At 71.9% G+C, this 56,396-nt stretch carries 52 protein-coding genes and 2 pseudogenes (1 of these 54 running past the window's edge); 22 read left to right on the top strand and 32 right to left on the bottom strand.

The features are described 5' to 3' along the window. Positions 1–402, top strand: partial view of an S-methyl-5'-thioadenosine phosphorylase gene (locus AB0J42_RS30610; protein ID WP_364300509.1) — the 3' portion only. 456 nt of this gene lie to the left of the window's left edge; the window shows 402 of its 858 coding nt (coding positions 457–858); its start codon lies beyond the left edge, outside the window; it ends in the stop codon at positions 400–402. Here the strand turns inward: AB0J42_RS30610 and AB0J42_RS30605 are convergent. Next, positions 354–722 (bottom strand): RidA family protein, encoded by a 369-nt coding sequence (locus tag AB0J42_RS30605; protein WP_364300507.1) that lies wholly within the window; start codon positions 720–722, stop codon positions 354–356. The genes AB0J42_RS30610 and AB0J42_RS30605 overlap by 49 nt on opposite strands. 75 nt (positions 723–797) lie before the next feature. On the opposite strand from AB0J42_RS30605, the gene AB0J42_RS30600 reads away from it, so the two are divergent. Continuing rightward, on the top strand, positions 798–1,094 hold the full coding sequence (locus AB0J42_RS30600; protein ID WP_364300505.1) for a DUF6506 family protein: 297 nt from the start codon (positions 798–800) through the stop codon (positions 1,092–1,094). Here AB0J42_RS30600 and AB0J42_RS30595 read toward each other — a convergent pair. From AB0J42_RS30595 to AB0J42_RS30555, 9 genes are all read right to left on the bottom strand, one after another. Then, on the bottom strand, positions 1,075–2,040 hold the full coding sequence (locus AB0J42_RS30595; protein WP_364300503.1) for a TatD family hydrolase: 966 nt from the start codon (positions 2,038–2,040) through the stop codon (positions 1,075–1,077). The genes AB0J42_RS30600 and AB0J42_RS30595 overlap by 20 nt on opposite strands. Beyond that, the gene (locus AB0J42_RS30590; RefSeq protein WP_364300500.1) at positions 2,010–2,663 is read right to left on the bottom strand and encodes an EboA domain-containing protein; all 654 of its coding nucleotides are present in this window, start codon (positions 2,661–2,663) and stop codon (positions 2,010–2,012) included. Before AB0J42_RS30590 ends, AB0J42_RS30595 begins: the two co-directional genes overlap by 31 nt. A 145-nt stretch (positions 2,664–2,808) precedes the next feature. After that, positions 2,809–3,654, bottom strand: coding sequence for a sugar phosphate isomerase/epimerase family protein (locus AB0J42_RS30585; protein ID WP_364300498.1), 846 nt, complete (start codon positions 3,652–3,654; stop codon positions 2,809–2,811). After that, positions 3,651–3,779, bottom strand: coding sequence for a hypothetical protein (locus tag AB0J42_RS30580; RefSeq protein ID WP_364300496.1), 129 nt, complete (start codon positions 3,777–3,779; stop codon positions 3,651–3,653). Before AB0J42_RS30580 ends, AB0J42_RS30585 begins: the two co-directional genes overlap by 4 nt. Next, a complete protein-coding gene (locus tag AB0J42_RS30575) occupies positions 3,776–4,045 on the bottom strand; it encodes a hypothetical protein (RefSeq protein ID WP_364300494.1) in 270 nt (89 codons plus the stop codon). Before AB0J42_RS30575 ends, AB0J42_RS30580 begins: the two co-directional genes overlap by 4 nt. Then, positions 4,042–5,304, bottom strand: a complete 1,263-nt coding sequence (locus AB0J42_RS30570) for a hypothetical protein (RefSeq protein WP_364300492.1) — start codon at positions 5,302–5,304, stop codon at positions 4,042–4,044. Before AB0J42_RS30570 ends, AB0J42_RS30575 begins: the two co-directional genes overlap by 4 nt. Next, positions 5,304–6,857: a PQQ-binding-like beta-propeller repeat protein gene (locus AB0J42_RS30565; protein WP_364300490.1), complete on the bottom strand. Its 1,554-nt coding sequence runs from the start codon at positions 6,855–6,857 to the stop codon at positions 5,304–5,306. The genes AB0J42_RS30570 and AB0J42_RS30565 overlap by 1 nt, the downstream gene beginning before the upstream one ends. 9 nt (positions 6,858–6,866) lie before the next feature. After that, the gene (locus AB0J42_RS30560) at positions 6,867–7,460 is read right to left on the bottom strand and encodes a DUF2306 domain-containing protein (protein ID WP_364300488.1); all 594 of its coding nucleotides are present in this window, start codon (positions 7,458–7,460) and stop codon (positions 6,867–6,869) included. 144 nt (positions 7,461–7,604) lie between these two features. Beyond that, entirely contained in the window at positions 7,605–8,009 is a 405-nt protein-coding gene (locus AB0J42_RS30555; RefSeq protein WP_364300486.1) for an SgcJ/EcaC family oxidoreductase, read from the bottom strand. A 239-nt stretch (positions 8,010–8,248) separates the two neighbouring features. Between AB0J42_RS30555 and AB0J42_RS30550 the strand changes: the two genes are divergently transcribed. Next, on the top strand, positions 8,249–9,031 hold the full coding sequence (locus tag AB0J42_RS30550; RefSeq protein WP_364300484.1) for an alpha/beta hydrolase: 783 nt from the start codon (positions 8,249–8,251) through the stop codon (positions 9,029–9,031). Between the two features lie 51 nt (positions 9,032–9,082). Here AB0J42_RS30550 and AB0J42_RS30545 read toward each other — a convergent pair whose 3' ends face one another. The 6 genes and pseudogenes from AB0J42_RS30545 to paaA form a co-directional block, all read right to left on the bottom strand. Further along, the gene (locus AB0J42_RS30545; protein ID WP_364300482.1) at positions 9,083–11,215 is read right to left on the bottom strand and encodes a molybdopterin-dependent oxidoreductase; all 2,133 of its coding nucleotides are present in this window, start codon (positions 11,213–11,215) and stop codon (positions 9,083–9,085) included. Between the two features lie 16 nt (positions 11,216–11,231). Beyond that, positions 11,232–12,488, bottom strand: a complete 1,257-nt coding sequence (locus tag AB0J42_RS30540) for a 2Fe-2S iron-sulfur cluster-binding protein (protein WP_364300480.1) — start codon at positions 12,486–12,488, stop codon at positions 11,232–11,234. Continuing rightward, a complete protein-coding gene (gene paaD, locus AB0J42_RS30535) occupies positions 12,488–12,949 on the bottom strand; it encodes a 1,2-phenylacetyl-CoA epoxidase subunit PaaD (RefSeq protein ID WP_364300478.1) in 462 nt (153 codons plus the stop codon). Before paaD ends, AB0J42_RS30540 begins: the two co-directional genes overlap by 1 nt. Continuing rightward, complete coding sequence (gene paaC / locus AB0J42_RS30530; RefSeq protein ID WP_364300476.1) at positions 12,946–13,647, bottom strand: 1,2-phenylacetyl-CoA epoxidase subunit PaaC; 702 nt, start codon at positions 13,645–13,647, stop codon at positions 12,946–12,948. Before paaC ends, paaD begins: the two co-directional genes overlap by 4 nt. Next, entirely contained in the window at positions 13,644–13,910 is a 267-nt protein-coding gene (gene paaB / locus AB0J42_RS30525) for a 1,2-phenylacetyl-CoA epoxidase subunit PaaB (RefSeq protein ID WP_364300529.1), read from the bottom strand. The genes paaC and paaB overlap by 4 nt, the downstream gene beginning before the upstream one ends. Before the next feature lie 258 nt (positions 13,911–14,168). Further along, positions 14,169–15,095: pseudogene (gene paaA / locus AB0J42_RS30520) on the bottom strand (1,2-phenylacetyl-CoA epoxidase subunit PaaA); the annotation flags it as partial. A 155-nt stretch (positions 15,096–15,250) separates the two neighbouring features. On the opposite strand from paaA, the gene AB0J42_RS30515 reads away from it, so the two are divergent. Then, positions 15,251–16,771, top strand: coding sequence for a benzoate-CoA ligase family protein (locus AB0J42_RS30515; protein WP_364300474.1), 1,521 nt, complete (start codon positions 15,251–15,253; stop codon positions 16,769–16,771). Here AB0J42_RS30515 and AB0J42_RS30510 read toward each other — a convergent pair. Continuing rightward, a complete protein-coding gene (locus AB0J42_RS30510) occupies positions 16,743–17,555 on the bottom strand; it encodes an arylamine N-acetyltransferase (RefSeq protein ID WP_364300472.1) in 813 nt (270 codons plus the stop codon). The two genes, AB0J42_RS30515 and AB0J42_RS30510, sit on opposite strands and share 29 nt — an antisense overlap. Positions 17,556–17,798: 243 nt before the next feature. Here AB0J42_RS30510 and AB0J42_RS30505 point away from each other — a divergent pair, with 243 nt between their 5' ends. From AB0J42_RS30505 to AB0J42_RS30490, 4 genes are all read left to right on the top strand, one after another. Further along, positions 17,799–19,019, top strand: a complete 1,221-nt coding sequence (locus AB0J42_RS30505) for a GNAT family N-acetyltransferase (RefSeq protein WP_364300470.1) — start codon at positions 17,799–17,801, stop codon at positions 19,017–19,019. 389 nt (positions 19,020–19,408) lie between these two features. Beyond that, positions 19,409–20,938, top strand: a complete 1,530-nt coding sequence (locus AB0J42_RS30500; protein WP_364300468.1) for an FAD-binding protein — start codon at positions 19,409–19,411, stop codon at positions 20,936–20,938. A 79-nt stretch (positions 20,939–21,017) separates the two neighbouring features. After that, on the top strand, positions 21,018–22,283 hold the full coding sequence (locus AB0J42_RS30495) for an acyltransferase (protein ID WP_364300466.1): 1,266 nt from the start codon (positions 21,018–21,020) through the stop codon (positions 22,281–22,283). An 18-nt stretch (positions 22,284–22,301) separates the two neighbouring features. Next, entirely contained in the window at positions 22,302–23,165 is an 864-nt protein-coding gene (locus AB0J42_RS30490; RefSeq protein WP_364300464.1) for an LLM class F420-dependent oxidoreductase, read from the top strand. A gap of 189 nt (positions 23,166–23,354) precedes the next feature. On the opposite strand, the gene AB0J42_RS30485 is transcribed toward AB0J42_RS30490, so the two are convergent. Then, complete coding sequence (locus AB0J42_RS30485) at positions 23,355–24,596, bottom strand: cytochrome P450 (RefSeq protein ID WP_364300462.1); 1,242 nt, start codon at positions 24,594–24,596, stop codon at positions 23,355–23,357. Positions 24,597–24,844: 248 nt separating this feature from the next. Between AB0J42_RS30485 and AB0J42_RS30480 the strand changes: the two genes are divergently transcribed. The 4 genes from AB0J42_RS30480 to AB0J42_RS30465 are packed head-to-tail and all read left to right on the top strand — an operon-like array spanning position 24,845 to position 31,999. Further along, complete coding sequence (locus AB0J42_RS30480) at positions 24,845–28,072, top strand: AMP-binding protein (protein WP_364300460.1); 3,228 nt, start codon at positions 24,845–24,847, stop codon at positions 28,070–28,072. A 3-nt stretch (positions 28,073–28,075) separates the two neighbouring features. Next, positions 28,076–29,737, top strand: coding sequence for a tyrosine 2,3-aminomutase (cmdF, locus tag AB0J42_RS30475; protein WP_364300458.1), 1,662 nt, complete (start codon positions 28,076–28,078; stop codon positions 29,735–29,737). A gap of 13 nt (positions 29,738–29,750) precedes the next feature. Continuing rightward, complete coding sequence (locus tag AB0J42_RS30470) at positions 29,751–31,112, top strand: condensation domain-containing protein (RefSeq protein WP_364300456.1); 1,362 nt, start codon at positions 29,751–29,753, stop codon at positions 31,110–31,112. After that, positions 31,112–31,999, top strand: a complete 888-nt coding sequence (locus AB0J42_RS30465) for a phytanoyl-CoA dioxygenase family protein (protein WP_364300454.1) — start codon at positions 31,112–31,114, stop codon at positions 31,997–31,999. Before AB0J42_RS30470 ends, AB0J42_RS30465 begins: the two co-directional genes overlap by 1 nt. 44 nt (positions 32,000–32,043) lie before the next feature. On the opposite strand, the gene AB0J42_RS30460 is transcribed toward AB0J42_RS30465, so the two are convergent. Both AB0J42_RS30460 and AB0J42_RS30455 read right to left on the bottom strand, forming a co-directional pair. Next, positions 32,044–33,591 carry a 4-hydroxyphenylacetate 3-hydroxylase N-terminal domain-containing protein gene (locus AB0J42_RS30460; RefSeq protein WP_364300452.1) on the bottom strand — a complete coding sequence of 516 codons (1,548 nt, stop codon included), beginning with the start codon at positions 33,589–33,591 and terminating at the stop codon, positions 32,044–32,046. Between the two features lie 26 nt (positions 33,592–33,617). Further along, complete coding sequence (locus AB0J42_RS30455; protein WP_364300450.1) at positions 33,618–34,865, bottom strand: acyl-CoA dehydrogenase family protein; 1,248 nt, start codon at positions 34,863–34,865, stop codon at positions 33,618–33,620. 124 nt (positions 34,866–34,989) lie between these two features. Between AB0J42_RS30455 and AB0J42_RS30450 the strand changes: the two genes are divergently transcribed. Beyond that, the gene (locus AB0J42_RS30450; protein WP_364300448.1) at positions 34,990–36,306 is read left to right on the top strand and encodes an extracellular solute-binding protein; all 1,317 of its coding nucleotides are present in this window, start codon (positions 34,990–34,992) and stop codon (positions 36,304–36,306) included. An 85-nt stretch (positions 36,307–36,391) separates the two neighbouring features. Here AB0J42_RS30450 and AB0J42_RS30445 read toward each other — a convergent pair whose 3' ends face one another. The 3 genes from AB0J42_RS30445 to AB0J42_RS30435 all read right to left on the bottom strand — a co-directional run bounded on the left by AB0J42_RS30445 (position 36,392) and on the right by AB0J42_RS30435 (position 39,686). Then, complete coding sequence (locus tag AB0J42_RS30445; RefSeq protein ID WP_364300527.1) at positions 36,392–37,456, bottom strand: DUF2855 family protein; 1,065 nt, start codon at positions 37,454–37,456, stop codon at positions 36,392–36,394. A 72-nt stretch (positions 37,457–37,528) separates the two neighbouring features. Further along, the gene (locus AB0J42_RS30440) at positions 37,529–38,917 is read right to left on the bottom strand and encodes an FAD-dependent monooxygenase (RefSeq protein WP_364300446.1); all 1,389 of its coding nucleotides are present in this window, start codon (positions 38,915–38,917) and stop codon (positions 37,529–37,531) included. A 13-nt stretch (positions 38,918–38,930) separates the two neighbouring features. Then, entirely contained in the window at positions 38,931–39,686 is a 756-nt protein-coding gene (locus AB0J42_RS30435) for an SDR family oxidoreductase (RefSeq protein ID WP_364300444.1), read from the bottom strand. A gap of 144 nt (positions 39,687–39,830) precedes the next feature. Between AB0J42_RS30435 and AB0J42_RS30430 the strand changes: the two genes are divergently transcribed. Next, positions 39,831–41,372, top strand: coding sequence for a class I SAM-dependent methyltransferase (locus AB0J42_RS30430; protein WP_364300442.1), 1,542 nt, complete (start codon positions 39,831–39,833; stop codon positions 41,370–41,372). A 48-nt stretch (positions 41,373–41,420) separates the two neighbouring features. On the opposite strand, the gene AB0J42_RS30425 is transcribed toward AB0J42_RS30430, so the two are convergent. Next, positions 41,421–42,977: an MFS transporter gene (locus AB0J42_RS30425; protein WP_364300440.1), complete on the bottom strand. Its 1,557-nt coding sequence runs from the start codon at positions 42,975–42,977 to the stop codon at positions 41,421–41,423. 186 nt (positions 42,978–43,163) lie between these two features. Here AB0J42_RS30425 and AB0J42_RS30420 point away from each other — a divergent pair, with 186 nt between their 5' ends. The 3 genes from AB0J42_RS30420 to AB0J42_RS30410 all read left to right on the top strand — a co-directional run bounded on the left by AB0J42_RS30420 (position 43,164) and on the right by AB0J42_RS30410 (position 46,632). Then, positions 43,164–43,505: a zinc ribbon domain-containing protein gene (locus AB0J42_RS30420; protein ID WP_364300438.1), complete on the top strand. Its 342-nt coding sequence runs from the start codon at positions 43,164–43,166 to the stop codon at positions 43,503–43,505. Positions 43,506–43,956: 451 nt separating this feature from the next. Then, complete coding sequence (locus tag AB0J42_RS30415) at positions 43,957–45,333, top strand: FAD-binding oxidoreductase (RefSeq protein WP_364300525.1); 1,377 nt, start codon at positions 43,957–43,959, stop codon at positions 45,331–45,333. A gap of 117 nt (positions 45,334–45,450) precedes the next feature. Then, complete coding sequence (locus tag AB0J42_RS30410; RefSeq protein WP_364300436.1) at positions 45,451–46,632, top strand: acyl-CoA dehydrogenase family protein; 1,182 nt, start codon at positions 45,451–45,453, stop codon at positions 46,630–46,632. Positions 46,633–46,820: 188 nt separating this feature from the next. On the opposite strand, the gene AB0J42_RS30405 is transcribed toward AB0J42_RS30410, so the two are convergent. Together AB0J42_RS30405 and AB0J42_RS30400 are read right to left on the bottom strand one after the other, a co-directional pair. Beyond that, positions 46,821–47,084: an acyl carrier protein gene (locus AB0J42_RS30405; RefSeq protein WP_364300434.1), complete on the bottom strand. Its 264-nt coding sequence runs from the start codon at positions 47,082–47,084 to the stop codon at positions 46,821–46,823. 84 nt (positions 47,085–47,168) lie between these two features. Further along, positions 47,169–48,032, bottom strand: a complete 864-nt coding sequence (locus tag AB0J42_RS30400; RefSeq protein ID WP_364300432.1) for a prephenate dehydrogenase — start codon at positions 48,030–48,032, stop codon at positions 47,169–47,171. Between the two features lie 155 nt (positions 48,033–48,187). Here AB0J42_RS30400 and AB0J42_RS30395 point away from each other — a divergent pair, with 155 nt between their 5' ends. Continuing rightward, positions 48,188–48,991 carry an alpha/beta hydrolase gene (locus AB0J42_RS30395; RefSeq protein WP_364300430.1) on the top strand — a complete coding sequence of 268 codons (804 nt, stop codon included), beginning with the start codon at positions 48,188–48,190 and terminating at the stop codon, positions 48,989–48,991. 183 nt (positions 48,992–49,174) lie between these two features. On the opposite strand, the gene AB0J42_RS30390 is transcribed toward AB0J42_RS30395, so the two are convergent. After that, complete coding sequence (locus AB0J42_RS30390) at positions 49,175–49,882, bottom strand: alpha/beta hydrolase (RefSeq protein ID WP_364300428.1); 708 nt, start codon at positions 49,880–49,882, stop codon at positions 49,175–49,177. 101 nt (positions 49,883–49,983) lie between these two features. Here AB0J42_RS30390 and AB0J42_RS30385 point away from each other — a divergent pair. Continuing rightward, positions 49,984–50,544, top strand: a pseudogene (locus AB0J42_RS30385) (WYL domain-containing protein); the annotation flags it as partial. A gap of 52 nt (positions 50,545–50,596) precedes the next feature. Continuing rightward, complete coding sequence (locus tag AB0J42_RS30380) at positions 50,597–50,746, top strand: hypothetical protein (RefSeq protein ID WP_364300426.1); 150 nt, start codon at positions 50,597–50,599, stop codon at positions 50,744–50,746. Here AB0J42_RS30380 and AB0J42_RS30375 read toward each other — a convergent pair. Genes AB0J42_RS30375 through AB0J42_RS30360 form a run of 4 tightly spaced genes read right to left on the bottom strand, consistent with a single transcriptional unit; the run spans position 50,716 to position 53,817 of the window. Further along, entirely contained in the window at positions 50,716–51,417 is a 702-nt protein-coding gene (locus tag AB0J42_RS30375) for a M15 family metallopeptidase (RefSeq protein ID WP_364300424.1), read from the bottom strand. The two genes, AB0J42_RS30380 and AB0J42_RS30375, sit on opposite strands and share 31 nt — an antisense overlap. Positions 51,418–51,446: 29 nt before the next feature. Beyond that, on the bottom strand, positions 51,447–51,683 hold the full coding sequence (locus AB0J42_RS30370) for a hypothetical protein (protein WP_364300422.1): 237 nt from the start codon (positions 51,681–51,683) through the stop codon (positions 51,447–51,449). After that, on the bottom strand, positions 51,680–52,069 hold the full coding sequence (locus tag AB0J42_RS30365) for a hypothetical protein (protein WP_364300420.1): 390 nt from the start codon (positions 52,067–52,069) through the stop codon (positions 51,680–51,682). The genes AB0J42_RS30370 and AB0J42_RS30365 overlap by 4 nt, the downstream gene beginning before the upstream one ends. Continuing rightward, positions 52,066–53,817, bottom strand: coding sequence for an MDR family MFS transporter (locus AB0J42_RS30360; protein WP_364300418.1), 1,752 nt, complete (start codon positions 53,815–53,817; stop codon positions 52,066–52,068). The genes AB0J42_RS30365 and AB0J42_RS30360 overlap by 4 nt, the downstream gene beginning before the upstream one ends. 78 nt (positions 53,818–53,895) lie before the next feature. Here AB0J42_RS30360 and AB0J42_RS30355 point away from each other — a divergent pair, with 78 nt between their 5' ends. Together AB0J42_RS30355 and AB0J42_RS30350 are read left to right on the top strand one after the other, a co-directional pair. Then, a complete protein-coding gene (locus AB0J42_RS30355; RefSeq protein ID WP_364300416.1) occupies positions 53,896–54,450 on the top strand; it encodes a TetR family transcriptional regulator in 555 nt (184 codons plus the stop codon). A 104-nt stretch (positions 54,451–54,554) separates the two neighbouring features. Next, positions 54,555–55,676, top strand: coding sequence for a S1 family peptidase (locus tag AB0J42_RS30350; RefSeq protein ID WP_364300414.1), 1,122 nt, complete (start codon positions 54,555–54,557; stop codon positions 55,674–55,676). A 52-nt stretch (positions 55,677–55,728) separates the two neighbouring features. Here the strand turns inward: AB0J42_RS30350 and AB0J42_RS30345 are convergent, their stop codons facing one another. Continuing rightward, positions 55,729–56,247, bottom strand: coding sequence for a DUF6292 family protein (locus AB0J42_RS30345; RefSeq protein WP_364300412.1), 519 nt, complete (start codon positions 56,245–56,247; stop codon positions 55,729–55,731). Positions 56,248–56,396: the final 149 nt, after the last annotated feature.

Genomic DNA, 56,396 nt, shown 5'->3' with positions numbered 1-56,396 from the left:
GGCGGCACGATGGTGGTGATCGAGGGGCCGCGCTTCTCCAGCCGGGCCGAGTCGCAGTGGTACGCGGCGCAGGGCTGGTCGCTGGTCAACATGACCGGGCACCCGGAGGCGGTGCTGGCCCGCGAGCTGGCCATGTGCTACGTCCCCGTCGCGCTGGTGACCGACCTGGACGCGGGGCTCGGGGTGGGCTCGGGGGTGCGGCAGGACGAGGTCTTCCAGATCTTCCACCGGAACCTCGCCCGCCTGCGGGCCCTGGTGCTCGCGACCGTCGGGCGCCTGCCCCGGCACCGCGACTGCCTGTGCACCCGGGCCCTCGACGGCATCGACCTGCCGCTGGACGTGCCGGGGCTCGATCAGGCGGCGGCGATGCCGTCGATCGCCACCAGCCATTCCTCGTCGTAGATTCCGGTGACGATGATGGTCTGCGCGGGAGCGTGGTCGCCGAGCATTTCATGGCGAATGCGCGCGTTGGTCTCGCGGTCATTTCTGTCGGCCAGGAAAATGTTTATCTTGACCAGGTTTCCGACCGTCATTCCGGCCGATTCGAGAACGGCTTCGAGATTGCGCCAGGCGAGCCTGCACTGGCTCTCGAAACCCTCCGGGACCTGCTCTTTCTCGTCCAGTGGCACCTGCGCGTTGATGAACAGGAGCCGGGACGCTCCGGTGGCCGATACGGCCATGCTGTAACTGCGGGGCTGCGTGTCTAACATGGTCAGCTGCATAAGCCCCATAATACGCGCAAAACAGCCTCCGGCCAGATATATGAATTTCTCCGATAAAAGGAAACGAGGTGGCTCGTGGCACTCACGCACTGGGCATTCATCTACACCGCCCCCGCAGGCCCCGGGGAGCGCACGCACGTGGTGGACACCGGCACCCGCCGGACCTCCCTGGTGGCCGTCGAAAAACCCGAAGAGGCCGTCGAAGTGGCGCGGCGGCTGGTCGAGGACGGCGTCCAGCTCATCGAGCTGTGCGGCGCCTTCGGCCCTGTCTGGGCCGCCAAGGTCATCGAGGCGACAGGGGGCACCGTGCCGGTGGGCGCGGTCGCCTACGGCGCCGAGTCGATCGACCCGCTCACCGCGCTGTTCGCGTAACCGGCGCCCGGCGGCCCGCCGCGGGCCGCCGGGCAGGTCTGCACGAGGTGGACGAGCGAGCCGTCCCGGTGCCGGAACCGCGTCGGCTCACCCCCCGGGGGCCGCGCAGCACCGAGTCGCCGGCGAAGGTCGCGTCCGGGGCCGCCGGGACCTCCTCCAGTTCCAGGCGCCCGCTCTGGCCGTAGCAGGCCACCGGGTTACGCCACAGCACCTGGTCGACGTCGTCGGCCGAGAACCCGGCGGCGAGCATCGCCTCACCGGTCCGGCGGGTCTTCAGCGGGTCGCTGTCCCCCCAGTCGGCGGCCGAGTTCACCAGCACGCGGACCAGACCGTACTCCTGAAGGATCCGCACCATGCGCGTCTCGTCCATCTTCGTGTCGGGATAGATGGAGAAACCCGCCCAGCAGCCCGCCTCCAGCACCATGCGCACGGTCAGCTCGTTCAGATGGTCCACGATCACCCGCTCCGGCGCGATGCCCGACTCGCGCACCACGTGCAGGCTCCGCCGGGTGCCCGCCGCCTTGTCCCGGTGCGGCGTGTGCACCAGCACCGGCAGGTCGAACTCGATGGCCAGCTCCAGCTGCCGGGCGAACGCGTCGTCCTCCTCCTTGGTCATGAAGTCGTAGCCGACCTCGCCCACCGCCACCACCGTGTCCTTGGCCAGATAGCGCGGCAGCAGATCGACCACCCCGGCGCAGCGCGGATCGTTGGCCTCCTTGGGGTTGAGCGCCACCGCGCAGTGGTGCCGCACCCCGAACCGCGCCGCCCGGAACGGCTCCCAGCCGACCAGCGAGTCGAAGTAGTCCACGAACGACCCGAGACCGCTGCGCGGCTGGCCGAGCCAGAACGCCGGCTCCACCACCGCCCGCACCCCGGCCTCGTACATCTCCTGGTAGTCGCGCGTGGTGCGCGAGCTCATGTGGATATGCGGGTCGAAGATGCGCATCGCGTCTCCTGGTCGAGCCGGTCGAGGACGAGCCGTACATCCGCCGGTACGGAACGCCCGGCGGCGCGGCGTTCGGCGGCGAAGTCGGCGAGCATCCGGCCCAGCCGATCGTCCGCCTTGGCGTGCAGGTCGGCCACGTTCGCGAGCGGCACCCCGCAGTAGACGCACTTCAGCACCCCCCGCCGCCAGGACTCCAGGTCGAGCCGGTCGGCCGCGTAGGGCCCCATCGCGGCGGCCACCAGCCGGGTGTCGTTGCTGCGCAGCGCGTCGAGCACCAGCGGCACCCCGTGCTCGCCGACGTCGAGCACCGGCAGCGCCCGCAGCACCGCCCGCTTCTCCGCCGGGTCGCCCCCGTAGTACATCCGGGTCGTCTCCCCGACGACGTCCAGCCAGGTGAGCGCGAGCAGCAGCATCGTGCGGGCGGCGTCGTCGACGGTCCAGCCCGCCAGCTCGGGGCCGGCCGCGTCGAGCGGACCGCGCCCGCACCGCCGCCCCGCCGCGGGAAAGGCCGCCGCCAGCACCGCCGGCTCGTCTGCGACCTCGCGGCACGTCTCGTCCAGCCAGTGCGCCCCCTCGGCGCTGAGCCGCCCGGCCAGCGCCCCGCGAATGGTGTCGGCGTCCATGTTCAGCTCCGCTCGTGGTCTCGTACGGTGCGGTCTTCGTCAGGTGGGGCACTCACGCGACCAGCTCCGCTCGTGGTCTCGTACGGTGCGGTCTTCGTCAGGTGAGCTGCTCACGCGACCAGCTCCGCCCGTGATGTCGTTTGGTTCACGCGAACAGCTCCTCCCGGGCGGGCGCCGCGGCGCGTAAGAAATCCAGGGAGCGCCGCGCCAGTTCGGGGGCGGCGTGACTGTGCCGGGGCAGCTCCACGGAGACCAGGCCGCCGTAGCCGACCTCCGCCAGCGCGGCCAGCACCGGCGGGAAGTCGATCTCCCCGTCGCCGAGCGGGAGATGTTCGTGCACGCCGCGCCGCATGTCGTCGATCTGCACGTGCACCAGCCACGGGGCGGCCCGACGCACGCAGTCGGGCACCGGCTCCGGCTCCACGCAGCGGCAGTGCCCGAGGTCGAGCGTCAGCCCGAACCCGGCGGGCCCGCCGAGCCGCGCCCGCAGCCGCTCGTACCCGCCGAGGGTGTCCACCAGCATCCCGGGCTCAGGCTCGAACCCCAGCGGCACCCCGCGCCGCGCGGCGTACTCGGTCACCTCCGCACAGCCCGCCACCAGCCGATCCCATGCCACAGCCTCCGGCAGCCCGGCCGGCACCGTCCCGCTCCAGAACGACACCGCCTCCGCCCCCAGATCGGCGGCCACATCCACGGCGGTGCGCAGGAACGAGACCCGCAGATCCCGGCGTTCGGTCAGCAGAGTCGGCTCATGCTTGCGGAACGGATCCAGCAGATACCGGGCGCCGGTCTCCACCACCACCGCCAGCCCCAAGCTGCCCAGCCGATCTGCGAGACGCGCGGTACGGCGGGCCAGCCCGGGCGCGAACGGATCGAGATGCGCGTGATCGAGCGTCAACGCCAGCCCGTCGTACCCCAGCCCCGCCAGGACGGTGACCGCGTCCTCCAGCCGGTGCCCGTCGAACCCGTTCGTCCCGTACCCGAACCTCACGTCGCCCCCACCTTCCTCGACAGCCACCTGACCACCGGCAACGCGGCACACCCCACCGCCGCCGATCGCCGCGGCTTGGAGAGGGGCGCGGTGGAGACCAGGGTGGGCAGCTCCGGCGAGGTCATGTGCCCCACCGGGTAGCCCAGGTGCGCAGCAGGTCGTACTGGGCGGCCAGGCGGTGCTCGTCGGTGCCCACCGGGTCCTTGAAGTAGAACCCGAGCGCCCCCAGCGCCCCGAGCTCACCGGCCTCGTGCGCCCGCGTGGCGAACCGGGCCAGGTCGAGGACGAGGGGCGCGGCCAGCCCGCCGCGCACGGCCGCCGCCCCCAGCGTCGCGGTGGTGGCGACGGAGCCGCGCCCGCCCACCAGCCACACGCCCGTCTTGCCGGTCATCGCCCGTTCCCTCCGAACCGCCAGAGGCGTCCGGTGCCCGCGGTGGCCTGGACGCCCTCGTCGGACATCTCGAAGTGCCCGAAGTCGAGCACGTACAGGTCGCCGTCCACGAAGGCGACGTCGATCGGCCGGTGCAGCGGCACGCCCAGGTCGAGGCGGCGCGCGGTCCAGTCGTACGGGTCGACTTCCAGCAGGTGACGGCCGACCGGCGGCCCGCCGGCGGGCAGGCACATGGGCGCCTCGTCGCCGAACAGCGCGACCACGAGCGTCCCGGACGGGGCGACGGCGAACTTGGTGGCCGCCACGTGCGGCTCGAAGGCGAGCAGGGGACGCTCGGGAGGCGGCAGTTCGTCGTGGCGGGCCAGCACGAATGTCGGCTGCGGCCCGCGCTCCGGCCGGAACCGCGGCGAGGTCACCGGCTCGCCGCCCACGAAGTCCGGCCATCCGTACCAGCGGCCCGGTCGTACCTCGAACAGCAGGTCGGGCGCGTTGCCGATGGGCCTGCTGCCCCGGTCGTCGGCGCCCTGGTCCAGCGCCAGCAGCCGGCCGTCGGGCAGGAAGCCCAGGCCGAAGGCGTTGCGCAGCCCCCAGGCGACGACTTCCAGGCCGCCGCCGTCGAGGTCGCACCGCATCACCGCGGCGGTGCAGGGCACGGCGGCGGAGATTCTCTGCCCCGCCTCGGTGGGCGTGCCGAAGGGCACGAACGCGCCGGTCCGCGCCCGCGCGCCGGGCACGTCGGACAGCGGGTCGGGGGTGACGGCGTCGGCGCCGGCGAGGACGATGTCCAGGCCGGGCACGTCGTGGGCGTGCGGCAGCCGGCGCAGCCAGCCCAGCTCGTAGGCGTCCAGCCCGATCACGCCGAGGTTCGACATGGCGCCCTGGCCGAAGTACAGCTTGCGGTCGGGGCCGACGACCGGGGTGTTGGTGTGGTAGTTGCCGGGGCCGGGGAGCCCGTCGACGAGGGTGGTGCGGGTGCCGTCCGGTTCGATGGCGAGGATCCGCCCGCGGCCTCCCTCGGAGACGTACAGCCGCCCGTCGTGCCAGCTCAGGCCGGTGACGGGGGCGGCCAGGTCCGCGGCGAGCAGGGTGCGCGTGCCGCCGTCGAGCCGCCAGACGCGCCCGCCGGGCGGCGACCCGGCGAAGGGCAGGCCCGACTCGGCCACGTACAGCCGCCCCGCGTCGTCGGCGGCGACGCCGGTCGGGAAGCGCAGCCCGTCGCAGAGCAGGGCGGGGGCGGGCAGTTCGGTCGTGGCGGTCATCACGGCCTCCCGAGGCGGTAGGCCACGATCTCCGCCCGCTGCCCGGGCGCCTGCGGCCAGGAGCCGACCGCGATCAGGTACTGCCCGTGGACGGCGATCGGCGAGTTGGTGGGGGAGGGAAGCTGAGCCTGCCAGACGAGCCGGCCGGTGCGGGTGTTCACCGCGTGCACGGTCCCGTCGAAGGTCGTGGTGAACACCAGGTCGTTGACCACGGTCGCGCCGCCGTACGGCGACTGGTCGAGCGGGTGCGTCCAGGCGACCTCTCCGGTGACCAGGTCGATGGCGGTCAGCTCGCCGCCCGCCTCGTCGGGCGAGACGACGGGCGGCGGCTCCTGCGTCTGCCAGGTCGCCCCGACGTTGTTGGCGGCCGCGTACGCCTGGGTGGCGTCGGCCGCGATCGGCGAGATCACGCCGCCGAGCACGCCCGGATAGGTGGTGTACGGGAACGCGGGCAGCTTGTCGTACTCCCCGCGCAGCGCGAGCAGGTTGTCGTCGTCGTGGCCGTTGTGTTTGCCGACCGGCCGCTTCCACAGCAGCCTGCCGGTGGCCCGGTCGAACTGGTAGACGATGCCCATCTTGCCGGAGCCGAGCACGACCTCGCGGTGCCCGGCGCGGGTCAGGACAGGAGAGTTCTGGAAGTCCCAGTCGTAGATGTCGTGCGGCAGCACCTGGTTGTGCCAGATGACCCGGCCGGTGCGGCGGTCGAGCTTGACCAGCGAGTTCGAGTAGAGGTTCGCGCCCGGGCGGCTCGACCCCCAGGGGAACTCGGTGGTGCCGATGAAGGGGCCGGGGTTGGCCACCGAGACGTAGAGGTCGCCTCGGCGGTCGAAGCTGGGCGGGTACCACAGGCCGCCGCCGGCGTTGAGGTCCGGCCTGCCCCACAGGTCCTTAGGTACGGTGTCGAAGGTCCATTTGGCCTCGCCGGTGCGCGCGTCGAGCGCCCACAGCACGCCCTGGCCCTCGCCGGCGAGGAAGTGGCCGGCGTTGCCCGGCACGGTCGAGACGTAGACGGTGCCGCGGTCCACGCCGGGCGCCATGTCGATGCCTTCGAAGTCGTTCTGGACGAGTTTCTTGCGCCACAGCTCGCGGCCGGTCGCGGCGTCCAGCGCGAAGGCGTGCGAGCCGGTCGCGCCGAACACCTTGCCGTAGGCGACGGCGACGCCGTTCGGGCCGACGCTGCGGTGGTCGTAGGTCTTGGTCCAGCGGACGGCGCCGGTGCGCAGGTCGATCGCGTACACGTTGGAGTCGAGGTCCTGGGTGTAGACGACGCCTCCGGACACCACGGGGGTGGCGGCGTGGCCGCCGGGCCACAGGTCGGTGCGTGCCTTGATGGGGACCCGCCAGGCGACGCCGAGGCGGGAGACGGTGCGGGAGTTGATCGGGCCGTTCACCCAGCGGGTGGCGGCCTTGTCGCCGTTCGGCTCGCTCCAGCCGGGCGCGGCGGACGGCGCGGGGCCGGGGGTGACCGCCGGGGCGGCGGCGGGCCGGCCGGAGAGCAGGACGAGGAACGCGGCGGCCGCGGCGAGCGCGGGCCGGTGGTACGGGCGTCGCATCGGGACCCCTCAGCGCCTGGCGCGGGAGGGCAGGTGGAGCCGGCGGCCGGAGGTGTGGTAGAGCCACCACTGCACCAGCATCAGGTTGCCGACCCAGCCGAGCCAGCGGGCCGCCTCGATCAGGTAGAGGATGTCGACCTGGTTGATCAGGCCGACGTTGACGATGATGACGCCCCACACGTTGTTCATGACGAGCGCGAAGCTGTAGAGCATGAACCGCCGGTGCAGGGCGTAGCGCCCGCGCCGCACCAGCACGTACCCGGCGGCCGTGGTGGCGATCCAGAGCACCGTGGCCGAGACCACGCCGATCTGGCCGACGGGCGGCGCGAACCGCACGAGGACGAGCCCGATCACGCCGCTCACCAGCGCCGACACCACGTAGATCCGGCCGCTCCACCGGTGCACGGCGGGGCGGCGGATCCGCATGGCGGGCCAGACCTGCAGGACCACGGTCACCATCGCGGCGGTCCCGAAGATCATGTGCGCCCAGAGCAGGGGGTAGTACATCGGGAAGCCGTCGTGCGGCGGGATCGGGGCCAGCGACTCGTCGAGCCCGGCACGGGCGAAGGGCGTGAGCTGGAAGACGAGGAACCCGGCGACCACGAGGGCCAGGGGGATGATCCAGGGCCGGCGCCACCAGCTCGGCCCCTGCCGAGTCTCAATACGCGCGGCTACGGGCGCTTTGGTAGGGATTTCGGTTTGAGACATGGTCGGTCCTTCGCGGTGCCGAGTCGATCGGGGAGCCCGTCAGCCGCCGAGCGGCGAGTTCTGGTAGGCGGTCAGGAGCCAGGTGCCGTCCTGCTTGACGGCCACCCAGGTGGCGCGGACGGCCCGCTCCGGTGCGGGCTCGGTCTCGCCGGGCGCCAGCACGCCGCCCTGGGTGACCAGGATGGCGACGTCCGGGGTGACGAACCGGGCGGAGACGGGCTCGCCGGTGACGCGGGTCCCCTGGTAGGGACCGGAGTAGGCGGCGGTCATGAAAGCGCGGATCTGCTCGCGGCCGCTCACGAACACGCCGGGCAGCACCATGGTGCCGTCCTCGGCGAAGACTTCCGCGAAGGCGTCGGCGTCGTTGCCCGCCCAGGCGGCGACGATGCGCTGGGGCACCTCGCGGACGGCGGCGACGTCGTCGACAGTGGAGACAGGGGACATGAGCTCGTACCTCACTTACCGGGGACAGGGGGTCGGCCAGGGCTCGAGCGCCATCGCACCCCACACTGATCCGCGCCGCCGCGCCGCGCATCTCGCGGAATGCTCTCTGCGAACCCGGAAGAAAAGCATTCTGGGAGTAGGCAGAGACGGGCTGTGGGGGAAGACTCTTTTCACAAACTGCGCCGTCAGGTCGCTTGGGCGGCCAGAACCGTCACCAGCCCACACAGAGAGACATTCAGATGAACACGACGTCGTCGGACGGCACCACCATCGCCTTCGATCGGTTGGGCAGCGGACCCGCGGTCGTTCTCGTCCAGGGCGCTTTCACGGATCGCACCCATCCCACCTGGGCGGGCCTGGCCGAGATCCTGAAGTCGAAGTACACGGTGTACAACTACGACCGGCGCGGCCGCGGCGAGAGCGGCGACACCCCGCCGTACTCGGTGGACCGCGAGGTCGAGGACCTCGAGGCGATCATCAAGGAGGCCGGCGGCTCGGCCGCCGTGGTCGGCGGCTCCTCGGGCGCCGGCCTGGCCCTGCGGGCGGCGGCCCGCGGCCTGTCCATCACGAAGCTGGTCCTGTGGGAGCCGCCCTACCACGTGGGCGACGCCCGCCCCCCGCTCCCCGACGACTTCGAGCAGCAGCTCTCCGGCCTGGTGGCCGAGGACCGCAGGGGTGACGCGGCCGTGCTGTTCATGACGGCCGCCGCCGACATCCCCGACGAGATGGCCGCCGAGATGCGCGGCGCGCCGTACTGGCCCGAGGTGGAGCGCGTGGCCCACACGCTCTCGTACGAGATCGCGGTCATGGGGCCGGGCAACAAGATGCCCGCGGAGCTGAAGGACATCACGGTGCCCACGCTCGTGCTGACCGGGGGCGACAGCGCGCCGTGGATGGGCGTGGCCGCCAAGGCCGTCAGCGAGACCGTGCCCGGCGGGAAGCTGGGCGTGCTGGCGGGCCAGACCCACGAGGTGGACCACGCGGTGCTCGCGCCGGCGGTGGACGAGTTCCTCGCCTCCTGAGCGACCCGCACGTAACAGGCCCCGGGCGATCAGCCCGGGGCCTGTTACGTGTCAGGGGGCGCTCAGCTCGACCGGGACGCCGTTGAACACGGCGTTGCCGGACAGCTCGTCCACCACCGCGTCGTCGGTCAGCGTGTTGGCGTTGACGCCGGGATGACGGGCGGCGACCCGCTGCGGGGTGCCCGCGTGGCCCCAGCCGTGCGGCAGGCTGACGACGCCCGGCATGATGGCGTCGGTCCGCTCCAGCGGCACGACCAGCTCGCCCGCGGCCGACCGGACGATCGCCTCGTCGCCGAGCCCGAGCCGGGCCGCGTCGTCGGGGTGGATGTGCAGCGTGCAGCGGTTGCTCCCGCCGGCCAGCGCCGGCACGTTGTGCAGCCAGCTGTTGTTGGAGCGCAGCTGCCGCCGCCCGATCAGCGTCAGCTTCCCGTCCGGCGCCGCCTGCCGGGCGCGCAGCCGGGCCAGGTCGGCGAGGATCGCGGGCGGCGCCAGCTCCACCCGCCCGGAGGGCGTGCGGATCAGCTCCTTCAGCCGCGGGCGCAGCGGGCCCAGGTCGAGCCCGTGCGGGTGGGCACGCAGCTTCTCCAGCGACAACTCGTACGGGCCGAGCTTGAGCAGGGCGTCGAGCATCAGCTCCGGCCCGCTGTCGCCGGTCAGCCCGGGCCGCAGCTCGGCCGCCCGGTCACCGAGGACCTGCCCGAGGATCGCCTCGTCGAGCGCCGCCGGATCGGCGTCCGGCCCCTGCCCGGCGGCGATCAGCGTGAGCCTGGCCAGGATCTCCGCCTCCGAGAGCTGCCCCGGATCCAGCGGGTGCACGGCCGGGGAGAACCGGGTGTAGTCGCGCACCGCCACGGTCAGCAGCAGGAAGTCGTAGTGCGGGCTCTGCAGGATGCGGGGAGGCGGCAGGATGACGTCCGCGTGCCGCGTGGTCTCGTTCAAGTACGGGTCGATACTGACCATGAAGTCCAGGCCGGGCAGCGCCCGCTCCAGGCGGGGCCCGTTCGGCGCGGACAGCGCGAGGTTGCCCGCCACCGTCACCAGCGCCCTGACCTGGCCCTCGCCCGGCGTCTCGATCTCGTCGGCGAGGATGCTGACCGGCAGCTCGCCCAGCACCTCCGGCAGCCCGCGGACCCGGCTGCGCCACTGCCCGGAGACGAACGGCTGCCCGCTGCGGAAGATCTCCAGGATCGCCGGGGTGGGGATCATGACGCCGCCGGGCCGGTCGTAGTTCCCGGTCAGGACGTTGACCACGTCGACCAGCCAGTTCGCCAGTGTGCCGAACTCGGCCGTACAGGTGCCGACCCGTGAGTAGACGGCGGCGGCGGGCGCGGCGGCCAGCTCGCGGGCCAGCCGGGCGATGTCGCCCGCCGGCACCCCGCAGGCGGGTGAGACGGTCTGCGGGGAGAACCCGGCCACGTGCTCGCGCAGCTCGTCCAGCCCGGCGACCTCCAGGCCGTCAGCGGTCAGCTCCTCGGCGAGCAGCGTGTGCACGATGCCGAGCAGCAGCAGCGCGTCGGTGCCCGGCCTGATGAACAGGTGCTCGTCGGCGACGGCGGCGGTCCGGGTCCTGCGGGGGTCCACGACGACGAGCTTGCCGCCGCGCTCGCGCAGCGCCCGGAGCCGGCCGGGGAAGTCGGGGGCGGCGCAGAGCGAGCCGTGCGACTCGACCGGGTTCGCGCCCAGGACCAGCAGGTAGGAGGTGCGGTCCAGGTCGGGCACGGCGATGGCGAAGGGGTCGCCGAACAGGTGGCCGCAGGCGACGTGCTTGGGCATCTGGTCGATGGTGCTGGCGGAGTAGACGTTGCGGGTGCCGAGGGACTGGGTGAGCGGCATCCGGTACATGAATCCGGCCATCGTGTGAAATGTCGGGTTGCCGAAGTACACGGCCACCGCGTCCCTGCCGTGCCGCTCGATCACCCCCTTGAGACCGCGGTCGACCGCCTCGAACGCCTCCTCCCACGTGGCGCTCAGCCACGAGCCGTCCTTACGGATCATCGGCGTCCGCAGCCGGTCCGGGTCCGCGTCGAGCTGCCCCAGACTGGCCCCCTTCGGGCAGACATAACCGCGCGAGAACGGGTCGTCGGGGTCGCCCCGCACCGACGAGACGCGCCGATCGCCGTCCAGCTCCAGGCGGAGCCCGCAGACGGCGTCACAGATGGGACAGGTCCGAAGTGCGGTGGGCATGCTCGCTCCCGTTGTTTCAGAGGGCGTCGAAGTCGACGCGCACATGGTCGGTGACGGGGGTGGCGCGACAGGTCAGCACATATCCGGCCGCCCGCTCGTCCTCACTCAGGGCCCAGGCGCCCGTCATCCGCGCCCCGCCGGCGACGAGCAGGGCCCGGCAGGTGCCGCAGACCCCGTTCTCGCACGAGTACGGCAGCTCCGGCCGGACAGGCAGCGCCGCCTGAAGCAACGTCTCCCCATCCCCGACAGCCACGGCGCTGGTCCGCCCGTCCATGACCACCTCCAGCCGCGGCCCTCCTGCGTCCTGGAGGGGCACGTCCCTGGGGTCCGCGATGCGGCCGGATCCAGTACGGGCGTCGCCGCTACGGGGGTCTGCGGTGCGGCCGGACCGGGTGTCCCCGCTACGGAGGTCCGCGGTGCGGCCGGACCGGGCGTCCCCGCTACGGAGGTCCGCGGTGTGGTCGGACTCGGTACGGGCGAGCCCGGTCGGGGTGTCCGCCGTGGGCTCGGGGCGGAAGAGTTCGGTGTGGACGGCGTCGACGCCGCGGGCGGTCAGGGCGGTGCGGGCGGCGGTCACCAGGCCGGGCGGGCCGCAGGCGAACCATTCGGCGCAGGCCGGGAATCCGGCGAGGAGCCGCCCCAGCCGGGCCGCGTCCAACCGCCCGCCTGCCAGCCCCTGGTGCGGCTCCTCGCGGGAGAACACGTGCACCAGCCGGAACCGGTCCAGGTAACGGTTCTTGAGGTCGGCCAGCTCCTCGCCGAACATCATCGAGTCCGCCCCCCGGTTGGCGTACACGACGGTGAAGACGCTGCGCGGCTCGGTAGCCAGCCCCGTACGCAGCAGCGACAGCACCGGCGTGATGCCGGAGCCGCCCGCCACCGCGCCGTAGCTCCGCCCCTGCGCCGGGTCGAAAACGGCGCTGAACGCACCGACCGGCGGCAGCAACTCCAGCCGGTCGCCCGCGCGCAGACCGCCGCAGGCGTGCGTGGAGAACGCGCCCCCCGGCACCCGCCGCACCCCGATCATCAGCGTTCCCTCGTCCGACAGCTCCGCCGGGGTGGAGCAGATCGAGTACGCGCGCCGCACCTCCCGCCCGCCCGCCACGGCCCGCACGGTCACATGCTGACCCGCCCGGAACGCGAACTCCTCCCGCAGCTCTCCTGGCACCTCGAAGGTGACGGCCACCGCACTGCCATCGGCCGCGACAGGCCGCACCCCGGCCACGGTCAGCGGGTGAAAACGCAGCCTGGCCCGGGACGCGGTGACGCTCATCAGTGGTCCTTCATGTGGTCGAACGGTTGGCCGCAACCGGCGCAGCGCCAGAGCGACAGGCACGCCGTGGACCCGGCCCGCGACAGCTCCGACGTGTCCGGAGACCCGCAGCGGGGACACCGCACCGACAGCGCCACCAGGACGGGCCCGCGCCTCGGCGGTGCCGTCCCAGCGGCGGCGAGCTTGGCCCGCGCCGCCTCGCCGAGCCAGTCCGTGGTCCACGGCGGGCTGTGCGAGACGACGACCTCGACCTCGCGCCCGCCCGCGGCCCTGGCGGCGGCCACGATGTCCGCCTTGATCGTCGCCATCGCGGGGCAGCCCAGGTAGGTGGGCGTGACCGTGACGACCACCCGGTCGCCGTCCACCGCCACCTCCCGGAGCACCCCCAGCTCCTCGATGGTCAGCACGGTCAGCTCCGGATCCCGTACCGCGGCGACGGCCGCCCTCACCCGCTCGTTCACCAGCGGGCTCCCGGATGCGCGCGGTGCACGTACTGCATCTCCGCGAGCAGCGGCCCGAACGCCTCGGTGTGCACGCCGCGGCGGCCCCCGGTCGGCGCCCAGCCGTCCTGCGGCCGGGTCAGTGTCGCGTCGGCGAGCACCGGCTCGACCCGGGCCAGCCAGGCGCCGCGCCGGTCGGAGCCCTCGAACAGCTCGTGCGTGTACGGCCAGACGTGCTCGATCGCCTGCTGCATCCTGCGGTGGGACTCGGCGGTGCCGTCGCCGAGCCGCACCGTCCACAGGGTGGCGTGGCTCGCGTGGTAGGCCGTCTCCTTGACCGCCTTGGCGGCGATCGCGGCCAGCGGTCCGTCCCCGCCGGCCAGCTCGGCGTAGAGCACCTGCTGGTGGACCGCGAAGAACAGCAGCTTGGCCATCGTGACGGCGAAGTCCCCGTTGGGCAGCTCCACCAGCTGGACGTTGCGGAACTCGTGCTCGTCCCGCAGGTAGGCCAGCTCGTCCTCGCCCCGGCCCAGCCCCTCCAGCTCGCCCGCGTACGACAGCAGCGCCCTGGCCTGGCCGAGCAGGTCCAGCGCGATGTTGGCCAGCGCCACGTCCTCCTCGATCTCGGGGGCGCGGGCGCACCATTCGGCCATCCGCTGGGCGGCGATGAGCGCGTCGTCGCCGAGTGCCAGCGCCTGTTCGAACCCGGTGGACGTCACAGGTTGCCGACCCCCTCGGGCACCTCGAAGAACGACGGATGCCGGTACGGCTTGTCGTTGCCCGGGTCGAACAGCACGTCCTTCTCATCCGGGCTGGAGGCCGCGACCCCGTCCGACCGCACCACCCACACGGACACGCCCTCACCCCGGCGCGTATACAGGTCACGCGCGTTACGCAATGCCATCTCGGCGTCGGCGGCGTGCAGACTCCCCGCGTGCACGTGGTTGACCCCCCGCCGCGCCCGCACGAACACCTCCCACAACGGCCACCCGCCCGCACCCTCGCCGCCGTTCTCGGAGGTACGTTCGACCGCGGTCTCAGCGGCGTGCCCCTCGGAAGTCACGGTCACGCCCCTGTCGTCCGCCCACTCGCCCGTGGCCGCGCCCCCACCGTCCGTCTGGTCCGCCCGCTTGCCGACGTTCCCGGGTGCGGTATTGGCTGGGTGCCCATCGGAACTCCCGGCGGGGTGCCCGGTGAAAGCACCGTTCGCGCGCGCGTCGGCCTGGGGCGTACGGCGGGCTGCTTGTTTGGCGGCGTGGGCGGCGGCGGCCTCGCGGACCCAGGCGCCTTCCTCGTGGACGCGGCGCCGGTGGGCCAGCCGCTCACGGTTGCACGGCCCGTCCCCGGCCACCACCCGCTTCAGTTCGTCGTAGTCGGGCGGGGTGAAGTCGTGGCAGCCCCGCTCCGGGTTCCAGCGCAGCGCCGGATCGGGCAGGGTGACGCCGAGCGCCTCGGCCTGCGGGACGCACATGTCGACGAACCGCTGCCGCAGCTCGTCGTTCCCGGCCCGCTTGATGCGCCAGGCCAGCGACCGTTCGGAGTGCACCGACAGGTGGTCCGGCGGCCCGAACATGGCCAGCGCCGGGTACCACCACCGGTCCACCGCCGCCTGCAGCATCCGCCGCTGCGCCGGTGTGCCGCGCGACAACGCGTACAGCAGGTCGAACCCCTGGCGGTGGTGGAACGACTCCTCCCGGCAGATCCGTACCAGCGCCCGCGCGTAGGGCGCGTACGAGGTGCGGCAGAGCGAGACCTGGTTCACCACGGCGGCGCCGTCCGTCAGCCAGGCCAGCGCCCCCACGTCCGCCCATGTCAGGACCGGGTAGTTGATGAACGACAGGTACTTCTGCCGCCCGGCGTGCAGCGCGTCCAGGAGGGATTCGCGGCTCACGCCCAGCGTCTCGGCCGTCGCGTACAGGTAGAGCCCGTGCCCGGCCTCGTCCTGCACCTTGGCGATGAGGACGGCTTTGCGCTGGAGACTCGGCGCCCGGGTGATCCAGTGCGCTTCCGGCTGCATGCCCATGATCTCGGAGTGGGCGTGCTGGGCAATCTGCCGGATCAGGTTCCGGCGGTACGGCTCGGGCATCCAGTCTCGTGGCTCGATCTTGGCGTCGGCCGCGATCAGCGCCTCGAACGCGGCCGGCCCGGCCTCGTCCGTGATGGACAGCTCCACGGTGACCTCCTCGCGCCCCAGCCTGCTCGGCGGCCCGCGCCGCCGCATCTCACGAATTGCGGAAAGTCACGCAATATCGGAGATGGCCGGAGTCGCCCGGTGTGACAGCGTCGATTGCTGCGCGCTCCACACTCGAAGGAGACCTGGGCATGCTGCGTTACGCCGACCTGCCGCGGGAGTTCAACATCGCGGCCCACTTCCTGGACCGCAACGACGACGCGCGGACCGCGCTGATCACCGGCTCGGGCCCGGTGACCTACGGGGAGCTGAAGACGCTGGCCAACCGGGCCGGGAACCTGCTGTCCCGGCTGGGCGTGCGGCGCGGCGACCGGGTCCTGCTGGCGCTCGCCGACGGCGTGGAGTCCGTCGCGATCTGGTACGGGGCGCAGAAGATCGGCGCCGTCACCGCCGAGGTCTACACCTACCTGCAGCCCAAGGACTACCGGTACTTCGCCGGCTACGCCGAGCCCGCGATCGTCGTGGCCGACACCCGCACGCTGGGCCCGCTGCGCGCGGCCGGGGTGACCGGTCTGCTGGTCGTCGGCGCCCGCCCCGAGGACCTGCGGGAGGGCGAGCACCACTTCGAGACGCTGATCGCCGAGCAGCCCGGCACGCTGGACCCCGCGCCCACCGGCCCGGACGACGTGGCGATGTGGCGCTTCACCACGGGCAGCACCGGCGCGCCCAAGGCGTGCGTGCTGGCCGCCCGCAGCGCGCCCCTGGCCTTCGACTGGTTCGCCAGGGGCGTGCTGGACCTGCGGCCGGACGACGTGGTGCTGCCCGTGCCCAAGCTGTTCTTCGGCTACGCCAACAACATGACGGCGCTGTTCACGTTCGGGGCGGGCGCGAAGGGGATCGTGTTCGCCGAGCGCAGCACCGCGGACACCATGTTCCGGCTGATCGCCGAGCACCGGCCGACGATCCTGGTCAACGTGCCGACCATGATGAGCGCCATGGTCGCCCACCCGGAGGCCGCCGCGCAGGACCTGAGCTCGATCCGGGTGTGCATCTCCGCGGGCGAGGCGCTGCCGCTGGAGCTGCACCGCAAGTGGCTGGCGACCTTCGGGGTCGAGGTCATCGACGGGATCGGCTCCTCCGAGATGTTCCACGGCTACGTCTGCAACCGGCCCGGCAAGGTCCGGATGGGCAGCCTCGGCCAGGTGGTGCCCGGCTACGACGTGCGGGTGGTCGACGCGCACGGCGAGCCGGTGCCCGACGGCGAGGTGGGCCGGCTGCAGATCACCGGCGAGACGGCCGCGCTCGGCTACTGGCAGGCGCCGGAGAAGTCGGCCGAGGTGTTCGTGGCCGAGCACACCGTCCGCTCGGGGGACCTGTTCACCCGGGACGCCGAGGGTTACTACTACTACAAGGGCCGGGCCGATGACATGCTCAGGGTGGGCGGCCGTTGGGTCGCCCCCGCCGAGGTCGAGAACTGCCTTCGCGCGCATCCGCTCGTGGTGGAGTGCGCTGTGGTCGGCTACGAGGAGCAGGGGCTGACGCTGCCCCGCGCCTTCGTGGTGGCCGGCGGCGAGCTGACGGCGGCGCAGGTCAAGGAGTTCGTCCGGTCCCGGCTCGCGCCGCACAAGTGCCCCAGGGACGTCGTCTTCGTCGAGGAGCTGCCGGAGACCGCGTCCGGCAAGCTCAACCGGCTCGCCCTGCGCCGTCACTGACGGGGGAGCGGGGCAACTCGTCCAGCTCCACCCCGAACCAGGTGCGGTACGCCTCGCGCAGCTCCTCGTCCCCGTCGAACACCACCGTCGTACGGGACCCGTTCTCGCGCAGCGTGAGCGTGTCACCGGACAGCGTCACCCGGCCGCCCGCCGTCGGCAGCGTGCAGTACAGGTTGGCGTTCATCGGCGAGGTGAGGTCGTTGCGGTACCACCACCACACGTGCTCGAAGTCGCCCACGGTGCGCGGCCTTGTCTCCACCCGGTACTGCAGCTTCCCGTCCCGCAGCACGTCCAGGTCGCCGAGCGGGGCGGGCCTCACTTGAAAGACGCCGTGCGGGTCCTGCTGCGGCCCCCGCTCGCCGAACCGCAGCGGCAGGCGCGGCCCCCGGCCGTAACCCACGTCGACCAGCCACCGCTCCGGCGAGTCCGCCGCGACCACCCGCAGCAGCATATGACCCAGCACCGCGCCCCACTCGCCGCCGTCGTTGACCCGCGCCCCGAGCACGTCCACCTCGAAACCCAGGGCGGCCAGCAGCGCGGACAGCGAGCCGTTCAGCTCGTAACAGGTGCCGCCGCGCCGCCTCCCGACGATCTTCTCGATCGCCGGCGCGCCGATCGGCTGCGGCCGTCTCAGGTGGAAGTCGAGGGTCTCGTACGGCACCGTCATGACGTGCCGTTCCTGCAGCTCGAACAGCGCCTCGACGGTCGGCCTGGCCGGCCGTGCCGCGCCGATCCGTTCGAGGTACGCGTCCACGGTCGCGTCAGCCAGCTGAGTCGTCGTCACAGCTCCCCAGGCTCCGCAGCGCCCCGCACCCCGCGCATCCTCCATCGTGCGGTCCCGCGGGAGAAGCGCCCTCCTGCCTCGATGGACGGGCCTCGTACGGTTCCTGCCTCGGCGGTGACTGTGGACGGCCCGTACGAAGATCGTGCGGTTTCTGCCTGCCTGGAGGATCACCGCAAGGCGGGAGAAGCGCTCTCCTGCCCCGGCGGCGACGATGGACGGGCCCGTACGAAGTCGGAGGCCGGTATGAGCGAGATCACCCTGGGAACGGCGACCGCGGACAACTGGGACGAGATCCACGAGATGTTCTCCGCCGCCCTCAATTTCGACGTCGACCCGGCGGGTTCGGCCGCCGACCGGCAGCTGTTCGAGCCGGACCGGACGCTGGTCGCCCGGCGCGACGGCCGGATCGTGGGCACCATCGGCGCCGTCACCCGCCGGCTGGCCATCCCCGGCGGTGTCGTCGCGGCGGCCCACAGCGGCCGGGGCGCGGTGTCGTCCACCGCCCGCCGCCAGGGCGTCCTCACCAGGCTCCTGCACCGTCACATGGCCGACGCCCGCGCGCTGGGCGAGGCCGTCAGCGTCTGCTGGGCCAGCGAGGGACGCATCTACCAGCGGTACGGCTACGCCCTGGCCGTCCGCAGGGTCGGGCTGGCGATCGACACCCGCGAGGTCGTCGTGCCCGTCGCGGGCGGCGACGGCGCGCTGACCGACGGCACCCCGGCGGAGCTGCGGGACGTGCTGGTCAAGACGTACGACGAGGTGTACACCCAGCGCCCCGGCTGGTCGGAGCGGGCCGCCAAGCACTGGGACCGCCTGCTCGCCGACCCGCCGCACATGCGGGGCGGCGCCACGGCCCTGCGCGCGCTCATCCACGAGGGCCCGGACGGCGTCGACGGCTACGCGCTGTGGCGGGCCACCGGCGAGTGGACCGACAGCGGCCCCGCCGGGGAGGTACGAGTCGAGGAACTGGTCGCCACGACCACCGCCGCGTACACCGACCTGTGGCGCTTCCTGACCACCGTCGACCTGACCAGGACCACGCGGATCTGGTCGTGCGCCGTGGACGAGCCGCTGTTCTACTGGGTGGGGGAGCCGCGCAGGATGGCCGCGCGGGTGAGCGACGGGCTCTGGGCCCGCGTCCTCAACGTCCCCAAGGCCCTGGCCGAACGGCGCTACGCCGCCCCCGTCGACCTGGTGATCGAGGTGGCCGACGCGGTGCTGCCCGAGAACACCGGCCGGTGGCGGCTGACCGGCTCGCCCGAGGCCGCCTCCTGCGACTCCACCACGGCGGTGCCCGACCTCGTCTGCGACATCCGCGCGCTCAGTGCCGCCTACCTCGGCGGCGCCTCCATGACCTCCCTGGCCGCCGCCGGCCTCGTTACCGAACGCACCCCGGGTTCCCTCGCCGCGGCGACCACCGCCTTCACCTGGCCCCAGCCCGCCTCCGCCTTCGAAATCTTCTAACCCACCCCTCCAACCACCCCTCCGAACCTCCGCCCCTCCAACCACCCACCCCTCCAACCACCCACCCCTCAGAGCCTCCGCCCGTTGGGTCCCCACCCGGTTCGGGTCCCCACTCGGTTCGGGTCCCTGCCTCTGGGGGTTCCCGCTCCTTCGGATCCCCCCTCCGGGTGGTCCCGCCCTTCCGGGTCCCTGCCCCTGGGGTCCCCGCTTCCCGGGGCCCTCGCCCCTTCGGATCCCCGTCCCTTCGAGCCCCCGCCCTCCTCGGGTCCCTGTCCCGGAGATCGTTGTCCCGTACTCGGCCGGGACTCTTCGGGTGGTCCCCGTCCGTCGTCAGCCTGTCCGGTGCCGAGAATTCCCGGGCGTTTCCCGTCCTCTGCTTTGGAGCGGTCGTGACCGTCGTCGAACCCGTGGCCGAGCCCGCGAACCCCGCCCTGCCCGCGACCGTCGTCCTGCCGGACGACCCACGCTATCCCAGCCTGCTGCGCGGCATGAACCACCGCTTCACCCCCCGCCCCGACTACGTGCAGGTGGTGACCACGAGCGAGCAGGTGGTGGCGGCCGTGACCGAGGCCGTGCGGTCGGGCAGGCGGGTGACGGCACGCAGCGGCGGGCACTGCTTCGAGGACTTCACCGCCTCCAAGGACGTGCAGGTCCTGCTGGATCTGTCCGAGATGAACGCGGTCGCCTTCGACGCGCGCCGCCGGGCGTTCATGATCGAGCCGGGTGCGACGCTGGGCCACGTCTACCGGACCCTGTTCAAGGGGTGGGGCGTCACGGTCCCGGCGGGCGAGTGCACGGAGGTGGGGTTCGGCGGCCACATGGCGGGCGGCGGGTACGGCCCGCTGTCGCGCCGGTACGGCGCCATCGTCGACTACCTGCACGCCGTCGAGGTGGTGGTGGCGGGCGCGGACGGCAAGGTCGAGGCGGTGGTGGCCACGGACGACCCCGCCGACCCGCACCACGACCTGTGGTGGGCGCACACCGGCGGCGGGGGCGGCAACTTCGGCGTGGTGACCCGCTACTGGCTGCGCAGCCCGGGCGTGACCTCGGCCGACCCGGCCGACCTGCTGCCGAGGGCGCCGGGCCGGTGGCGGGCGGGTCACCTGATGTGGTCCTGGGAGTCGATGACGGAGCAGGCGTTCGCCACGATCCTGCGGAACTTCGGCACCTGGTACGAGCGGAACAGCGCGCCTGGCGCACCGGAGACGGGCCTGTTCGGTTTCTTCGAGGGGCTCGGCAAGACCGGGCACGTCATGGTCGGCGGCTCGATCGACGACGACCTGCCCGGTGCGGAGAGCCTGATGACCGCGTACCTGGAGGCGATCACCGACGGCGTCGGGGTCGAGCCCGCGCACGCCGGCCAGCAGACCCAGCCCTGGCTCTACGGCGCCTCGTACCCGGGCCACGGCGACCCCGGCAACGAGTTCACTCGAAGGCTCAAGATCAAGGCCGGTTACCTGCGGAAGGGCTACACCGACGCCCAGATCGCCACCATCTACCGCTACCTGAGCACCCAGGACTACGTGCCCGCGCTGATCGTCGTCGGCTACGGCGGCCAGGTGAACACGGTGGCCCCGGACGCCACCGCCGTCGCCCAGCGGGACAGCGTGCTCAAGGCCGTCTACCTGTCGGTGTGGGGGAGCGAGGCCGAGGACGACGCCCAGATCGGCCGGCTGCGCGACTTCTACCGCGACGTGTACGCCGACACCGGGGGCGTGCCGGTGCCGGGCGAGGTGAGCGACGGGTCGTACATCAACTATCCCGACGCCGACCTGGCCGACCCCGAATGGAACACCTCGGGGGTGCCGTGGCACACGCTCTATTACAAGGACAATTATCCGCGCCTGCGCCGCGTCAAAGGCCGGTACGACCCGCTCGGCATATTCCGGCACGCGCTTTCCGTCGAACCGCCCGCATAGTTCAGCAATGACAGAGATGCGGCCGGGCGGGGCCGAATTTCAAGCTGGTGGGAATCGTTCGGCTCCAAAAGGAGTGGTCATGGCAACAGACATCGTCGGCGGTTCCGGGGCGGGCACCAGAGAACGCGATCCCGGTCCCTCCATCCGCACCAAGCGGGAGTATTTCCCGGAGCTTCAGGGAATTCGCGCGATAGCGGTGCTGGCGGTCATCACCGTCCATTCCGCGTTCACCGCCGGCTGGCTCGGGCACTCCGGCAATCCGGGCAACGGCTTCTACGCCGTGCTGATCGAGCGGTTCACCCGGGAGTCGCTGCCGATCCTGTTCGCGCTCTCGGGGTTCCTGCTCTACCGGCGGTTCGCGCTGGTGACGATCGCCGGGGCGGCCAAGCCGGACCTCAAGGCCTACGCCTGGCGTCGGGTGCTGCGCATCTTTCCGGCCTACTGGCTGCAGGTGGTCGGCGTCCTGGTGCTCCTGTCGAGCGGCCACATCACCGGCTTCTGGCAGGTCTTCCGGGTGATGACGATGCAGCACGTGTACGTGGCGGGCGACATCGTGCCCGGCCTGGAGTCGACCTGGAGCATGGCGACCGAGATCGCCTTCTACGTGACGCTGCCCATCATGGCGTGGATCGGCCACCGGATGGCCGCCCGCACCGCGGACCCGGTGGCCAAGGCGCGCCGGCTCCTCGTCGGCATCTTCGCCATCATCCTGATCGGTTACGCCTACTCCGCCTACAGCCACCTGCCCGAGCTCGGCCCGTACCCCCTCCAGGGCAACTGGGCGCCCGGCTGGTTCGGCTACCTCGCGGTCGGCATGGGCCTGGCCGTGCTGTCGGTCGCGGCGGAGGTCGCGCCGGACCGGCTGATCCGGCCGTACCGGCTGATCGCCAAGTATCCGGGCGCCACCTGGTTCGCCGCGCTCGTCGTGATCCTGCTGTTCTGCTTCTCGCCCGCGGGCGGGCAGGGCACGGTCGACTACCCGCCGACCAGCGTGGTGCTCTTCGACCAGCCCGTCGACCTGACGATCGTGTTCCTGCTGCTCGCGCCGCTCACCGTGCCGGGCGTGCGGTCCAAGGTCATCGCCTCGGTGCTCAACTTCCGGCCGCTGCAGTTCATCGGACGTGTCTCGTACGGCATGTTCCTGTGGCACATCCCGTTCATCTACTTCTGGAACGGCAGCATGTTCGGCGCCGAGAGCTACCTGGAGATCCTGCTGAAGGTGCAGATCAGCAGCTTCCTGATGGCGGTCGTCAGCTACTACCTGGTCGAGAAGCCCGCGCTGACGCTCAGGAACCGCCTCGGCAAGGTGTCCGCCGAGCCGAGCATGCCCGTGCTGGTCCGCTGACCCGAAACGGAGACGACTGTGAAGATCGGTCTGGAGCTCGGCTCCTACACCTGGGACGGCGGGCCGGCCCGCATCGGCGAGACGCTCGCGGACACGGTCCGCACGGCCGACGAGGCGGGGTTCGCGCTGATCGGCGTCGGCGACCACCTCTGGCAGGGGCCGCACGCCGGCGGGCTCGAGGAGCCGATGCTGGAGTGCTTCACCGTGCTGGGCGCGATCGCCGCGCACACCCGGAACTGCCTGCTCGGGCCGGTGGTCGCGGGCGTGCACCTGAGGCATCCGGCGCTGCTCGCCAAGATGGTCACCAGCCTGGACGTGCTGTCCGGCGGGCGGGCCATGCTCGGCCTCGGCGTCGGCTGGTACGAGGAGGAGGCGCGCGGCCTGGGCATCCCGTACCCGTCGCTGGGTGAGCGGTTCGAGCTGCTGGAGGAGACGGCCCGGATCTGCCACCGGCTGTGGGGCGACGGCGACGAGCCGTACGAGGGCACCCACCACCGGCTGGAGCGGCCGATCGGCGTGCCCGCGAACCTCTCCGCCCCGCACCCGCCGATCATGATCGGCGGCGGTGGCGACCGGACGCTGCGGCTGGTCGCCCGGCACGCCGACGCCTGCAACCTCTACCCGGGCCCCGACCTGGCGGAGAAGCTGGCGCTGCTGCGGCGGCACTGCGAGGCGGAGGGCCGCGCCTACGAGACGATCGAGAAGACCTGCATCCTGCCCTTCGACGTCGGCCCGGACGGCGCCGGCTGCGGGGACCTGGCGGACACCCTGCGCGGGCTCGCCGGCCAGGGCATCGATCTGGCGATCGGCATCCTGTCGGGCCCGGACCCGGTCCGCGACGTCGAGCTGCTGGCCGGCAAGGTGCTGCCCGCCCTCGACTGACCCGCGCACACCGAGAGCCGTGACCCGCGCCCGGGGTCACGGCTCCTTCGCATCCGGAGCGCGTTCCGGCACAGGCCCGGAGATAGCGGAGCGTGTTCCGGTACAGACCGGGACATAGCGGTGCGTGTTCCGGCGCAGGCCCGGACATGGCGGAGCGCCCCGCGGACAGGCGGGGCGCTCCGGGTGGGTCTAGGCCGTGGCGGGGACCAGGGCGGGCTGGAGGATGACCGGGAGGCTGCGATGGCCGTTCATGATGAACGTCGGCAGCGGCACCAGCTCCGGCTCGGGCACCGCCAGCTCCATGTCCGGGAAGCGGGCCAGCAGCGTGGACAGGCTGACGGTGGCCATCAGCCGGGCCACCCCGGCGCCGAGGCAGTAGTGCGGCCCGTGGCCGAAGGAGATGTGCTCCTTGTCCTCCCGCAGCACGTCGAACCGGTCGGCGTCGTCGCCGTGCAGGGCCGGGTCGCGGCCCAGCGCCGCGTAGTTGATGATCAGCGGGTCGCCCTTGGGGATGGTGACGCCGCCCACCTCCAGGTCCTCGACCGCGTACCGCATGGGCAGGTGCGCGAGCGGCGAGTGGACCCGCAGCGTCTCCTCGACGACCTGCTCCCAGGTGGCCTCGCCCGAGGTGACCAGGCGGCGCTGCTCGGGGTCGGTGAGCAGGGCGGTCAGGGCGTTGTCGATGAAGTTGATGGTGGTCTCGGAGCCCGCGCCGAGGATGGCGAAGATGGTGTCGGTCAGCTCGGACTCGCTCAGCCGGGACCCGTCCTCGTCGCGGGCGGCGATCAGGTCGCTGGCGATGTCCTCGCCCGGCTCGCGCCGCTTGGCGGCGATGAGGTCCTCCATCGCGCCGCGCCAGCCCGCGAGGATGCTCTGGGCCGTCTCGGGGGTGACGGTGGTGTCCACCATCATGTCGATGACCTTGGCGGTGGCCGCGCGGGCCGCCTCCGGCATGCCGATGAGGTCGGCGACCAGCCGGGCGGGCAGCGGGTTGGCGAACTGCGTCTTCAGGTCGGCGATCTCTCCCGGCGGGGTGGCGGCCAGGTCGTCGATGAGCTCCTCGACGAGCTGGACGACGCGGGGCCGGATCGCCTCGACGCGGCGCGGGGTGAACGCCTTGCCGACCAGTCTGCGCAGCCGCATGTGGTCGCTGCCCGCGGCGGTGGCGATGTTGTCCATGGCCACCCAGCTGATCAGCTCCCAGTCCGGCGGGATCCGGCCGTCGGTGAACGCCGGCCAGTGCTTGCGCGCGCTCTTGGTGACGCGCGGGTCGGTCAGCAGCCGCCTGGCGAGCGCGTAGTCGTTGATCGACCACACGACCACACCACCGGGCAGCTCGACCTGGGTGGGGCCGAGCTGGCGGAGCCGGGCCGCCTCGGCGTGGATGTCTCGGCCGGTGGGGTCGAGGGCGATGGGGCAGCGTTTCTCCATCGTTTTTCTCCCGGGATCGTCGGGGCGGCGAATTCGAGTGTCGAGCAGCCCCGGATTTCCCCGAAGTATAAAGCGACGAGCATTCCAGGCCACTGAATAAAGCGAATGTCAGCATTCTGGAGTAAATTCCGGAATGAGTAGCACTCTAAGAGATGCGACCCGCCCGTCCTCGGCGGCACGATTCTTCATGGAGTGAATCGCGACGTCAAAGAGTCGCCAGCGCGCCGTCCCGAGACAAGGTGGCATGAGTGACTGAGACTTTTGATGCTCGCGGGGTCAGGGAAGTCGTGACCTCGTCGGCTCAGGACGAGCTCTGGTTCCTGCAGAAACTGGTCCCGGAGTCGCCGGTGCACAATGTGTGCCGCGCTTTCCGGGTCACCGGCGCGCTGGACACCGCCGCCCTCCGCGACGCCTGGCGGGCCACCGTACGCCGGCACGAGATCCTCCGCACGACGCTCGTCGAGGCCGACGGGCTCCCGGTGCAGGCCGTCGCGCCCGACTGGGACCCGCACTCCTTCACCGACCTGGGCCCCGTCCGGGACCTTCCCTTCGACCGGCTCGCCGCGACGCCGTTCGACCTGGGCGCGGGCCCACTCGCCCGGCTGTTCACCGCGAACACCGGGCCCGGCGAGCACGCGCTGCTGCTGCTCGCCCACGAGGCCGTGGTCGACGAGCACTCCGTCACCCGGCTCGTCGAGGAGCTGTCGGAGGCGTACGCGGGTGGCGGCTCCACGGTCCCCGTCCGGTACGCCGACTACGTCCAGTGGCAGCGCGACCGGGCCTCCACGCCGGAGTTCCACCGCCTGCTGGAGCACTGGCTCGCGGCCCTGCGGCCGCTCCCGCCGTCGCTGTCGCTCGCCACCGACCGCGCCCGGCCCGTGGGTCCCTCGTTCGAGGGCGGTACGGTCCCGTACGCGTGGGACGACGAGATCGCCTCGGCCCTGACCGAGCTGTCCTGGGCGGAGGGCACCACGCCGTTCACGGTGCTGCTGGCCGCCTTCCAGACCCTGCTGCACCGCCACAGCGGCGAGGAGCGGGTGGCCGTGGGCGTCCCGGTCACCACCCGGCCGAGCGCGCTGTTCACCGACCTGATCGGCCCCTTCCGCAACACGCTGGTGCTCTGCGCCGACTTCACGGGCCGGCCCACGTTCCGGGAGCTGGTCGGCCGGGTGGCGCAGAACGCGCAGGGCGCGTACGAACGCCGCGAGGTGCCGTTCGACCGGCTGGTCCGGGCACTCAAGATCGACCGGGACCCGCGCCGCATGCCGCTCTGCGACGCCCTGTTCGTCTACCGCGACACGTCCCCGGCCGAGCTGCGGCTGACCGGCCTGACCGTCACCCCGATGCCGGTGGGGCACGGCGCGGTCACGGCCGACCTGACGTTCACCGTGGACGCCGTGGCGCCCGCCCTCACCGGGTCGCTCGCCTACCGCCGCAACCTCTTCGACCCCGGCACCGGAGCGCGCATCCTGGACCAGCTGCGCACCCTCCTCACGGCCGCGCTGCGCAGACCTGATCTGCGGGTGGACGCGCTGCCGCTGGAGAGCCTGCCCGGCATCGGCGCCGCGGTGCGCGCGGCCGACCTGACGGCGGACGCGACCGCCACCCGGTCCGCGCCCCGCCTGGTCCACCAGGCCGCCGGACGCGCCCCGGAGTCGGCGGCGCTGACCTGGCAGGGCGAGACGATCACCTACCGGGAGCTGGAACGCCGCGCCGCCGGGGTCACCGCCGCGCTGCGGGCCCGCGGCGAGGTCGCCGGCCGCCCGGTGGCGGTCCGCCTGCCGTCGGGGCCCGGCCTGGTGGCGGCCCTGCTCGGCGTGCTGGACGCGGGCGCGTACGTACTCTGCATGGGCGCGGCCGACACCGGGCAGCGGGCCAGGACCATGCTGGCGGGATTGCGCCCGGTCCGCATGCTGACGGACGCGGACCGTACCGGCGACGAACTGGCGCGATGGTACGCCGAAGAACTGGGCGGCACCGTCCTCGACGCCGCCGCCGGGTACGCCCGAGAGCTCGACGCCGCCGCCGGGACCGCGGACGCGGAGCCCGTCGCGGGAACGGCAGGCGCGGAGCCCGCCGCGCCCGGCCTGGCCGAGCGGGCCTACGTCGCCTACACCTCCGGCACGACCGGGCGGCCGAAAGGCATCGTGCAGACCCACGCCACCCTCGCCCAGTTCGTCACCTGGCTGGCCGCCGAGACCCGGCTGGGGCCCGGCGACCGGCTCGCCCAGTGGGCCGCGCCCGGCTACGACGCCGGCCTGATGGAGATCTTCGCCGCCCTCGTCTGCGGCGCCACGCTCTGCCCGGTCCCCGACCGGATCCGCGCGAACCCCGACAAGCTGGCCGAATGGCTGGCCGACGAGCGGATCACCCACTTCCAGACCGTGCCGAGCTTCGCCCGCAGGCTGCTGGAGGCCGTCGAGAGCCGCGACATGGCCGGGTCGCTGACCGCGCTCACGCACGTGCTGCTCGCCGGAGAAGCGCTGCCGGGCGAGCTCGCCGCCGATCTGCGCGCCGCCCTGCCGGGCGCCCGCCTGATCAACCTGTACGGAGCGACGGAGACGATCCTGGCCACCTGGCACGAGGTGACCGAGCCGGGCGGCGGCGCGGTGCCGATCGGCAGGCCCATCCCCGGACGTCACGTGCTGGTGCTGGACGACCTGGACCGGCCCTGCCCGCCGGGCGTGACCGGCCATCTCGTGGTCCGCAGCCCGTACGTGGCGCTCGGGTACGTCGAGGAGGAGGCCGACGCCGAGCGGGCCTTCCGCCCAGTGCGCGGGCTGGAGCGGTTCGGCGCGGGCGGCGGCAGGTTCCACCACACCGGCGACCTGGGCCGGCTGCGCTGGGACGGGCTGCTGGAGTTCCGCGGCCGGCGCGACACCCAGATCAAGTTCAACGGCAACCGCGTCGACCTCGCCGAGGTCGAGGCGGAGCTGTCGGCCGACGACGCGGTGGCCGAGTGCGCCGTCGTGCCCGCGGCCGGCCCGGACCGGCTGGTGCGGCGGCTGATCGCCTACCTGGTGCCGCACCCGAGGCGGGACATCTCCGCGGACCGGCTCCGTGCCGGGCTGCGCAGGCGCTTCGGCAAGGGCGTGCCGCCGGTCACCATCAGGACCGTGACCGCGCTGCCCCGCAACGGGGGCGGCAAGCTGGACCGGCGCGGCCTTACCGGCGCCGGCGTGACCCCCACCCGGGCGATCAGCACCCGGACCGAGCGGGAGATCGCCGAGCTCTGGCGCGAGCTCCTGGGCGGCGACCCGGCCGGCCCGGACGACACGTTCTTCGCCGCCGGCGGCCACTCCATGCTCGCGGGGCGGCTCCTCGACCGGATCAGCAAGAAGTTCGGCGTCGAGGTGTCGCTCTGGCAGTTTCTCACCAATCCCACGCTGGCCGGCCTCGCAGGCCTCGTCGACGCGCGAGCGGTGTCTTCACAAGCAGTTCCCGAACGGGCCGTAACCCAACGCATGGCGGGGTGAGAGATGACTCTGGTCGAGACCGCGACCGCGGTCGACTTCGATGGGGAGACGCTGGACGTTCCGGCGCTCCGGCAGGTGGCCGAGGACGGCGCCGTCTGCAACGTGGCTCCGGTGGCTCTGGCGAAGGCCGCGGCCACCCGGCAGCTGTTCGAGGAGATCGTCGGGCAGGGCGTGCCGGTCTACGGCGTCACGACCGGCTACGGCGAGATGATCTACATGCTGGTCGACCCGGACAAGGAGGTGGAGCTGCAGACCAACCTGGTCCGCAGCCACTGCGCCGGGGTCGGCCCGACGTTCGCCGAGGACGAGGCCAGGGCGGTGCTGTCGGCCCGGCTGAACTGCCTGGCCAAGGGCTACTCCGCGGTCCGGCCGGAGCTGCTGGAACGGCTGGCCCTCTACCTCAACCTGGGCATCACGCCGGCGATCCCGCAGATCGGCTCGCTCGGCGCGAGCGGCGACCTCGCGCCGCTGGCGCACGTGGCCGCCACCGTCATCGGCGAGGGGTACGTGCTGCGCGACGGCCGCCGCGTCCCCACCGGGCCGGTCCTGCGGGAGCTGGGCATCGAGCCGCTGCGGCTGCGGTTCAAGGAAGGCCTGGCGATGATCAACGGGACGTCGGCGATGACCGGCGTCGGCTGCCTGGTCGCCGGCCGGGCCATGGAGCAGATCCGGCAGGCCGAGATCGTCACCGCCCTGGTCTGCGAGACGCTGCTCGGCTCCACCAGCCCGTTCATGGCCGAGGGCCACGATGTGGCCCGCCCGCACCCGGGCCAGATCGACTGCGCCGCCAACCTGCGGGCGCTGCTGGACGGCAGCGAGCTGATGGTGGAGCACGAGGAGCTGCGCCGGGCGCTCAAGGCCGACCCGCACCGCCTCAAGGTGACCGGCGGAAAGGAGCCGCGCCGGCGGCACCGCGACGACCAGCGGTCCAACGGCGTCCAGCGGACCGAGGTCTACCTGCAGAAGGCGTACACGATCCGGGCCATCCCGCAGGTCGTCGGCGCCGTCCGGCAGGCGGCCTACCACGCCACGGAGACCCTGGAGATCGAGCTCAACTCCAGCAACGACAACCCGCTGGTCTTCGCCGGCAAGGAGGTCTTCCACGGCGCGAACTTCCACGGCCAGCCGATCGCCTTCGTCATGGACTACCTGACGATCGCGCTCACCCAGCTCGGCGTCATGTCGGAGCGCAGGACCAACCGGCTGCTGAACCGGCACCTGAGCAACGGCCTGCCCGAGTTCCTGGTGGCGGGCGACCCCGGGCTCAACAGCGGCTTCGCCGGCGCCCAGTACCCGGCCACCGCGCTGGTCGCCGAGAACCGGACCATCGCCCCGGCCAGCACGCAGAGCGTGCCGTCCAACGGCGACAACCAGGACGTCGTCAGCATGGGCCTGATCGCCACCCGCAACGCGCGCCGGGTGCTGGAGAACAACTGCCGCATCCTCGCCGTCGAGTTCCTGGCCGCGTGCCAGGCCGTGGACCTGTCGAACCGGCGCTCCCGGCTGAGCCGGGCGGGGCGGGAGGCGTACGAGATGCTGCGCTCGCTGGTGCCGATGGTCAGCGGCGACCGGTACATGGCCGACGACATCGAGCTGGTGGCCGCCGCCCTGTCCCGGGGCGAGCTGGCCGCCGCCGTCGAGCGCGCCGGCGTCGCCCTGCGCTGAGGAGCTGGTGACCATGACCGTGCAGACCGGCATCATCCCGCTCTCCTTCAACCAGGACTTCCTGTGCCTGTTCGACAAGGGGGACGAGGAGGGGCCGTTCGGTCCCACGTACAACATCGTGTGCGGGTGGCGGCTCACCGGGGCCGTCGACACCGGGGCGCTGCAGGAGGCGCTGGACGAGCTGGTCGTCCGGCACGAGGCGCTGCGCACCGAAATCGTCCGGGAGGAGGGGAACCGGCACCAGCGGGTCCTCCCCCCGGCCCCGGTCCGGCTGGCCGTCCGCGACCTGCGGGCGGAGCCCGCGGAGCGGCACCGGGCCGCCGAGGAGCTGCTGATCGAGCTCGAAGGCGGCAGGTACGGCAGCGGCGAGCTGCCCCTCATCCGGGCGGTGCTCGGCCGCTTCGACGAGCGGGACTCGGTGCTCGCGCTCATCGCCCACCACTCGGCCGTGGACGAGTGGTCGATGAAGCTGGTGATCCAGGAGCTGGCCGTGCTCTACGCCCGGAAGCGGGGGTTCGACCTGCCCGCCCCGGCCGAGCCGGCGCAGTACCGGGAGTACGCGCTCTGGGACCGCGAGCGCGCCACGCAGCCGAAGGCGGAACGGGCGCGCGCGTACTGGCGCGAGCGGCTCCGCGGCGCCGTGGCCGCCCCCACCCGGACCGACCACCGGCGCTCCGCGAACCTGCCCAAGTCCACGGCCGCGCACCGCTTCCTGATCGACGAAGAGCTGACGGGCGCCGCGCTGTCGCTGGCCACCGCGACCCGCAGCTCGCCGTTCATGGTGATGCTGGCCGCCTACTACGTGTTCCTGAACCGGAGCACGGGCGCGACCGACGTCACCGCCACCACCTTCTCCTCCGGCCGGACGCTGGCCCGCTTCCAGCACACCGTGGGCTCGTTCTTCAACCTGCTGCCGATCCGGACCGACCTGGCCGGCTGCGGCACCTTCCGCGAGCTGATCGGGCGCACCCGGGCGTCCTGCATCCAGGCGTACCGGCACGACATCCCGTTCGGCCAGATCGTGGAGCAGGCCCCGGGCGTCACCGCGTCGTTCGCCGGCGACGACACCTGCGTGGTGTCGTTCCAGGTCTTCCAGTTCCCGTTCACGATGGCCGGCGACCTGATCGGGGACGTCGCGTACCACGACATCCGGCGCCGCCTGCTGTCGCAGCCGGTGACCACCGACATCCCCGACGGGGCGCTGTGGACGCTCGACATCGACCCGGCCGGCGACATGGTGTGCAGCCTGTGGTTCAACACCAACCTGTTCGAGGAGTCCACGATCAGGGACCTGGTGGCCGGCTTCCTCCGGGTGCTGCGCGAGACGCTGCTCAGCCCCGACGCACCGCTGACCGTACAGAAAGGCGATCTGTGATGGCGGGATTGACCAGGGTGACGTCCGCCGCCGCCCTCGACGACGTGGTGGAGATCCTCGAACGCGACGGCGCGGTCATCGTCGAGGACTTCGCGGACCCGGAGGTGCTCGACGCGCTCTGGGCCGACCTCGGCCCCAGCCTCGACACCGACCAGTTCTCCGACAACTGGTACGACGGCCTGCGCACCCGGCGGGTGTCGTCGCTGTTCGCGCGGACCACCCGGCTGACGCCCGTGGTCACGCACCCGGTCTTCCTGGGGGCGGCGCGGGCGCTGATGCAGAAGCCCCGCCCGATGTGGATCGGCCGGTCGCGGCAGGAGATGACGCCGAGCATCCAGATCAGCACCACCCAGCTGATCCAGATCCACGAGGGCCAGGGCAAGATGCCGCTGCACCGCGACGACGCGCTCCACCTGCGCCCGCACCCCGGCCCCACGACCCGGGTGCAGCTGATGGTGGCCATGAGCGAGTTCACCGCCGACAACGGCGGCACGCTGGTCATCCCCGGCAGCCACCACTGGGACGACGAGCGCGCCCCCAGGACGTCCGAGGCCATCCCCACCGAGATGCCGCCCGGCGGCGGGCTCATCTGGGTCGGCGGCGTCTACCACGGCGGCGGCAAGAACGTCACCGCCACGCCGCGCACCGGCCTGACGATCGCGCTCGACCTGGGCAACCTGCGCCAGGAGGAGAACCAGTACCTCGCGGTGCCCCGCGAGATGGTGCTCGCCTACCCGCGGGAGGTACAGGAACTGCTCGGGTACGACCGCTGCCCGCCGGGGCTCGGCTGGGTGGAGATGCACGACCCCGACATCGCCCTCCAGGACGAGGAGACCCGGCGCCAGGCCGGCCTGGTGGTCGGCGGAGCCCTGGCCGACGCCCGCTGAACACACGGAACGGCCGCCACTCGCTGCGAGTGGCGGCCGTTTTTTCAGTCCTCGTTGGCCAGCAGCGTGTCCTTGAGCTGCCGCAGCCCCTCGAAGGAGGACAGGTCCGGCACCCGCCAGCCGTCCAGGTCGTACTCGTCCAGGCACTCGTCCACGAACGCCTTGTAGGCGTCCAGCTTCCCGTCGGCGATCTGCGCCGACAGCAGCTCGACCCGCGTGTTCTCGTGGTTGCCCGCGTAGTTGCGCTCGTACAGCTCGTGCCGGCCGCCGAACTCGGTGCCGACGCTGTCCCACAGCAGCTTCATCACCTTGATCCGCTCCACCGCGTCGACCCCGTTCGAGCCGCGCAGGAACCGGTCCAGATACGGGCGGATCTCCGGGTTCCGGAAGTCGTCGGCGCTGGAGTTGACGTAGATCAGGCCGCTCGCCACGTCCTGCTCGATGATCTCCTTGACCCGCGGATAGCCGATCTGCATGAACCACCGGTACGCCAGCCCGTACTGCGGGTTGGGCAGCACCGCGCCGCCCACCCACGGCACCGGGTTGCGCGCGGCCGCGTCCGACAGCGCCCAGAACAGGTTCCGCCAGGCCAGCACCTCGCCCAGCCGGCTCTGCACGCCGCGGAAGTCCTGCGTGCCGGTGATCTCCAGCGCCTTGGCCAGCAGCCCCGCCAGGAACTCCAGCTTCACCGCCAGCCGCGTGCACCCGTGGAAGGTGAACCGCTCCGGGAACCCGGACCGGCCGGTGAACAGCTGCACCTTGCCCAGATGCCCGTAGATGAAGACGTTCTCCCAGGGGATGAGCACCTTGTCCAGCACGAGGATGGTGTCGTTCTCGTCCAGCCGGGAGGACAGCGGGTAGTCGAACGGGCTGCCCATGACGGACGCGGCGGCCGTGTAGGACGGGCGGCAGATCAGCTTCAGCCCGGCCGCGCCCATCGGCACGGTGGCCACCAGCGCGAACTTCCGGTCCTTGATGGGCAGGCCGTAGTGGGCGATGAAGTTGTAGTGGGTCAGCGCCGAACCGGTGGCGACCACCTTGGCGCCGCTCACGATCAGCCCGGCGTCGGTCTCCCGCTCCACGTGCACGAACACGTCGGCGACTTCGTCCGGCGGCCGGTTGCGGTCGACCGGCGGGTGCACGATCGCGTGGTTCCAGAACAGCACCTTCTCCTGCGACTCCTTGTACCAGCGCCGCGCGTTGTCGGCGAACGGCGCGTAGAAGTCGGCGTTGGCGCCCAGCGTGCCGAGGAAGGCCGCCTTGTAGTCGGGGCTCCGGCCCATCCAGCCGTAGCTCATCCGCGACCAGGCCGCGATCGCCTTCTGGTGCCTGACCAGGTCGTCGGCCGAGCGCGGCGTGGTGAAGAAGGCGTGCGTGTAGCCGTCGCCCCCGGTGTCGGTCGGCGCGACCAGCTCGGGGGAGCGCTCCGGGTCGTGCAGCGCGTCGTACAGCCGGGCCGTCATGCGGACCGGGTTGTGGAACGCGGGATGCGTGGTGACGTCCTTGACGCGTTCGCCGTAGAGATAGATCTCGCGGTCGTCGCGCAGGCTCTCCACGTACTCGGCGCCGTTCATCGGGCGCGTCCGCTCCATGCGGGCTCCTTCCAGGTCGGTGGGACTCACCCGATGCCGAACCGAGCCCGCGCCAGGTCCCGTTTGGCGATGACCGCGAGGAAGGTCGACACTCCGGCATGGGTCTGGAACATCGACATGTCGCGCCACAGGCGCTCGACACGTTCGCCGTGGCGTACGGCGCTGGATCCGGCGGTCGGGTAGAGGCAGTCCTCGACCGCCCGCCAGCAGAGCTTGACCACCTCGCCGCAGATCGCGGCGATCCGCAGCTCGACCTCCCTGGTGATCGCGGCGGGCCCGTCGAGGCAGGCGGCGCGCCACTGGCGCACCGCGTCGGCGGTGGCCGCCTCCGCCGTGGCGATGAGGCCGGCCGCCCTGCCGTACCAGAGCTGGAAGTCCGGGTCCTCGGCCCGCCCCACGATGGGCGGGAAGCTGGTCGTCCTGGTCCGCATCAGGACCTCGTACGCGTCGAGCATGCCCCTGGCGATGCCCACGGCGAGCACGGCGTCCTCCAGCACCATGAAGGAGAGCTGGCCGCCGCCGTACTCGGGGTTGCCGTGCAGGGCCAGGCCGGGGGTGCCGCGGGTGACGTCGACCTGGCTCATGTGCCCGGGAAGCGTGAAATGGTGCGGGATACGGGCCTGGACGAGGCGGATGCTGTGCGAGCCGCTGCCCTTGAGCCCCAGCGCCCCGCCCCAGTCGTCGAGGCGGTGCCACTGGTCGCGGGGGGCGAGGAACATCATCGGCTCGGGCGGGCCGCCGCCGTCGGGGGTGACCAGCGTGTGGCCCAGGAAGTGGGTGGCGTACGGCGAGCCGGAGCAGTAGCCCCAGGTGCCGTCGATCAGCCAGGTGCCGTCGGGCAGCCGCTCGCCGGTGCCGTTGGGCACGACCGTGGCCGGGCAGATGAAGTCGCCGCCTTGGAAGACCTCGTCCTGGGCCCGCTCGCCGAACAGCGAGGCCACGGCCAGCGCGTGCGCCGCGCCCAGGCAGTACATCCAGCCCGTCGAGGGGCAGCCCCTGGTCAGCGCGGCCACGACCTTCATGAACGTCCCGACGCCGAACTCGTAGCCGCCGTACCGGCGCGGCACCAGGATCCGGTAGAACCCGGCCCGGGAGAACCGCTCGTGCGTGTCGGCGGCGTAGTAGGTGCGGCGCTCGGTCTCGGCCTGGCGCTCGACCAGCTCGGGCACGAACGCCTCCGCGCGGGCGACCACCTCCGCCGGGGTCAGGCCGGGCTCCGGCGGGGGACATGCGTGCTCCGGAGCGCTGGCGGCTCCCGCGACCGAGTTCGGCATGAGGCCAGCGTCACATCGGGCCGCCGTCGCGCGCATCTTGTCGAATGCGGCCTTTTCCCGCGCATGGGCGGTGTTTCGCACGTACCGAGAAGAGATAATCCGCCCGGCCGGTCACCATGAATTCATGGTTGTCATCGACGCCTGGTTCTCGCAGTATCCCTTTCCGAGTTTCCTGGAAACCGTGCGGAAACGGGCCGCCGAATTCGAATGCGCCTTTCCCGGTTACCGCGTCGAGGTGCGGGCCGTGTGGTGGCAGCGGCTGCCGCAGGAGGTGAGCCTCGCCGCGTCCCGGGGCCGCCCGCCGGCCCTCGCGTCGTACTACAGCGGCGCCACCCGGCACGCCCTCGACACCCGCGCCCCCGACGGCCGCCCGCTGTTCACCTCCGTGGGGCGGGCGATCGGCGGGCGGACGGAGATCCTCGGCCAGCCGGTCGTGGTGGACGACCTGGTGGACGCCGCCCGCGCCTTCTACACGCTCGGCGGCTCGCTCGCCGCGATGCCGCTGACGCTCTCCACCATGCTCCTGTACGCGAACACCAGCCTGCTGCGGGCGGCCGGAGCCGACGGCGTGCCGCGCACCTGGGCGGACGTGGACGCCGCGAGCGAGGCGGTGGCCCGGCTCGACGGCGGATCGGCCCGCGGCATGGCCTGGGTGATCGACGGCAAGTTCTTCCAGCACGCCCTCGCCCAGCAGGGCGGCGTGTTCGCCGGCAACCGCAACGGCAGGCACGGCCCGGCCACCACCATCGACCTCACCTGCCCCGAGATGATGGCCTACGTGGACTGGTGGCACCGGCTCGCCACCCGGGGCCACTTCCTCTACACCGGCGCCATGCAGGACTGGCAGGGCACCTTCGACGCCTTCACCGGCCGCCGGGTCGCGCTCCGGCTCAGCTCCTCCTTCGACGCCAAGTACATGGCCCAGGGGGCGGCGGAGAACGGCTTCGACCTCGCCGTGCGGCCCGTGCCCGCCAACGGCGCCGTCCCCTACGCCGGCAACTGGATCGGCGGCGACGCGCTCTGGCTGGCCGACGGGCTCGACGAGGCCACCCGGGACGGCGCGCTGGCCTTCACCCAGTTCCTCAACACCCCGGAGAACGCCGCGGACTGGCACCGGGTGTACGGCTCCGCCCCGGTCACCAAGCCGGCGGTGGCGCTGCTGGACGACGAGGGCTGGTTCGCGCGCCACCCGTACTTCCGGGTCGCGACCGAGCAGCTGGAGATGATGTCCGGGGAGCCGACCCAGGCCGTCCTCGGCTCGTACGCGCACATCCAGCGGGCGGCGATGCGGGCCATGCGGGACGTGCTGACGGACGGCGCGGACCCGCTCGCCCGGTTCGGCCAGGCCACCCGCGAGGCGCAGGCGCTGCTGGACGACTACCACGCGAACTGGGCGGGCACCGGCCCGCAGTCCGCCTACCACCTGCACGTGGACAGCTGAAGAGGGGACGCCCCGCCCGGGACGTCCGCACGCGCTCAAAAGAGGGGGTGCCCGCCTGGGGCACCCCCTCTTTCTTGCGCCTCCCTCAGGGGGCGAGCACCACGATCTCGTCCGGCCGCTGCTCGCCGGTCAGCAGGTCGCGGAAGGACGCCACGATCGCGTCCGGCCCCCGCCGGTGTGTGACCGACAGCCACTGCCCGGCCTGCTCCAGGAAGCGCCGCTCCGCCGCGGCGTACCGCGCCCGGTACGCCTCCGGCCCCTCCGCCTCGGCGGCGGCCATCTCGATCGCCGGGGTGAAGAACACCTCCGGCTCGGGGCCCGCCATCCCGGAAGGCGGCAGCACCGACGCCGCCGGATGGGTGAACCCCACCAGCGCAGTGTGGACCAGCCCGTCCGCGAGGTGCGCGGCGGCCCGCGTCCGGATGCCGGGGTCGCCGGTGACGTCGACCAGGACCGAGGGCCCGGTGACCGGAACCGTCTCCAGCTCCTCGTACGACACGACCTGGTCGTACAGCCCCAGGCCGGTCACGAAGGCGACGTTGCGCGCGGACGTGATCCCGACCGTGGCCAGGCCGGGCGCGCGGGCGGCCAGCTCGGCGGCGAGCCCGGTGCTCACCTTGCTGGAGGCGCTGGTGACGACGGCGGTACGGGCGCCCTCGGCGGCCTTCCGCGTCACCAGGTCGGCCAGGTTGAACGAGGCCGGGTAGACGCAGTGCACGGCGGCCCGCCGGTCGTCCAGCTCGTCCGGCTCGCCGGCCCGCTCGAAGGTCAGATACCACGGGTGCAGGAAGGAACGCTCCGGCGCGGAGTCCATGAACCCGCCGGGCACCGGCTGGGCGGCCACGACGTGGTGGCTCGCCATCGGCATGTAGCCGTAGTACCTGGTCCCGACGGCGACGTCCGGATGCGCGGACTCGGTCACCCGGACGAACGCCCAGACCGGCACCCGGCCGAGCCCGTCCGGCCCGGGGAAGGCGTTCCAGAAGGCGATCACGGCGTCGTCGCCGAACCGGGCGTAGGTGGCGTTGTTGGTGGTCATGGCCACCTTCTCCAGCGCGACCCGTACCTCGCCCGGACCGAGCGGGGCCGGCTCGACCGGCCGCACCTCCGCGGTCGCGGGGTCGTCGCGCTTGACGAGGACTTCCCACATGGACACGGTCGTCTCCTCACGGTCGGGCGCCGGCTCCCGGCCGCGCGGGGCGGACGGGAGCGGGCTGTGCGTTCATACGGGCTGGCGTTCGGCCGCGGGGCGGAGCACCGGCCGCCGCGGCTGGATCTTCGGACCCCGCAGGGCCTGGAAGACGATGCGCGCCATCATCGCCGGGCGCTGCAGCGTCTCGGGCCGCTCGACCTGGCCGGCCGCCCGCACGTACGCGGCGGTGACGGCGCCGTCCCTGGTGGCGGCGATCTGGGTGAGCCGGGTCATGGCCAGCGCCATCTTGACCTTCAGCGTCCGCTTGCCCTCGACGCCGGGGAAGCTCATGTCGATGGTGTGCGTCATCTCCCACTGCGGGTCGATGACGGTACGGGCGAGGTCCTGGAAGTACTGGCCCGGGTGCGGCGAGGCCCCGGTGTGCAGGTGGTCGCGGATGACCAGCGCGCTCTTGGCCGCCACCGTCATGCCGCCCGCGTAGACCGGGTTGAAGCAGGTCACCGCGTCACCCGTGACCAGGAGGCCGTCGGGGAGCCGGGGCATGTCCTCGTACCGCCGCCGCAGCGTGGTCGGGAAGCGGAACGCCACCGGCTCGGTGAGGATCTCGGCGTCCTTGAGCGCGTCGGTGTACTCCGGGATGCCGAGCGAGTCGATCCACCGGAACAGGCCCGCCTGGTCGGTGGGCGGGTGGTCGCCGAGGATGCCGTACGTGGTCATCTCGACGCGCCCGCCGTCGGTCCTGGCGAAGATGCAGCCGCGCGGCAGCTTCGGGTGCGCGACCACGTTGATCGACAGGTCGCCCTGGTACGGGTCGCTGTTGAGCCGGTAGTACTGGGTGACGTAGCCGAGGCCGATCTTCTTGCGCTCCTCGGGCACGGGCCCGTAGCCCAGCTCCTCCAGCCAGATCGGCGTCCGCGAGCCGCGCCCGGTGGCGTCCACCACCAGGTCCGCGTGGACGACCTCCTGCTCGGCGGCGCCCTGCCGCTGCACCTTGGCCCCGATCACGCGGCTGCCGTCCGGGGTGGTGTGCAGGCCGAGGATGTCGGTCTTCTCCATGAAGGTCACGTTGGGCAGGGCCTGGGTGCGCTCGCGTACGTGGTACTCCAGCTTGGGCCGGCTGGGGCCGACGCAGAGCATGTCGGCGTGCTGCTGCTGGAGCTGGCGGCCCAGCATGTACCAGCGCACGGTGCCGCCCAGGTCGCCGCTCGGCACCCCGTCGGCCAGCATCTCGGCCGTGATGCCGGGGTACATCGACTCGATGGCCCGCTGCCCGCCGGTCAGCAGCCCGTTGATGTGCCTGCTCTGCGGGCAGCCGCGCCGGGGCACGTCGACCCCGAGGAGTTCGTCCCGGTCCACGATGACCACGTCGTCGTAGGCGTCCGCCAGCACCCGCGCCGCGAACAGCCCGGCCAGGCTCCCGCCCAGCACCACCGCCCGGGTCTTGTTTTCCACGCTCACCGTTCCTCCTGTGTCAGCTGGGGATGGAGTTGACGAGACCGCCGTCGACGATGAACTCCTGGCCGGTGACGTACGACGCCCGCGAGGACAGCAGGAACAGCACGGTCTCCGCGATCTCCCCGGGGTTCCCGATCCGGCCGAGCGCGACCTGGCCGCGGAAGAACTCCCGCACCTCGTCGCTGCCGCCCGTGACCGTGTCGAGCATCGGTGTCCGGACGTGGCCCGGCGTGATGGCGTTGACCCTGATGCCGCGCTCGGCCAGGTCCGGGGCGAGCGTCCGGGCCAGGCTCACGACGGCGGCCTTGGCCGCCGCGTACAGCGAGCCCGGCGCCGCGCCCCGGTGCGCCAGCCACGAGCCGTTCAGCACCACCGAGCCGCCGTCCGCCAGCAGCGGCAGCGCCTTCTGCACGGTGAACAGCGCGCCCTTGAAGTTGGCGCCCACCACCAGCTCGTAGTCGGCCTCGGTGATGTCGCCCAGCCGCGCCGCGAACGGCACCCCGGCGTTGGCGAACACCCCGGTCAGCCCGCCGAAGCGGTCGCCGATCCGGGCCGCCAGCCGGTCCAGGTCGTCCGTACGGGACACGTCCGCGGCCACGGTGAGCACCCGCTCGTCGTCGCCCAGCTCCGCCGCGGCCGTTTTCAGCCGGGCCTCGTCCCGTCCGGCCAGCACGACGCGGCCACCGCCCGCCACCAGCCGCCGGGCGGTGGCCAGCCCTATGCCGCTGCCGCCACCGGTGATCAGCACGGTCATGCCCGCGAATTCGCTCATGCCGAAAGCTTCGCCGGACAGGCCTTTCCCTGCATCTCTTGAAATGCCGTGGCGTTGCGCCGGTCCGCACGGCAGGAGATGAGCGGCGCCATTCCCGGTGTGACGATTGTCAGCGGGTTGCTGCCGCTACGAAAGGACGCGCTGATGAGCACGGTCACCATTCCTTCGACCGTCGACGCCTTTTTCCGGGGCGCCCGCGAAAGCATGGGCAGTAAATTCCGGAAACTCGCCGCGGACCTCTGGAACGGCGGCCGGCCGACCGACGCCGCCGTCCCGGCCGTCCCGGAGCTCGTCGCCCGGCTCGGCTCCGGCGACGTCGACGACGTCACCAAGGGCCACGTGGCCGTCCTGCTCGGCCTGCTCGCCGAGGCGTCCTTCCCGGCCACCGACGGCGACCTGCACGCCGCCGTCCGCCGGGGGCTCCCCGTCTACCTGCGGCTCGCCCGGTTCGCCCGGCCGAACTCGCCGCTGTCGCTGGCCCTGCTCTACCTGCTGTCGCACTTCCCCGCCGACCGGGACGCCATCCTGGACGCCGTCACCGGCCTGGACCTCGACCCCGACGACGCCACCCGGCTGGACCGGGCGCTGCGCCCGCTGGACCCGGCCGACCCCGACCTGGGCCGGGTGTGGCCGTCGCCCGCCGTGTGGGAGCTGGACGACGCCGAGCGCGGCTTCGACCGGCGCTGGATCCAGGAGCTCACCCCCGAGCAGGTCACCGTGAACTGGGACTACGACACCCAGACGGTGCTCGCGTACTCGGGCGCGAAGGCGTACTGGGCCGTGACCAACGACGCGCCGGTGAAGCCCGCCGAGACCGCCGCCATCGACGACACGCTGCGCACGGCGGCCCCGCAGGCCGCGATGGACGGCTTCCGCCGCCACGCCGCCGCGTTCCGCTGCCCCCGCTGCCGCTCCGGGCGGCTGCGGATCGGCGACAGCGGCGCCCGCTGCGACGGCTGCGCCACGAGCTACCCGCTCGCGCACGGCATCCTCGACCTGTCCGCCGGGACGCCCGGCGTCGCCGACGAGGCCACCGCCGACCTGCTGCGCAAGCTCGCCGAGATGCCCAGCATGGGGCTCTACTACGAGTCGGTGCTGCGGCCGGCGTTCCTGCGGATCGCCGGCTCCAACTGGGACGGCGGCGTGCTGCCCGAGGACGAGGACCACTACCTCGCCGGGCACGTGCGCGCGGCCGACGGGCCGGTGCTCGACCTGTGCGCCGGGGCCGGACGGTGGACGAGCGTGGTCGCCTCCGCCGCCGGAACCGACAGGACGATCGCCCTCGACGCCGGCCTGTCGATGCTGAACGTGCTGCGCCGCCGCCTGCCCGGCGTGCCCGCCGTCCTCGGCGACGCCCTCCGCCTGCCCTTCGCCGACGCCTCCCTGGGCGCGGTGACCTGCTGGAACGCCCTCCAGGCGGTCCCCGAGGACGCCCAGAAGCTGATCTCGGAGGTCGGCAGGTGCCTGCGGCCGGGCGGCACGTTCACCCTCATGACGTTCCGGTTCTCGGCCGACCCCGTCTACCGGCACTTCCAGTCCGGCCACCACTTCCCGAGCCGGCCCGAGGGCATGCTGCTCTTCGAGCCGTACGAGGTCCAGAGCTGGCTCGACGAGGCGGGCCTGGCGGTCACCGACTGGTCCTCGCCCGGCACCTTCCTGTTCGCCACCACCGTACGCAGGCCCTGACCCACATGCGACGGCACCGCCGCGGATCGCGGCGGTGCCGTCGCGTTCTCACCCGCGCACGGGCTCCGCGGCCTCGGCCGGCTCCTCCGGTACGGACGAGCCGATGGGCGGCAGTTCCCGGAGCTTCACCGCCACGACGACGGCCACGATCGCCAGGACGACGGCGCTGAGCCCGGCGACGCTGTTGAGCGCCACCGTGAACGCCTCCCGCGCCGCGGCCAGGACGTCCGGCGACGGCAGCTCCGCGGCGACCGCCACGCCCTCGGCGACGTTCTCCCGGGCCCGCGCCGCCGCCTCGGCGGGCACCGCGTCCGGGATCGCCATCTGCAGCCGGTAGACGGCCGTGCCGAGGGTGCCCACGGTCGCGACGCCCAGCCCGTACCCGAACTCGGTGCTCACCTGGGTGAGCGACGACGCCGAGCCCGCCTTCTCCGGCGGCGCCGAGCCGACGATCAGATGCATCCCGAGGGCCAGCAGCGGCGCGCCCCCCAGCGACCAGATCGCGAACCCGAGAACGAGCCCCAGCGGCCCCCACGAGGCCTCCACCTGGGAGAGCAGCGTCATACCCGCCACCACGACCGCCAGCCCTGCCGCGATGAGGAAAGCGGGCCGGAACCGGCGGGCCAGGAGCGGCACGGAGAGCATGCCCACGGTGCCGACCGCCAGTCCCGGAATGAGGCCCAGCGCCGTCTGCAGCGGCGACAGGCCCAGCACCGACTGCAGGTGCTGGGTGACGAAGACCAGCACCGTGCCCGTCAGCATCGTGTAGAGCAGCCCGCCCACCAGCGGCGTGGTGAGCGTGGTGTGCTTGAACAGGCTCAGGTCGAGCAGCGGGTCGGCCAGCCGCCGCTGACGCCGGACGAACACCACGCCCAGCGCGAGCCCGGCGACCAGCGCCGCCAGCGGCAGCGGCTGCCAGCCGTGCCGGGCCAGCTCCTTGATGCCCCAGATGGCGGGCAGCACCGCCGCCAGCGACAGCGCCACGCTGGCCAGGTCGATCCGGCCCGCCCGCTCCGGCCGGTACTCGGGCACCACCAGCGGCACGACGACGAGCAGCAGCACCATCGCCGGCACCCCGAGCAGGAACACCGACCCCCACCAGAAGCGCTCCAGCATCAGGCCGCCCGCGATCGGCCCGATGATCGCGCCGGCGGTGAAGCAGCTGCCCCACACGCCGATCGCCATCGCCCGCTGCTTCTCGTCGCGGAACATGCTGCTGATCAGCGAGAGCGTCGACGGCGCCAGGGTGGCCCCCGCGACGCCGAGCAGCGCCCGAGCCCCGATCAGCAGGCCCGGTGTGGTCGCGTAGGCGGCCGCGAGCGAAGCCACCGCGAACGTGGCGGCGCCGATCAGCAGCAGGTTCCGCCGCCCGATCCGGTCGCCGAGCGAACCCATCGTGATCAGCAGGCCGCCGACCATGAACCCGTAGATGTCCACGATCCACAGCTGCTCGGTACTGCTGGCGCCCAGCTCCGTGCTCAGGTGCGGCAAGGCCAGGAGCAGGACGAAGATGTCGAAGGAGACCGCCAGGGTGGCCAGGGCCAGTGCGGCCAGGCCGATCCACTCGCGTCTTCCCGCTCGTGGCGCCGTGTCGTTCGCCGTCACCGGAGATCTCCAGGCTGGATGCCCCGTCGTTGAGGGCGGGGAGGAAAGCTGAAACGGTCGGACACGTCTGTCTCCTGGTTCTGTCGGTGGCGGTCGGTAGTTTGATCGGCGTGTCCCGTTACCGGCTCCAGCCTTCGCCTGCTCAGGAGCAGGCGAAGGCTGGAGCATTGCGGGCATGCCCGGTTTGTGTGGAATCTCGCGGTTGAGCAGCACGCGCATTGGAAGCCGGGCCGTAGGTCCGCGCCGGGGTTCGCCGAGCAGTGCCGGCAGTTGACCGAGGCGCGGGCGGAGTTCGCGTGGCTGCGGGCGGGGTCGATCATCGTCCAGCAGCAGGCGCTGAAGGATTTCGCGCGTGAGAGCCAAGCGCGTTACCGGTGCCGGTCCTGCGGATACGCCGGCAACGCCGATGTGAACGCGGCCAGGAACATCGAACAGGCGGCAGGGCATGCCGTGTCTGCGCGGGAAGGGCCACGGGTTGCCGGGCCGGTGCACCGCGAACCTCAACGCGACTTCCTCCTTGTGGGGTAGTTGCGGTTGGAATCTCCGCGCTTCAGCGCGGGGAGGATGTCAAGTTCTGATCCCTTCATCGCTCGCGATGGGTACACGCGGTGGGAGGCCCGGAAAGCTGCATCGCAACCCGTTCCGGCTTGCAGGAACCTGTCGCCGCCCGGCACGTTCATGGCGACGTTTCCCCTGTTCGGAGGGGCTTAAGCCGGGCGATGATGAATCACGTGAGACCGAGACCAACCGGAAGGAGTTACGGATGAGGAGACCGACCGGCTCACGGGGCGGCTTCACCTGACGCCGTCCGGCCCACCCGTCACAACAGGAAGGAGAGATTTCCCAAATTCCGCACGCTCGGAGATGACTTCGCCGCAGTAGCGTTCAAGCATCGGAGGTTGATTTCTGCATCCAGACTGGGGGTGCCGCCGATCTGGTCGCGACTCCCACGAGCCCTCGAAGGAGTCCGCCCGTGACGATGTCCACCGATCACACCTCCGCCCTGGTGCACGCCCTGGGCACAGGGTTCAACGGACAGGTCATCACACCAGACGACGACACGTACGACCAGGCGCGCACGGTGTACCCCGGGACGATCGACCGCCGTCCGGCGGTCATCGCCCGGCCGTCCGACGCCACCCAGGTCGCCCGGGTCATCGCCGCCGCGAAGGAGACCGGCATTCCCCTGGCGGTACGCGGCGGCGGGCACAGCAACGCCGGCCACGGCGTCTGCGACGGCGGCCTGGTCCTCGACCTGTCCGCCATGAAGACCATCGACATCGACGTCGAGGGCCGGACCGCGTGGGCCTCGGCGGGCCTGACCGCCGGCGAGTACACCACGGCCGTGGGCGCCCACGGCCTGGTCACCGGGTTCGGCGACGCCGGCTCGGTCGGGCTGGGCGGCATCACGCTCGGCGGCGGCATCGGCTTCCTGGTGCGCAAGCACGGGCTCACGGTCGACGACCTGCTGGCCGCCGAGCTCGTCACCGCCGACGGCGAGATCCTGCACGTCGACGCCGGGCACCACCCCGACCTGTTCTGGGCGATCCGCGGCGGCGGCGGCAACTTCGGGGTCGTCACCCGCCTCAAGTTCCGGCTGCACGAGCTCCCGTCGATCGTCGGCGGCATGATCGTGCTCCCGGCGACGCCGGACACCATCCTCGGGTTCGTGGCCGAGGCCGAGGCCGCCCCGGAGGAACTGTCGACGATCGCGAACATCATGCCCTGCCCGCCGATGCCGTTCGTCGCCGAGGAACACCACGACCAGCTCGTCATCATGGCCATGATGTGCTACGCCGGGCCCACCGAGGACGGCGAGCGGGTGCTGGGCCGCTTCCGCGCCCTGGCGGAGCCCCTCGCCGACCTGCTGCAGGAGATGCCGTACTCCGGCATGTACCCGCCCGAGCCGGAAGGCTTCCACCCCATCGCCGAGTCCACCAACATGTTCATCGACCACGTCGACCGCGACACCGCCACCACGATCATCGACTACCTCACCGCCTCGACCTGCATGGGCGCCGCACAGCTCCGCGTGCTCGGCGGCGCGATGGCGCGGGTGCCGAACGACGCCACGGCCTTCGGCCACCGGCAGAGCAAGATCATGGTCAACCTCGCCGCGATCTACGAGGACCCCGCCGAGTCGCCCGTCCACCAGGCGTGGGTGGCCGAGTTCGCCGCCGCACTCCGGCAGAGCGATCAGGGCGCGTACGTGAACTTCCTCGGCGACGAGAGCCCCGAGCGGGTCCGCGTGGCCTACCCCGGACGCATCTACGACCGCCTGGCCGCGGTGAAAGCCGTCTACGACCCCGGCAACTTCTTCCGGCTCAACCAGAACATCCCGCCGGCCACCTCCTGACCCGGCTGTTCTCGAAGGAGGCCGAGCCAGCAAGCACGGAGGTGCGCGCGGGCCGGCGCCGATGTGATCCTCGTCAGGAAACGCGCGTCCGCGTGCATCGCGACGAGGAGGAAAACGGTGCTGACGACCCAGATCCCCACCCGGGAAGAGCTAGTCCGTCGCGCCTCCGAGCTGGCGCCGGCCATCCGTGACAAGGCCGCCTGGTCGGAGGAGCACAGACGGCTCCACGAGGAGACGATCGAGGCGCTCGCCGACGCCGGAATCTTCAGACTGCGGGTGCCGGCCCGCTACGGCGGCTACGAGGCCGACACCCGCACCCTCGTCGACGTGGCCGCCGAACTGGGCCGCGCCGACGGCTCCACCGCCTGGACGGCGTCCGTCTACTGGATCCCGACCTGGATGGCGTGCCAGTTCCCCGACCACGTCCAGGACGAGGTGTTCTCCACCCCCGACGTGCGGGTGTGCGGCACCCTCAGCCCCACCGCGATGGCCGCCCCCGCGGACGGCGGCGTCGTCGTCAACGGCAAGTGGGGCTTCATCAGCGGCGCCTGGCACAGCCAGTGGCAGGAGATCGTCGCCGTCCAGGTCGGCCCCGACGGCCCGCCCATGCCCATCGTCGCCCTGGTCCCCATGTCGGACCTGCAGATAGTCGACGACTGGCACACCTCCGGCCTGCGCGGCACCGGCAGCGTCAGCACGGTCGCCCAGGACGTCTTCGTCCCCGCCGACCGGGTCCTGCCGCTGGGCGCCGTGATCAACAGCCAGGGCGCCTCCCAGGCCAACGCCGGCAGCCCCGCCTACCGCGTCCCGCTGCTCCCGGTCGCCTCCGCCTCGTCCGTCGGCACCGCCCTCGGCCTGGCCGCCGCCGCCATGGACGCCTTCCGGGCCCGCCTCCCCGAACGCAAGATCACGTACACCGACTACGAGCGCCAGGCCGACGCCCCGCTCACCCACCTCCAGATCGCCGAAGCCGCGATGAAGTCCGACGAGGCCGCATTCCACGCCCACCGGCTGTCCGGCCACGTCGACGCCAAGGCCGCCACCGGCGAGCCGTGGACCGTCGAGGAGCGAGTCAGGGCACGGGCCGAGCTGGGCCGCGTCTGCCGGCTCACCAAGGAGTCGGTGGACATCCTGGCCCAGGCCAGCGGCGGCTCCTCCATCTACACCAGCGCCCCGATCCAGCGCATCGCCCGCGACATCGCCGGCGTCAACCTGCACGCCCTCATGCACCCCAACACCAACGCCGAACTGTACGGCCGAGTGCTGTGCGGCCTGGAGCCCAACACGCTCTACATCTAGCCCCCCAGACGAGAGGGTCCCGCGGCGCGACGAAGCACCACGGGACCCTCTGACCATGCCCGGGACGGATTCTCTGACCACGTCCGAGTCGAATGAAATGTCCAGGTCGGGTATCCACAGCGGGAGAAAAGCAATTCACCCGGACCCCGCCTACCGCGGGTGCCCGGGTGAGTTTCTTGCCTGCCGCGTCAGGCCCCGATCGGAACCTGCGCCTCCAAAGCCACCCGCTCCGCGAGCGCGGCCGCGTTGGGGTCCACCTCGAAGATGTCGCCCACGTCGATGGTGACGCCGAGCTCCTCCTCGATCTTCGACACGAGCCGGACCGCGGAGATCGACTCACCCTCCAGGTCGAAGAAGGTGGCGTCCTCCATTCCCTCCGGCACATCGAGCACGTGGTTCCAGATCTCGCCGACCTTCTCCCGGATCACGGAGAGGCTGAGTTCGCCGGTCATTCGATGTCCTCCCACCGCCATAAGGTCTGCGGTAATTGTCGCAACGCCGCCGGCGGAGCCACATCTTCGAGAGTGCCGCTCGGTTCAAGACGCCTTCCGTGACACGACCCCTCCGAGAGCCCGCACAATATGCCCCCGCCCCACATTCCCGGCAGCAAGCACCCCAGCCACAGACTCACCGTCACCGGCACGCAGAGAATCCGCCACAAGCCGCAACTCGCCGGCCACCACATCCAGCAACTCCGCCACCGCCCCCGCGTTCTGCTCCAAGATGTCCCGCCACAACCCAGCAGGACTCCCAGCGACCCGCGTCACATCTCGCAACCCAGTCCCCGCAAGAGCCAGCGCGTCCGCGTCCGGCACCGCGAACCGCCCAGCCAGCGCCGCCGACACCACAAGCGGCACATGCGAGACCGCCGCCGCCGCCCGATCATGCGCCTCCGCCGGGAGCAACGTCACCTCCGCCCCGCACGCCGCCGCAAGCCCCGCCACCCCCCGCAACGCCCGCTCATCCACCCCAGGATGCGGACACAACACCCAGGCCCGCCCCACGAACAGATCGGCACGCCCCGCCCCCGCCCCGGACAGCTCCCGCCCAGCCATCGGATGCCCTGGTACGAAACTCGCCAGATCACACCCGGCCCGCTCCGCCTCATCCAGAATCCGGCCCTTAGCACTGGCGACATCGGTGTAGACCGCCCCAAGCCCCCGCCGCTGAGCCTCCACCAGAACGGGCACCACAGTGGACGGCGGCGTCGCAATGACCACCACATCCACCGGCCCACCGCCGGGAACGAACCTCACCCCGGCCCCCATCCGCAGCGCCCGCAGCAACGCCCGCGGATCGTGATCGGCCAGCGTCACATGCACCCCCGCCCGCCGCAGCGCAAGCCCCACCGACGTCCCGATCAGCCCACACCCGATCACCAGTACCCGCCGCGTGTCCATGCCCGCTCGCCTTCCTCGACGCAGATGCCTCCCCATGGTGCGCGGCACAACCCCGGGATGACAGAGAAACCAGCGGCTAGTCCCTGCCGCCCCCCGACACCTTCCTGCCACCCCAACCCCAGCCCAGCGCCCTTCGCGGCCCATACGCTCGCGACATGCCCTACTACGAACTGCTCACCAGACCCGTCCCCGACCCCGACCGAACCCTCCGCTACGGCCCCCACCCAGACCAGATCATCGACATCCACGAGGGATCAGGCGGCCCCCTCGTGATCCTCCTCCACGGCGGCTTCTGGCGCGCCCAGCACGACCGCACACACACCCGCCCCATGGCCGCAGCACTGGCCGCCGAGGGATACACCGTCTGCGTCCCCGAATACCGCCGAGCCGGCCACGACGGCGGCGGCTACCCCGGTACCTTCGACGACATAGCCACAGCCATCGACACCCTCATCGCCACCTCAGGCGGAGAAGCACCCGTCCTAGTAGGCCACTCAGCAGGCGGCCACCTGGCCCTGTGGTACGCCTTACGCCACCGCCTGCCCACGACCTCCCCCTGGCACGCCCACCCCGAAATCGGGGGAGTAGTAAGCCTCGCCGGCATCTCAGACGTGACCGGCGCCTACACCACCCACCTAGGCAACAGCGCGGCCCACAACCTGCTCCACAACCGCCCCGACCACCTGAACGAAGTGGACCCCTCACGCCTCCTGCCCTACGGCGACCGCCCCCTGATCCTGGTCCACGGCTCCAAAGACCGAGTCGTACCCGTGGAAATGAGCCGCCGCTTCGCCGCCCTGACCGGCAGGGCCGAGCTGAGGGAACTCCCGGACACCGGCCACTTCAAACTGATCGACCCACTATCCCGCGCCTGGCCAACCGTCCTGGAAGCCGTCGCCTCCGTCAGCAGGAGGCCCCTGCTCAGCATGGAGCCGACGAGCGCATCGCCCCAGAAGTGATGGCAGCAAGGGCCAAGAACGCGTTCAGCCCTGCGCTCCGGGTCGGCTTGCCACTGGATACGCGGGTTGCTGTGACCTCCTCAGCCCCGGTTCGATCTCATAGCAGTCCAGTTCGGCCAATTCACTGTGGATGCTCGTGGCCGCCCTAGAACCTGCCACGGATCAGAAGGTCGGAGGAGGTCGTCAGAGCAACGCGGCGAGGTCAGCCGGTCGCGTGAACATCGGCCAGTGGCCGGTCGGCAGTTCGACAAAGGTCCATTGGGGTGTGCCGAGCTCGGCGAACGCCGGATTCCCCGAGGCGATCAGCTCCCGGATCATCGCCACCGGCATCGTCGAGGCGACCAAGGTCTTCGGCGTCGCCGGGATCCGCCTCGGCCGCTGAACCGACTGGGTGACCGCGCCCCACGGCTCCGCCGTCGCCTTCGCACTGATCTGCGCCCAATCCTCCTGAGTCAGTCCGGCGAACATCCCCTCTCCCTCTTCGAAGGCGGGCACGTCGAGCGCCCAGCCGTCCCCGACCTGAGCGCGCCAGGCCTGCTGCGTGGCCTCGTCATTGAAGTCGATCACCGCCACACCGGACGGCAGCGGCGCGGTGTCGACATAGACCACCCGGCTGAGCCGCTCGGGATGCCGGTCGGCGACCGCGGTCACCGGGACATTCGCCCCGCTGTGCCCGACCAGGACCACTTCCTCCCATCCGTCCATCGCCGCGAGGATGTCCAGGACATGGGTCTCCACGCCGACCTCCGGCGACAGCTCCTCGGCCCGCTCCGCCAACCCCGTCAGGGTGACCGCCCGCACCTGGTGTCCCGCGGCGCGGAGCTCTTGCGCCACCTCGTCCCAGGCCCAGGCACCGAGCCAGAAGCCGGGAACCAGCACGTAGTTCGCCATCTCATCGTCCTTCCAGTGAGCCGACGTCGCTACGCTAAAGCCGAAAGCGGACAGAACCCGCCCGGATTAAGAGGTGACCTGTGTCATATCCGGCGACCCGGATGCTGGCGATGCTCGAACTGCTCCAGGCACACCACGAACTGGGCGGCCGCGACCTGGCGCAGCGCCTCGGTGTGGACGAGCGGACCGTCCGGCGCTACGCCGCCCGGCTCGCCGAACTGGGCATCCCGGTCACCGCCAAGCGCGGCCGCTACGGCGGCTACCACCTGATGCCCGGCTACAAGCTGCCCCCGCTGATGCTCACCGACGACGAGGCCACCGCCGTGGTTCTCGGCCTGCTCGCCGGACGCCGCCTCGGCCTCGCCGCCGAGGCCACCGAGGCCGCCCTGGCCAAGATCCGTCGAGTGCTGCCGATCACGCTACGGGAACAGGTCGGCGCGCTGGAGGAGACCTTGGGCTTCACCCTCGCCGAACGTGCGGCGCCGACACCCGCGAGCCGGGCCGTGCTGACCCTGGCCGCCGCGATCCGCGACCGCCGCCGGGTCACCCTGCGCTACCGCTCCTGGAAGGGCGACCAGACCGAACGCGAACTGGACGGCCACGGCCTGGTCTTCCACGCCGGCCGCTGGTACGTGACCGGTCACGACCACCGGTCCGGCGAGACCCGCACCTTTCGGCTCGACCGGATCTCCGCCGTCGTACCGGGGGCAGCCTATGGCCGCCATGCTCGCCGGGCTCGGCTTCCGGTTCACGATCGTGTCGCCGAGGGAACTGGGGACCGCCGTCCAGCGCCTGGCCGAGCGCCTGCTGACCTTCGGCGCCGACGGCGACCGTCAGCCGCCGCCCTTGGAGAAGTGCTGGTAGTCCTTGATGCCCGACCAGTAGCCGCCCCACTCCCAGCCCACCTGCTCGAACGCCCGCACCACCCGATCCCCAGGGTTGATGACACCCTTCCCCTTCATAGGCCGCTTGGTGAACTTCTTGGCGTTCTCGTGGGCCGTCCCCCCATCCGCCCGCACATACGGGTTCTCCCGCGGGTTGATGTCGATGGCCTTCCCATAGGCATGGTTGGACCAGTTACGCGACCCGGTAGCGCGGCGGCAGTTGAAGGCGGAGGTGTTGTCCGCGTCGATGGAGTCGTAGTCGTCCCCCTTGTAGACGTCGACCAGCTCCATCCGCCTGATCGGCCAGCGCCAGTCGTACAGCTTCCTGAACACCGTGACCACGTCGTCGGCGACGCTCTTGTTGACGACCAGCTCGCCAGTATGGGGCTTGTCGTCGAACCCCCAGTAGCTCATCGTGATCAGCCGCAGGTCGCGGTAGTGGACGGGGCAGCCCTCACGCCAGGAGTGCGGAAGCTGCGCCCGGCTAACCCGGCTCACTTCAGCGGTGAAGTCGGGCGGTCGAGTTTCGGTAGGCGTCGGGCTCGCGGCGGTGGTGTCAGGCGGCGCCGGACGGTTGGACGCGGCCGGGGCCTGCCCGCCGCATCCCACCGACGCCAGCGCCACGAGCGCCAGGGCGGCAGCACGCTTCATCCTGCCACGATACGTCACGTTCCAGCAGGTCAGCCGGTATGCCCCCGCTCTCGGCGGGTCAGCTCCCGCAGCAGATCCGCCGCGTACGAGACGAGCCCGAGAAACGACACCCCGACCAGCACCCCGCCAACCCAGAGATCGTTCACAGTAGCGGCGGTGAACTCAGCACCCCAAGGCTGGTACCCCAGCACAAAGGGCGCGGCCACAAGCCAGACCCCGGCCAGAAGCAGCAGCACGAGCGCGATCACACCCAGCCGAGCACTCACCGCTTGTCCTCCGCACCGATCAGCGAGGCCGACCCGTTCTGCCGCCCAGCCCCGTCCAAGTCCTCCCGCAGCGCCTCCACCAGTGGCGCCAGCAGCGCGGCCAGCTCACCGGACGAGGTAGGCGGGCTGACGACCTCCGGCTTCCGCTCCCGTACAGTCACCAAACCCCGCGTAACCAGCTCGGCCCGGATCGCGGCGGCGAAGGCGGCAACCCCGCCGACCCCGACGGCGGTCACGCCGAGCCCGGTGCAGAACTCGGTCAGGGTGGCGGTGTTCCAGGCCGCCCCCGAGGGCTGCGTGCCCAGCGCGAACGGTGCGATCATCAGCCAGACCCCCGCCAGGGCGGCCAGCGCGGCCACCACGGCGCCGGCGAACTTGCGGATCACTGCGGCTTTCCTCCTGTCACGAGGTCCTTCGCGGGCGGCGGCGCCGCCCGCTCCAAGAGCGCGCGGGAGGTGGGACGGAGCACGTCCCGCGCCACGGCCCTGGCACGTTCCTTCTCGGTACGGTCGTCCGGCGGCGCCATCTTGGCCACTGCGGTGACCAGCGCCGACGGCCGGTCGCCGGCTCGTTCGACGCGCTGGGCGACGAGTTCGAGCAGCAGGCCCGCGAGCATCAGGTCGTCTCTGGAGAGCGGGGGAGTGGTGCCCCCGCGCAGCGGCAGCTCCTTGAGCAGGACCACGGTCAGGAACCCGAGCAGCGCGACCGGGACGCCCACCAGGAAGACGGTCTCCAGGCCGCGGCTGAACCCCTCCAGCACCAGGTGTTTGGCCGGTTCGGGCAGCGCGTGGATGGCCTCGGGGCTGCCGAGCGACGGCCGGGGGCCGGAGGCGGGAAGTGCCGCGTTGAGGCGGTTGGTGAGGATCGCGCCGAACCCGGCCACGCCGACCGCGCCGCCGAGCGAGCGGAAGAACGAGACGCCGGCCGTGGCGGAGGCCATGTCGCGGATCTCGACGCCGTTCTGCGCGGCCAGGATCAGCATCTGCATGGTGAGGCCGAGCCCGGTGCCGAGCACCGCCATGTCGGTGCCGATGACCCACCGGTCGGAGTCCACGTGCAGCCGCGACAGCAGGAACATCCCGGCGGTCACCAGCAGCATCCCGGCGACGGGAAAGACCTTCCACCTGCCGGTCCTCGTGACGATCTTGCCCGAGATGACGCTCGACAGGAACAGCGTGATCACCAGGGGCAGCGTCATCAGGCCCGAGCCGGTGGGGCTCATCCCGTGGACGACCTGGAGGTACTGCGGCAGATAGATCATCGCGCCGAAGATCGCCACGCCGACGAAGAGCGACCCGAGGCTGGCCAGGACGAAGGTGCGGTTGCGGAAGAGCCGCGGCGGCAGGATCGGGTTGCCCGCGGCGCGTTCGGCGAGCACGGCGAGGCCCAGCGAGAGGAGGCCGACGGCGGTGAGCGTGTAGGTCCACGGCGAGTGCCAGGCGAACTCGGTGCCGCCCAGCGTCAGCAGCAGCATCAGCGCGGTCGCGGCGGCGGTGATGGTGGTGGCGCCCCAGATATCGACGCGGGTGTCCCTCTTGACCTGCGGCAGCGTGAGGACCCGCTGGATGACGAGCGCGGCGACCACGGCGAGCGGCACGCCCACGTAGAAGCACCAGCGCCAGCCCAGCCACTCGGCGTCCACCAGGAACCCGCCGAGCAGCGGCCCGGCCACGGTGGAGACGCCGAAGACGGCGCCGATATAGCCGGAGTAGCGGCCGCGCTCGCGCGGGGAGACGATGTCGCCCATGATGACCTGGGCCAGCGCGGACAGCCCGCCGGCGCCGACGCCCTGGAGGGCGCGCCCGGCGATGAGCTGGCCCATGTTCTGCGAGAGCCCGGCGGCGAGCGAGGCGAGGACGAACACCGCCAGCGCGAGCTGGAAGAGCCGTTTGCGGCCGTAGAGGTCGGACAGTTTGCCCCAGAGCGGCGTGGACACCGTCATCGTGAGGATGGTGGCGGAGGCCACCCACGAGTACTGGTCCTGGCCGCCGAGCTCCCCGACGATCGTCGGCAGCGCGGTGCCCACCACCGAGGTCGAGAGCATCGAGGTGAGCAGGGCGAGCATGAGCCCGCTCATGACCTTGAGAATCTCGCGGTGGGTGAACTGCTTCGGGTGAGCCTCCTGAACGGTCAAAGCACCATGTCTCCTCGTATCCGGTAGGAAGTATACGCCTGTTTACTCCGTTTCCGGCAAGGGGCTATATTCCCCACCATGAGAGGTCAGGCTCACCCGAGGGATCGCGAGGCCACCCGCCGGCGCCTGCTGGACGCCGCGCGGGCGCTCTTCGCCGAGCACGGGTACGAGCGTGTGACCGTACGGATGATCGCCGCGGAGGCGGAGGCCAACATCGCGCTCGTCGGGCGTTACTTCGGGTCGAAGGCGGGCCTGTTCGGCGAGGTGCTGCGGGACGAGCCGACGATCCGGGTCATCCTGGAGGGCGACCGGGCCGGGCTGCCGCGCAGGCTGGCGGAGTACGCGGCGCGGCGGATGCACTCGGGGCCCAGTTCGCCCATTCTGCGCGCCCTGTCCCACTCGGCCGACAATCCGGAGGTCAGGGAACTGCTGCGGGAGCGGCTGCGGACGACGGTCATCCTGCCGCTCGCGGAGTACCTGGGCGGCGGCCCGGAGGCGATGGGCCGGGCCCGCGCGGCGGCGGCGCTCATAACCGGGGTCACCAACGTCCGTCGCGCGCTCGGCCCGGAGGCGCCCACTCCGGCGGACGTGGACCGGCTGACCGCCATGTTCACCGTATGCCTCGAAGTCTAGATATTTCCGGTCATGCCCATAAGACCGAAATATGTTCATTTTGGGGTCTATGTCGCCACCAGCGTGCGCCGTTACCTTGACTGCACCCCCATCAAGGAGTGCACATGTTGGGTAAACGCTGTGCGCTGGCAGGAGCCACCATCGTGGCCTGCTTAGCACTCCCCTTCAGCCCCGCCTTGGCCGAACCGGCCGCCGCGGCGGACCCGGCCACCCCGCCGTCCGTCATCGACGCACTCGAACGCGACCTGGGCCTCACCGAGCAGCAGGTCAAGACCCGGCTGGCGAACGAGCAGCGCGCCGCCGCCGCCGAAGCCGCCCTCACCACCTCGTTAGGCGACTCCTACGCCGGCGCCTGGCTCAACGCCGACGCCTCCAAGCTCATGGTCGCCACCACCGACGCCGCCGAAGCCCGGATCATCGAGCTCAAGGGCGCCCAGCCGGTCTTCGTCTCCCGCACCCTGGCCCAGCTGACCTCCGTCAAGGACCAGCTCGACGCCGCCGCCGAGAAGGGCCAGACCGACGCCTCGCTCTGGTACGTCGACGTGACCAGCAACAGCGTCGTCATCCAGGCCGCCACCCAGGAAGCCGGCGAGGCGCTGGCCGCCGCGGCCGGGGTCGACAAGGACACGGTCAAGGTCGCCGTCTCGTCCGAGAGCCCGCAGCCGTTCATGGACATCATCGGCGGCTCCGCGTACTACATCGGCACCAGCCGGTGCAGCGTCGGCTTCGCCGTCACCCGCGGCAGCACCCCCGGCTTCGTCACCGCCGGCCACTGCGGCCGCCGCGGCGCGGGCACCTCGAACCCGAGCGGCACCTTCCAGGACTCGTCCTTCCCGGGCAACGACTACGCCTGGGTGGCCACCCCCGGCCACAACCCCACCCCGTACGTACGCGGCTCCGGCGGCTCCCTGGTGACCGTCCGCGGCTCCGCGCAGGCGTCGGTCGGCTCGTCCATCTGCCGCTCCGGCTCCACCACCGGCTGGCGCTGCGGCACCATCCAGCAGCACAACGCCACCGTCCGCTACGCGCAGGGCACCGTCAGCGGCCTGACCCGCACCAGCGCCTGCGCCGAGCCGGGCGACTCGGGCGGCTCGTTCATCTCCGGCAGCCAGGCCCAGGGCGTGACCTCCGGCGGCTCCGGCAACTGCTGGTTCGGCGGCACCACGTACCACCAGCCCGTCAACGAGATCCTCTCCGCATACGGCCTCACCCTGAGAACCGGCTGACCCCGCCCCGACGTGCCCGGCCCCCAGCGGCCGGGCACGCCGCGTTTCACGTCTACGCGTGGTGTGTCTCCGCCCGGAGTGTCGGGTCGTCCGGCGGCAGGTGCCCGCGGAGCCGGTCGTCGAAGCCGTCGTCCACGTCCCGATAGGAGCGGTAGGCCGGAGGGTACGGCCAGCCCCATCGCCTGTCCGGGCTGCGCGAGGGCCACAGCCGACGCGGACGGCTCAGCCGCTCCACGATGGCGATCACGGTGTCGCCCACCTCGGCTGGATGTGGCAGGACATCGCCTCCGAAGTAGTTCTGCTGCCGGAGGAGCGTCGGGCAGCGCAGGTCGCCTTGTACGAAGGCCCCGCACCGCCAGCCGCTCTCCTCGTCCCAGGCCAGAGCAAGCGGAACGTTCCCGGGAAGGCACGGCTCCTCCAGCACGATGGTCGCGGAGCGCGGCAGGAACTCCGCGATCCAATGGGAACGCGGCCTGATCTCCCTGCGTACCAGCGCCAGGTAGACGTCGTGGAGGTAGCCGACGTGGAGCTCCTGCCAGGTGACTCGCCACGCGCCTCGCGAAGTCTTCACGTCTCTGCCCATGGCCCGCGCTTTCCCCGTAAGGGCCTGGTCGGGTCGAACCCTGTACTACATTCACAGATCTTGAGGTAGTGGATCTCCACGTCGCCGGTAATGGCTGAGCCGGGCGCGGGCCTGGTGGAGGCGGCGGAAGGCTGACC

Origin of the sequence: Nonomuraea sp. NPDC049649 (assembly GCF_040675175.1) — a bacterium.
Classification (GTDB): Bacteria; Actinomycetota; Actinomycetes; order Streptosporangiales; family Streptosporangiaceae; genus Nonomuraea.
Note: the sequence above shows the minus strand (reverse complement) of the source record. Positions and strands in the feature narration are given on the sequence as shown.

Excerpts from the sequence above, each read along its gene's own strand:
- AB0J42_RS30465 (WP_364300454.1), top strand. The coding sequence starts at position 31,112 with ATGGCGGGATTGACCAGGGTGACGTCCGCCGCCGCCCTCGACGACGTG.
- cmdF (WP_364300458.1), top strand. The coding sequence starts at position 28,076 with ATGACTCTGGTCGAGACCGCGACCGCGGTCGACTTCGATGGGGAGACG.
- AB0J42_RS30415 (WP_364300525.1), top strand. The coding sequence starts at position 43,957 with ATGTCCACCGATCACACCTCCGCCCTGGTGCACGCCCTGGGCACAGGG.
- AB0J42_RS30355 (WP_364300416.1), top strand. The coding sequence starts at position 53,896 with ATGAGAGGTCAGGCTCACCCGAGGGATCGCGAGGCCACCCGCCGGCGC.
- AB0J42_RS30430 (WP_364300442.1), top strand. The coding sequence starts at position 39,831 with ATGAGCACGGTCACCATTCCTTCGACCGTCGACGCCTTTTTCCGGGGC.
- AB0J42_RS30450 (WP_364300448.1), top strand. The coding sequence starts at position 34,990 with ATGGTTGTCATCGACGCCTGGTTCTCGCAGTATCCCTTTCCGAGTTTC.
- AB0J42_RS30580 (WP_364300496.1), bottom strand. The coding sequence starts at position 3,779 with ATGACCTCGCCGGAGCTGCCCACCCTGGTCTCCACCGCGCCCCTCTCC.
- AB0J42_RS30390 (WP_364300428.1), bottom strand. The coding sequence starts at position 49,882 with ATGGCGAACTACGTGCTGGTTCCCGGCTTCTGGCTCGGTGCCTGGGCC.
- AB0J42_RS30590 (WP_364300500.1), bottom strand. The coding sequence starts at position 2,663 with ATGGACGCCGACACCATTCGCGGGGCGCTGGCCGGGCGGCTCAGCGCC.
- AB0J42_RS30575 (WP_364300494.1), bottom strand. The coding sequence starts at position 4,045 with ATGACCGGCAAGACGGGCGTGTGGCTGGTGGGCGGGCGCGGCTCCGTC.
- AB0J42_RS30350 (WP_364300414.1), top strand. The coding sequence starts at position 54,555 with ATGTTGGGTAAACGCTGTGCGCTGGCAGGAGCCACCATCGTGGCCTGC.
- AB0J42_RS30375 (WP_364300424.1), bottom strand. The coding sequence starts at position 51,417 with ATGAAGCGTGCTGCCGCCCTGGCGCTCGTGGCGCTGGCGTCGGTGGGA.
- AB0J42_RS30380 (WP_364300426.1), top strand. The coding sequence starts at position 50,597 with ATGGCCGCCATGCTCGCCGGGCTCGGCTTCCGGTTCACGATCGTGTCG.
- AB0J42_RS30445 (WP_364300527.1), bottom strand. The coding sequence starts at position 37,456 with ATGTGGGAAGTCCTCGTCAAGCGCGACGACCCCGCGACCGCGGAGGTG.
- AB0J42_RS30485 (WP_364300462.1), bottom strand. The coding sequence starts at position 24,596 with ATGGAGAAACGCTGCCCCATCGCCCTCGACCCCACCGGCCGAGACATC.
- AB0J42_RS30515 (WP_364300474.1), top strand. The coding sequence starts at position 15,251 with ATGCTGCGTTACGCCGACCTGCCGCGGGAGTTCAACATCGCGGCCCAC.
- AB0J42_RS30460 (WP_364300452.1), bottom strand. The coding sequence starts at position 33,591 with ATGGAGCGGACGCGCCCGATGAACGGCGCCGAGTACGTGGAGAGCCTG.
- AB0J42_RS30455 (WP_364300450.1), bottom strand. The coding sequence starts at position 34,865 with ATGCCGAACTCGGTCGCGGGAGCCGCCAGCGCTCCGGAGCACGCATGT.
- AB0J42_RS30605 (WP_364300507.1), bottom strand. The coding sequence starts at position 722 with ATGCAGCTGACCATGTTAGACACGCAGCCCCGCAGTTACAGCATGGCC.
- AB0J42_RS30550 (WP_364300484.1), top strand. The coding sequence starts at position 8,249 with ATGAACACGACGTCGTCGGACGGCACCACCATCGCCTTCGATCGGTTG.
- AB0J42_RS30400 (WP_364300432.1), bottom strand. The coding sequence starts at position 48,032 with ATGGACACGCGGCGGGTACTGGTGATCGGGTGTGGGCTGATCGGGACG.
- AB0J42_RS30545 (WP_364300482.1), bottom strand. The coding sequence starts at position 11,215 with ATGCCCACCGCACTTCGGACCTGTCCCATCTGTGACGCCGTCTGCGGG.
- AB0J42_RS30470 (WP_364300456.1), top strand. The coding sequence starts at position 29,751 with ATGACCGTGCAGACCGGCATCATCCCGCTCTCCTTCAACCAGGACTTC.
- AB0J42_RS30595 (WP_364300503.1), bottom strand. The coding sequence starts at position 2,040 with ATGCGCATCTTCGACCCGCATATCCACATGAGCTCGCGCACCACGCGC.
- AB0J42_RS30435 (WP_364300444.1), bottom strand. The coding sequence starts at position 39,686 with ATGAGCGAATTCGCGGGCATGACCGTGCTGATCACCGGTGGCGGCAGC.
- AB0J42_RS30565 (WP_364300490.1), bottom strand. The coding sequence starts at position 6,857 with ATGCGACGCCCGTACCACCGGCCCGCGCTCGCCGCGGCCGCCGCGTTC.
- AB0J42_RS30555 (WP_364300486.1), bottom strand. The coding sequence starts at position 8,009 with ATGTCCCCTGTCTCCACTGTCGACGACGTCGCCGCCGTCCGCGAGGTG.
- AB0J42_RS30405 (WP_364300434.1), bottom strand. The coding sequence starts at position 47,084 with ATGACCGGCGAACTCAGCCTCTCCGTGATCCGGGAGAAGGTCGGCGAG.
- AB0J42_RS30540 (WP_364300480.1), bottom strand. The coding sequence starts at position 12,488 with ATGAGCGTCACCGCGTCCCGGGCCAGGCTGCGTTTTCACCCGCTGACC.
- AB0J42_RS30495 (WP_364300466.1), top strand. The coding sequence starts at position 21,018 with ATGGCAACAGACATCGTCGGCGGTTCCGGGGCGGGCACCAGAGAACGC.
- AB0J42_RS30570 (WP_364300492.1), bottom strand. The coding sequence starts at position 5,304 with ATGACCGCCACGACCGAACTGCCCGCCCCCGCCCTGCTCTGCGACGGG.
- AB0J42_RS30395 (WP_364300430.1), top strand. The coding sequence starts at position 48,188 with ATGCCCTACTACGAACTGCTCACCAGACCCGTCCCCGACCCCGACCGA.
- AB0J42_RS30505 (WP_364300470.1), top strand. The coding sequence starts at position 17,799 with ATGAGCGAGATCACCCTGGGAACGGCGACCGCGGACAACTGGGACGAG.